General features: G+C 64.8%; 36 protein-coding genes. 18 read left to right on the top strand and 18 right to left on the bottom strand.

Features of this window, described 5'->3' with window-relative positions; translation table 11 throughout:
• Nucleotides 1-1,148 precede the first annotated feature (1,148 nt).
• The 4 genes from KF886_25360 (at nt 1,149) to KF886_25345 (ending at nt 7,812) form a co-directional block, all read left to right on the top strand.
• Complete coding sequence (locus KF886_25360; protein MBX3180689.1) at nt 1,149-3,530, top strand: hypothetical protein; 2,382 nt, start codon at nt 1,149-1,151, stop codon at nt 3,528-3,530.
• A gap of 157 nt (nt 3,531-3,687) precedes the next feature.
• Nucleotides 3,688-4,341 carry a hypothetical protein gene (locus KF886_25355; protein MBX3180688.1) on the top strand — a complete coding sequence of 218 codons (654 nt, stop codon included), beginning with the start codon at nt 3,688-3,690 and terminating at the stop codon, nt 4,339-4,341.
• A 487-nt stretch (nt 4,342-4,828) separates the two neighbouring features.
• Nucleotides 4,829-5,389, top strand: a complete 561-nt coding sequence (locus KF886_25350) for a hypothetical protein (GenBank protein ID MBX3180687.1) — start codon at nt 4,829-4,831, stop codon at nt 5,387-5,389.
• A 62-nt stretch (nt 5,390-5,451) separates the two neighbouring features.
• Complete coding sequence (locus tag KF886_25345; GenBank protein MBX3180686.1) at nt 5,452-7,812, top strand: hypothetical protein; 2,361 nt, start codon at nt 5,452-5,454, stop codon at nt 7,810-7,812.
• Between the two features lie 10 nt (nt 7,813-7,822).
• On the opposite strand, the gene KF886_25340 is transcribed toward KF886_25345, so the two are convergent.
• Both KF886_25340 and KF886_25335 read right to left on the bottom strand, forming a co-directional pair.
• Entirely contained in the window at nt 7,823-8,767 is a 945-nt protein-coding gene (locus KF886_25340) for a fumarylacetoacetate hydrolase family protein (protein ID MBX3180685.1), read from the bottom strand.
• Nucleotides 8,768-8,978: 211 nt separating this feature from the next.
• Nucleotides 8,979-10,022: a DUF1559 domain-containing protein gene (locus KF886_25335; GenBank protein MBX3180684.1), complete on the bottom strand. Its 1,044-nt coding sequence runs from the start codon at nt 10,020-10,022 to the stop codon at nt 8,979-8,981.
• Between the two features lie 281 nt (nt 10,023-10,303).
• On the opposite strand from KF886_25335, the gene KF886_25330 reads away from it, so the two are divergent.
• Nucleotides 10,304-10,558, top strand: a complete 255-nt coding sequence (locus KF886_25330) for a DUF4212 domain-containing protein (GenBank protein ID MBX3180683.1) — start codon at nt 10,304-10,306, stop codon at nt 10,556-10,558.
• A 74-nt stretch (nt 10,559-10,632) separates the two neighbouring features.
• Nucleotides 10,633-12,351: a cation acetate symporter gene (locus tag KF886_25325; protein ID MBX3180682.1), complete on the top strand. Its 1,719-nt coding sequence runs from the start codon at nt 10,633-10,635 to the stop codon at nt 12,349-12,351.
• Nucleotides 12,352-12,975: 624 nt separating this feature from the next.
• On the opposite strand, the gene KF886_25320 is transcribed toward KF886_25325, so the two are convergent.
• The 5 genes from KF886_25320 to KF886_25300 all read right to left on the bottom strand — a co-directional run bounded on the left by KF886_25320 (nt 12,976) and on the right by KF886_25300 (nt 21,127).
• Nucleotides 12,976-14,784, bottom strand: coding sequence for a metallophosphoesterase (locus KF886_25320; protein ID MBX3180681.1), 1,809 nt, complete (start codon nt 14,782-14,784; stop codon nt 12,976-12,978).
• Nucleotides 14,785-14,868: 84 nt separating this feature from the next.
• Nucleotides 14,869-17,016, bottom strand: coding sequence for a PQQ-binding-like beta-propeller repeat protein (locus tag KF886_25315; protein ID MBX3180680.1), 2,148 nt, complete (start codon nt 17,014-17,016; stop codon nt 14,869-14,871).
• Complete coding sequence (locus KF886_25310; GenBank protein MBX3180679.1) at nt 17,013-18,173, bottom strand: SGNH/GDSL hydrolase family protein; 1,161 nt, start codon at nt 18,171-18,173, stop codon at nt 17,013-17,015. The genes KF886_25315 and KF886_25310 overlap by 4 nt, the downstream gene beginning before the upstream one ends.
• Before the next feature lie 37 nt (nt 18,174-18,210).
• Nucleotides 18,211-19,083 carry a hypothetical protein gene (locus tag KF886_25305; protein MBX3180678.1) on the bottom strand — a complete coding sequence of 291 codons (873 nt, stop codon included), beginning with the start codon at nt 19,081-19,083 and terminating at the stop codon, nt 18,211-18,213.
• Between the two features lie 463 nt (nt 19,084-19,546).
• Entirely contained in the window at nt 19,547-21,127 is a 1,581-nt protein-coding gene (locus KF886_25300) for an arylsulfatase (protein MBX3180677.1), read from the bottom strand.
• A 184-nt stretch (nt 21,128-21,311) separates the two neighbouring features.
• On the opposite strand from KF886_25300, the gene KF886_25295 reads away from it, so the two are divergent.
• The 7 genes from KF886_25295 to KF886_25265 all read left to right on the top strand — a co-directional run bounded on the left by KF886_25295 (nt 21,312) and on the right by KF886_25265 (nt 28,212).
• Nucleotides 21,312-22,037, top strand: coding sequence for a hypothetical protein (locus KF886_25295; GenBank protein ID MBX3180676.1), 726 nt, complete (start codon nt 21,312-21,314; stop codon nt 22,035-22,037).
• A gap of 315 nt (nt 22,038-22,352) precedes the next feature.
• Nucleotides 22,353-22,934: a TetR/AcrR family transcriptional regulator gene (locus KF886_25290; GenBank protein ID MBX3180675.1), complete on the top strand. Its 582-nt coding sequence runs from the start codon at nt 22,353-22,355 to the stop codon at nt 22,932-22,934.
• Nucleotides 22,935-23,089: 155 nt separating this feature from the next.
• On the top strand, nt 23,090-23,875 hold the full coding sequence (locus KF886_25285) for an isoprenylcysteine carboxylmethyltransferase family protein (protein ID MBX3180674.1): 786 nt from the start codon (nt 23,090-23,092) through the stop codon (nt 23,873-23,875).
• Entirely contained in the window at nt 23,875-24,351 is a 477-nt protein-coding gene (locus KF886_25280) for a hypothetical protein (GenBank protein ID MBX3180673.1), read from the top strand. The genes KF886_25285 and KF886_25280 overlap by 1 nt, the downstream gene beginning before the upstream one ends.
• A 165-nt stretch (nt 24,352-24,516) precedes the next feature.
• Nucleotides 24,517-25,638, top strand: a complete 1,122-nt coding sequence (locus tag KF886_25275; GenBank protein ID MBX3180672.1) for a hypothetical protein — start codon at nt 24,517-24,519, stop codon at nt 25,636-25,638.
• Nucleotides 25,639-25,657: 19 nt separating this feature from the next.
• Entirely contained in the window at nt 25,658-27,085 is a 1,428-nt protein-coding gene (locus KF886_25270) for a lipopolysaccharide biosynthesis protein (GenBank protein MBX3180671.1), read from the top strand.
• Complete coding sequence (locus KF886_25265; GenBank protein MBX3180670.1) at nt 27,082-28,212, top strand: glycosyltransferase family 4 protein; 1,131 nt, start codon at nt 27,082-27,084, stop codon at nt 28,210-28,212. The genes KF886_25270 and KF886_25265 overlap by 4 nt, the downstream gene beginning before the upstream one ends.
• Before the next feature lie 19 nt (nt 28,213-28,231).
• On the opposite strand, the gene KF886_25260 is transcribed toward KF886_25265, so the two are convergent.
• Complete coding sequence (locus KF886_25260) at nt 28,232-30,868, bottom strand: hypothetical protein (GenBank protein MBX3180669.1); 2,637 nt, start codon at nt 30,866-30,868, stop codon at nt 28,232-28,234.
• A 416-nt stretch (nt 30,869-31,284) separates the two neighbouring features.
• Here KF886_25260 and serA point away from each other — a divergent pair, with 416 nt between their 5' ends.
• Nucleotides 31,285-32,511, top strand: coding sequence for a phosphoglycerate dehydrogenase (gene serA, locus KF886_25255; GenBank protein ID MBX3180668.1), 1,227 nt, complete (start codon nt 31,285-31,287; stop codon nt 32,509-32,511).
• Here serA and KF886_25250 read toward each other — a convergent pair.
• Nucleotides 32,508-34,193: a right-handed parallel beta-helix repeat-containing protein gene (locus tag KF886_25250; protein ID MBX3180667.1), complete on the bottom strand. Its 1,686-nt coding sequence runs from the start codon at nt 34,191-34,193 to the stop codon at nt 32,508-32,510. The two genes, serA and KF886_25250, sit on opposite strands and share 4 nt — an antisense overlap.
• Nucleotides 34,194-34,413: 220 nt before the next feature.
• On the opposite strand from KF886_25250, the gene KF886_25245 reads away from it, so the two are divergent.
• Nucleotides 34,414-34,905, top strand: a complete 492-nt coding sequence (locus KF886_25245) for an N-acetyltransferase (GenBank protein ID MBX3180666.1) — start codon at nt 34,414-34,416, stop codon at nt 34,903-34,905.
• 53 nt (nt 34,906-34,958) lie between these two features.
• Here KF886_25245 and KF886_25240 read toward each other — a convergent pair whose 3' ends face one another.
• From KF886_25240 to KF886_25200, 9 genes are all read right to left on the bottom strand, one after another.
• Nucleotides 34,959-36,269, bottom strand: a complete 1,311-nt coding sequence (locus tag KF886_25240) for a Gfo/Idh/MocA family oxidoreductase (protein ID MBX3180665.1) — start codon at nt 36,267-36,269, stop codon at nt 34,959-34,961.
• A gap of 195 nt (nt 36,270-36,464) precedes the next feature.
• Complete coding sequence (locus KF886_25235) at nt 36,465-37,295, bottom strand: PEP-CTERM sorting domain-containing protein (GenBank protein MBX3180664.1); 831 nt, start codon at nt 37,293-37,295, stop codon at nt 36,465-36,467.
• A gap of 1,335 nt (nt 37,296-38,630) precedes the next feature.
• Nucleotides 38,631-39,092: a cyclic nucleotide-binding domain-containing protein gene (locus KF886_25230; protein MBX3180663.1), complete on the bottom strand. Its 462-nt coding sequence runs from the start codon at nt 39,090-39,092 to the stop codon at nt 38,631-38,633.
• A 93-nt stretch (nt 39,093-39,185) separates the two neighbouring features.
• A complete protein-coding gene (locus tag KF886_25225; protein MBX3180662.1) occupies nt 39,186-42,059 on the bottom strand; it encodes a tetratricopeptide repeat protein in 2,874 nt (957 codons plus the stop codon).
• A gap of 16 nt (nt 42,060-42,075) precedes the next feature.
• A complete protein-coding gene (locus KF886_25220) occupies nt 42,076-43,677 on the bottom strand; it encodes an EpsI family protein (GenBank protein MBX3180661.1) in 1,602 nt (533 codons plus the stop codon).
• The gene (locus KF886_25215) at nt 43,674-46,910 is read right to left on the bottom strand and encodes a tetratricopeptide repeat protein (GenBank protein MBX3180660.1); all 3,237 of its coding nucleotides are present in this window, start codon (nt 46,908-46,910) and stop codon (nt 43,674-43,676) included. Before KF886_25215 ends, KF886_25220 begins: the two co-directional genes overlap by 4 nt.
• Before the next feature lie 123 nt (nt 46,911-47,033).
• On the bottom strand, nt 47,034-49,349 hold the full coding sequence (locus KF886_25210) for an AAA family ATPase (GenBank protein ID MBX3180659.1): 2,316 nt from the start codon (nt 49,347-49,349) through the stop codon (nt 47,034-47,036).
• Nucleotides 49,350-49,371: 22 nt separating this feature from the next.
• Entirely contained in the window at nt 49,372-50,601 is a 1,230-nt protein-coding gene (locus KF886_25205; protein ID MBX3180658.1) for an SLBB domain-containing protein, read from the bottom strand.
• The gene (locus tag KF886_25200) at nt 50,598-51,674 is read right to left on the bottom strand and encodes a sigma-54-dependent Fis family transcriptional regulator (GenBank protein MBX3180657.1); all 1,077 of its coding nucleotides are present in this window, start codon (nt 51,672-51,674) and stop codon (nt 50,598-50,600) included. Before KF886_25200 ends, KF886_25205 begins: the two co-directional genes overlap by 4 nt.
• Before the next feature lie 639 nt (nt 51,675-52,313).
• On the opposite strand from KF886_25200, the gene KF886_25195 reads away from it, so the two are divergent.
• The 3 genes from KF886_25195 to KF886_25185 all read left to right on the top strand — a co-directional run bounded on the left by KF886_25195 (nt 52,314) and on the right by KF886_25185 (nt 55,471).
• Complete coding sequence (locus KF886_25195; protein MBX3180656.1) at nt 52,314-52,706, top strand: hypothetical protein; 393 nt, start codon at nt 52,314-52,316, stop codon at nt 52,704-52,706.
• A 91-nt stretch (nt 52,707-52,797) separates the two neighbouring features.
• A complete protein-coding gene (locus KF886_25190) occupies nt 52,798-53,967 on the top strand; it encodes an SGNH/GDSL hydrolase family protein (protein ID MBX3180655.1) in 1,170 nt (389 codons plus the stop codon).
• Nucleotides 53,968-54,052: 85 nt separating this feature from the next.
• Nucleotides 54,053-55,471, top strand: coding sequence for a DUF1501 domain-containing protein (locus tag KF886_25185; GenBank protein ID MBX3180654.1), 1,419 nt, complete (start codon nt 54,053-54,055; stop codon nt 55,469-55,471).
• Nucleotides 55,472-55,638 lie beyond the last annotated feature (167 nt).

The following is a 55,638-nucleotide window of genomic DNA, read 5'->3' as shown; positions in this document are numbered from 1 at the left end:
AACGCCCGGGGAATACGGGGGCGCCACCTTCCCCGCCCTGAAAGGGCAGCGCAGTGGTGAGCCAGTCCAGCGTTTCTGAAGTTCAACTGCGCTGCCCTTTCAGGGCGTATAAGAAACCCGCCGATCAATCCCCGGGCGTTGCCCGGGGCTGAGAACTCCGTTGGCCCTTCGGGCCGAAAGAATGCGTTGGCATCCAGTTCTTCTACCGAGTATACCGTCTGCGCTACAGACAAGGTCCAAGGAATCTTGTATCCGCTCATAGCATCGCCGCCCGGAAAAGAGAACCGAGCAAACTACCCATATTTGCCGCCATCGTTGCCGATGTACCTTCAAACCGGATGAGCCTTATTCGTGTCCACTCGTGGCTGGAATGCTACTCAACTTCATACGGCTAAAGAATCACCTATTTTTCAGGTTGTACGTCGAGGTGGTTCTCGGGGACGTCGGTGGATTTCCGAGCGCCGGGCCTTCCGCGTGGGGGTGGACAGCCGGGACGGCTATCCTACATTGGAGCCTTGAATATCCACGTTTCGTCAATACCGGAGGCTCGTTTCCGTCAAGGCCCGACACCGATCCTGTGTGTGATAAATAGGTAACGGTATGTATATGGTCATATAGTTATTTATCTGCGGGTACAGGCACCCTCGCTTTGGGGTGCACTTTACCGCTTACGCGGCCTGGGTGATTTTTGCTCGGGAGCCAGTCCCCACCCGGGGGCACCCTCGCTTTGGGGTGGGCTTTACCGCTTACGCGGCCTGGGTGATTTTTGCTCGGGAGCCAGTCCCCACCTGGGGGCGCCCTCGCTTTGGGGTGCACTTTACCGCTTACGCGGCCTGGGTGATTATTGCTCGGGAGCCAGTCCCCACCTGGGGGGCGGTCGTTCATGACGCGTGGCGTCAGGCATTGAGGATGAAAGGCCGGTTGCTTCGCAACCGGAACACAGCCGGGACGGCTGTGCCACGTTCTTTGCAGGCTTCACCTTGGTTTTTACGAGTACCTTTGAAGGAATGATGCGCACATGCGTCCCCCCCCCTGTGTGTTTTCGGAGCAGGAATATTGCGGCGGAATGTCCCGTGCGAACAGCCCAAACCCGACATTTGCTACACTGGCCCCCGCACGGAATTCGCAACGCCCCCGGAGAACAACCCATGTTCCGCTACGCCCTGCTGGCCCTTGTTTGCGCCGCCCCCGCGCTCGCCGCCTCCTTCGAGAACATCGCGCTCAACGCCCCCTACACCCTCGACCCCAATCCCTCCTACGCGCTGTGCTCCGATCCCGGCGACTTCAGGCAACTTACCGACGGCGTCTACACCACCGGCTATTTCTGGGCGCAGGAATCCACGGTCGGCTGGGCGAACGCGAAGACCGTCATCATTACCCTGGACCTGGGTGAAGTGAAGCCAATTCGCGGCGTGTCGCTCAACACCGCGGCGGGCACGGCCGGCGTCGCCTGGCCCTCGGGGCTCCGCGTGTTCGTCGGCGACGCCGATCGCCAGTTCCGCGAGGCGGGCGACCTGCTTGCGCTCAGCGCAAAGCATGGCGAACCCGCGCCCTTCCCGTACAGCGTCCACCGCTACTGGACCGATGAGCTGCGCACCCACGGGCGCTATGTCGCCTTCGTGATCACGAATCAGCCCTTCACCTTCGCCGACGAAATAGAGGTATACGCGGGCGATCCCGCCTGGCTCGCCGAACCGCTTCCCGGCGCGCCCGTTTCCGACGTGGCGGCCTATGTCGCCTCCAACATCGTCCGCGACGCCATCAGCCGGCGACTGCGCCAGGACGTCGCCGCCGTGCGCGAAAAAGCCGCGGCGCCCAGCGTTCCCGAGGCCGTGCGCGCATCCGTCACCGCCCAATTGGACGCCGTACTTGTCGAACTGGGTGCGATTCCGCCCGAACCCGCCGCAGATTTTCGGGCCGTTCTCCCGCTGAACGAAACGCACCGCCGGATATTCGCGGCGCGCGGCCAGCTGTGGCCCCGGGGCCTCACCGTCTGGCAGTCGCCCCTCTGGGGGCCCCTGTCGCACCTGGCCGATCCGCCTGCAAACCCGGAGGCCCGGCTGCGCGTCGCCATGATGCGGAATGAATTCCGCGCCGCCGCCCTGAACGTCAGTAATGGCGGGCCGGAGGAGGCCTCGCTGACGCTGCGCGTCGAGGGCCTGCCCGGCGGCGTGAATCCGCCTTGGATCACCGTCCACGAAGTGGCCTGGACCGATACCGCCGCGGGGGTCCCCGTCGCCTCGGCGCTGCCCGCCGCCGCCCGGGATGACGCGGGCTGGCGGATCTCGATCCCGGCCGGCATGACGCGCCAGGTGTGGTTCACCGTTCAGCCGACGGACATCGATCCCGGCCAATACGAGGGCGCCGTGACCCTTTCCGGCGCGGCGGGAGACCGCGCCGTGCCCTTCACGCTCGACCTCTACCCCATGCGATTCCCCGATGCGCCCAGCCTCGGCTTCGGCGGCTGGGACTATACCGACGGCGACGGCCACCGCGGCGTGAACCCGGAGAACCGGCCCCTCCTCATCGAACACCTGCGCAAGCGCTATGTGAACGCGCCCTGGGCCACAAGCCGGGTCATTCCGCGCGGCGGCTACGATGCGAGCGGACGCCTCACCGCCCCGCCCGACACCCGCGACTTCGACGCATGGGTCGCGCGCTGGCCCGACGCCGCCTGGTATTGCATCTTCGCCGCCGTCAACAACACCTTCGAGCGCTGGACCATGGACGACCCCGAATTCGACACCGCCGTCGGGCAATGGGCGAGTTTCTGGGCGGACCACGCCCGCGCCCGCGGTATCGATCCGTCCCGGCTCGCCGTCCTCCTCTTCGACGAGCCCCATGCGCCCGAGCACGACGCCATCATCGTCGCCTGGGCCAACGCCATCCGGCAGGCCGGCGCGGGTTGGACCATCTGGGAAGACCCCACCTACCACGAGCTTACAGAAAGCCAGGAGGCCATGTTCGCCGCGTGCGACGTCATCTGCCCCAACCGCACCATCTTCCTGCGCGGCAGCGAGGACTACCGCGACTTCTACCGCAAGCAGCGGGACGCCGGCAAGCGCCTGGAATTCTATTCGTGCAGCGGCCCCTCCACCCTCCTCGATCCCTACGCCTACTACCGTCTCCAGGCCTGGACCTGTTGGAAGGAGGGCGCCCAAGCCTCCTACTTCTGGGCCTTCGGCGACAACGCCGGCGTCTCCCCCTGGAACGAGTACCTCGCCCCGCGCAACATCTACACGCTCTCGTTTCTCGACGACACCTCCGTCACCCCCGCGAAAATGATGGAAGCGGCCCGCGAGGGCGTCCAGGACTACGAGTACTTCGTCATGCTCCAGGCCGCTATTGACCGCGCGCCCGAGGGCCCCGCAAAGGACGCCGCGAAAAGACTGCTGGAGGAATTACCGGACCGCGTCCTCGACGCCAGCACAACCCCCGGCCTCCTATGGCACGACGACATCGACCGCAGCCTGGCCGACGAGGCAAGAATACAGATCCTGGATGCGCTGGCGGCATTGCGGGCGATTTGACGCCCCATCGCCCCGGAAAGAAGGCGGCGATCACCTGAAGCAGTCCGCTGACCGCATTTGGCAAAGGCTCGGAACCGCAGAAGGCGCGTTGGCGGAGCACGAGGTGGTGTTACAGGCCTCAAGCCGTTACAATACGGGCTCGACGGATGGGAGACACATGGATACGCTCAAGTTGACAAACGTGTCGGTCGTGGTCGCAGCCGAAGAACACAATCCAACCATCCTGCATCCGTCCTTTCTTAAAGCGGAGCGTATCGTTCCGGATGAATGGGTTGTCGTTGGCGGGCCCATTTGTACTCCACCCTTCTCGATAGTGGAATACGCGAATGGTATCGCGTTTCGGGTGGAGTCCAATCGGCTTCAGATTATCGATGGCGCGCCGGCCGGTGCGGGAAAAGCGTCACCCGCGCCGGAGATTGCTGTGAAGTATGTAAGGGCATTGCCGCACGTCCGCTATACGGCGGTAGGCATCAACTTTATGGCGTTTCAAGAGTTAAACGACCCAGACGCCTACGTAATTCGACGTTTCCTGTCGGCGGGCTCGTGGAACGACGCTGATTTGGCTCCCGACTCCGCGGGTGTGCAGTTGACCTATCCGCTGGGAGAATCGCGCTTCAATCTTGCGATTAAGCCCGGACGGCGGCAAAGGTCGGAAGCCGGGCCCATCGTGCATGGCATTGTGCTGGAGGGGAATTGTCACAGTGACACGGCGGATTTGCCGGGGGCCATTGAGGCCATCGCGAATTATGAAGAGAAAATGACACAGTCCTGGCGAATTTGCACAAGAATACTCGGCGTTTCAACGGAGTAAGAGGCGATGACTACGGCAACACCGGACACGCACCCCTCGGATACATACGGCGTGCATTCAACTAGATTGCTGAACGATGCGCTTTCTTGCCTCGTTGATCGGGAGTTCAGACGCGATATTACGAGCACACATGGGCAATCGCCGTCCTCGAATATGTCCGAGGAGGAGGTTGTGCGAAACAGGCGCCTGGCCAGATTCTTCCATCGCGCACCGCTGTGCTCATCGGTACAGCAGGATACGGCATCCCGAGAGGCCGTGTTCGAAACGGATGAAGCGCGTGTGTCCGATAGGAGTGTTCTTGCACTGATCGGCCCTCTTAACCCGCGACACAAGGCGGCGTTGAACGATGATTCCGAGTTGATCGACTGGGATGTAGCGTCCACGCCCCGCGTGCGGGAGACTTCGTCGATACCCGTTAATCTATATCACGCGGGCAGGGGAACGCCTATTGCCGACCCGGATCCCTGGACGTAGAGACAGGCTGCAAATGGGGCATAGCACATATCCATGGTATACCGTCACTACCGGCGGCGACCTTGAGCAGGGAGACATCCTAACGGGTTGTCCGGTTTTCAGGGCGCCCGAGGATCTCAGCACCGATGTACTCGAGCGCGCCCGCTCGGGCAGCGATACTCCGGGCATCCGGTTCGACTTTCAGACCTTCGATATCATCGTGCTTTCGCAGACGTGCGACCTGGTGAACAAGAAATTGCGGGACGTATTGTTGTGCCCGCTTTTTACAGAAGATGATTTCGAGCGAGGCCAGACGTTCTCCATGGACAGGGATTGGGAGAACGCCAGACAGGGCAGGTATCCCGCCTACCACGTGGTCAACGCATGCGAAATCCCGGAATTTGAGTCGAAGCCTCGGATTATTGACTTCAAAAGTGTGGTATCGCTTCCGGTCGGCTTCCTTCGCAATTTTGCAGTCCAGCAGGGTCCCCGGGTTCGGCTGATGCCGCCGTACCGCGAACATCTGTCGCAGAGCTTCGCGCGCTTCTTCATGCGGGTCGGGCTGCCGGTGGATATACCGTCCTTCATCAAGTAGCCGTATAGCGATTCGTACTTCACACCGCGCAGCGCCGCGTTTACGGCGCTTCGGGAGCACCCATGAAAACGCGCCCATTCCTGAAACAGGCGATGCATACTTTTATTGTGCCGATCACTTTCGCGACGTCAGGCTCCCTGGGCTATGCGGCCCAGCCCGCCACAACCGAAGCCATCGCCGCCGAAATCCAGCGCGTCCTCACGCCCGAGGCGCCCTTCGCGTACCACGAGCGCCTTTCCACCGAACCGGTCCACCGCCCCCGGCGGAACCCGGACGCGGTCCCCGCGGATGGCGAGCTTGCCCTGCCGGCGGCGGGGTGGACCCTCGTCGGACCGCGGGGCGAGGACCCGCTGATCGGCCACGCCCTCCGCGATTTCCAGGACTACCTGAACACGTCCATGGGCGTCCAGGTGGATCTGGAGGAGCGGGAATTGCTCGACGGCTGGGAGGGCCTCACGCAACACATCGTGGCGGGCACCCCCGCGGATCTGCCCGGCGCCGGGGCAGGCTTGAAGGGCCCCAAGGACTACGAGATCACCGTTACCCCGGATCGCATTACGGTCTGCGGCTTCGACGCGCGCGGGGTGATGTATGGCCTCTACAATCTCGAAGCCCGCATGAACCTGCGCGAGGCCCCCGTCCTCCCGGCGGACCTGCACACCGTCCGCCACAGCCTGCACGACGCGCGCATGGTGCAGTCCTGGATGGGCTGGATGGAGTTTCCGGACACGGTCCTGGCGCACCTGGCCCACGACGGTTTCGACGCCATCTTCGCCTCGGTCTACACGAACCCGAATGGCGATCGCACCACGGCGGAGAACTCGACGGACTTTTACGCGCGGCTTATGCACAGGATCCGGCGCCAGGACCCCGCGCGGGTGCGCGACCTGATTGATCGCGCCAAGAAATTCGGCATCAAGGTCTATACGCCCATCATCTATCAGTACGTGGGCACGGAAGAGAGCGAAGCGGACCTGCGGCGGCTCGTGCGCGAAATCCTCCAGGACTTCCCGGACATTGCGGGCTTTGTCCTGCTGACGGAGGGCTTCTGGTTCAAGCAATGGGGCGGCCTCCACGGGGCGAGCAAGGAGCACGTGGAAGACTGGGCGCGGAACTGGAGCCACGCCGTGGGTGTGGTGGCGGAGGAGTGCCATAAGGTCGATCGCGAGATCGAGATCCTGCCCTGGGAATACAACATCGATTTTCGCCCGTCCAACGTCGAGACGAAAAAATTCTTCATCCAGCAACTGCCCGACGGCGTCACGCCACTCCTCACCTGGGAAAACGGCAAGGGCTTCGAGATCGACGGGCTGCACGGCCACCTGCGCGACTACGGCATCAATGTGGTTGGACCCGCGGAAGTCACCGAGGCGCAGATTGCCGAGGCGCGGGCGCGCGGGATGCGCGTGTATTCCAACGCCCAGACCTTCTCCTGCGGCGCGCAATTGCAGACCGTGCCCTACAACCCCTTCCCGCAACAGTGGCACGCGCGGTACGAGAAACTCGCGGAATTCGGCATCGACGGTACGCTGGAAAGCTGGTCTTCCGGCTACGCGCCGAGTTTCATGACCGAGCTGCGCGCGTGGTACGCCTGGAGCGACGCCCCACCGCTTGACGAACTACTCCACCAGTTTGCGGCCCGCGATTTTGGCGCGGAGAATGCCGCCGCCGTCGTGCGGGCATGGGATCTTTTCAGCCAGGCGGTCCGCCTCCTTCCCGATACCGGCCCGTACATGGGCACCACCAACGCCATCGGCAATCCGATTTTCTTCGAGCCGCCGCCCGCGCGCACGGCCACCTTCCGCTATTCCTGGATGGACGGGGGCGCCTGGATGGGCTATCTCGGCGCCGAAATCAACCCCTACTGGCCCTTCACCGTCACCCGGCTCGTTTTTCTGCCCGATTTCTCCAATGGTTCGAATCGCGCCGAGAGCTACGCGCGGAGCGTCTCGGGTATTGAGGCGCCAGGCGAGACGAAGGTCCTGCCGGTATTCCTCAAATACCTCCGCAAGACGACCGACAAGCTTGGCGAGGGCCTTGAACTCTACCGCGCCGCCGCGCTCGCCAGCCCCGAAGCGAAACGCGCCGGCGCCCTGCGCGAAGTCATCGTCGCGGAGCAACAGCACCGCATGCTTCTGAGCAGCCAGGCGATTCTGACCTTCGAGGACAAGCGGCTCCAGCTTATGGCGGAGACCGATCCGGCGAAGGCGCGCGTGCTTTTGGATGAAATGGAAGCCATCGTGCGGGAGGAGATCGCGCGGGTGGAAATTGCGCTGATCGCCGTCACGCACGACTCGCGCATCGGCTTCCAGTTCGAGTGCGATTACGTCTATTCACCCTACTCGCTCCGGGAGAAACTCGGCGTTCTGCGCGATACCCTGGAGCGGCAGATCCCGGCGCACCGGGCCCGCATCGCGGGATAACGGGGAGCCCTTACTCCGCCGCCGGCGTGGCGGCTTCGGGCGCGGGCGTCTCCGCCGCGGCGGGAGCCTCCGCCGGGACCGCTTCGGGCGCGGGAGCCTCCGCCACGACCTTCACGCAGATCTCTCCGAATCCCGTGTAATTGGCGCAGTACAGGCCCGGCTCCGCCCCCACGATCTTGCCCAGGGCGCCGTTGCTGATGATCTGGCCCGCCTCGATCTTGTAGCCGTTCGCGAGAATCGCATTCACCGTCTTCAGCAGCGTCTCCCACTGCCCGCCCGCCGCGTCGCCGCCGCGCGCCGTATTCACGACCTGCCCATTGGCCGTCAGGGTGATTTCGATCGCGTCCACGTCCACGGCCTGCGGCTCGAGCCGTGAACCCACGACAATCGCCTTGCTGTTGATGTTTCTCGCGACCAGATCCGGCGCCGTCACCGGCGCCTCGTTCTGGCTCGCGCCCCCCGGGACTTCCAGGACCGGCGCCACGCTCTTGATATGCTTCTTCAGCGCGGCGACATCCGGAATCGGCTCCCCTACGCCCTGCCCGAAGATATACCCAATCTCCGTCTCAAACATGCGCTGGTTGTCGGCCGACAGGTCGATCGTGACATTGTCCTTGGCATACAGCACGCCGCTGGACGGCAACACGCCAAACAGGGGCCCGTCTATGCCGAGCGCGGTCTGCGCCTCCACCCCCACAATCGCCGCCTTGAAGCCGCCAATGGCCTCGTCACCCAGCGCAAGCGCGACAAAGGTCCGCTGCGCCGCGTAGGCATCCGCCAGCGTGGCCTCGGCGTGCGCCCGGCTGATCTGCGGCATCGGCTCGCCGTCTTTCCACGCGGCGTGCATCGTGGCGGCGAATTCGTCTTGCCACGCAGGCGCTTCCGCGGCGAAAGCCGGCATCAGGGTGGCGCAGATGGCAATAAGCAGGATGGAACGAAATCTTCCCTGAATCATGGAGTCCTCTGATGGGGCTGAGAGACAAATACGCGTGCCGGCAACCGGCGGCAGCAGCTCAGACCGGCAGGCCAAGAGAACCGGGATTATAGCACAATTCGCCAGAGACACACCGTTGCGCAATGCGTCGGGACGGCGTCATTCACACGAGCCAGAATCAAGACGGCGCGCGGCCCGGAGGCCGCGCGCCGTTCCATGCCGCGCCAATCGGTCAGCCGAAGAAGCTCGTCAGGCCGGCGTTCGTTTTCGTTGCCGGGAACTTGCCCGGGTATTTTTGAAATTCCACGTGGCCATCCATGTATAGCGCATTCGAGCCGCCGGGGATGTGATTGTAGAGCGCCGTGCCCGGCCTGATCGCGCCGCCGGTCACGGCGGTCGCCTCGCTGGAGCCGATCGTGTCCCACGTAACCACGATCTGGCTCTGCGCTTTTGCGGAGGCGCCGGGGTTGTTGATATCCGTTATCACGAAGCGTTCGATGCCCTCGCGCAGGCGGTAGATCACGTTGCCGCCGCCGGTCCCGACGCCCAGAGGCGCAAACACCGGACCGAGGAGGGGAATCGACGAAATTGTGATGTCGAGGTCAAGCAGGCGATCATTGTCTTCGTTCACACCGGGCGTCAGCGGGTCGTCCACCGACTGATCCCCGAAGATCGGACCGCCCCCGTCTCCCAGGCTGAGGTATGCGAGCACCGCGGCCAGCTGGCCGTTGACCTGTACGCCGCCCGGTAGCCCCAGCGTTGCGGAGTTCACCGCTGGATGATTGTCCTCTACGCGGTCCAGGACCCAGCCGGTGTAGACGTAGCTTTCGTCGCTTTGCGTGATCTGGCCCACGCAAATCCGGGGGCAGAGGCCGCTCCCGTCGTCGACAATCTGGCCGATGATGTCCTGTATATCGCCGCCGACGGCGCCGGGATCCGACGGGCAGATCAACGTGCCCGGGTCCGACAGGTATTCGGGATAGATCTGGTTCATATCCGCGAAGAAATCCGCGTCGTCCAGTTCATTGAGGCAGTTCGGGCAATTGCTGTCATTGCCGTAGATTTCGTCGCCGTGGGTCTGCGGCCATTTCTCTCCCTTGCTCTCGTTGGCGTACATTTTGAACACCAGCCCGAGTTGCTTGAGGTTATTCTGGCAGCTGGCGCGCCGGGCCGCTTCCCGGGCGCGGGCGAGCGCCGGAAGCAGAATGGCGGCGAGAATCCCGATGATCGCAATGACCACCAGGAGTTCGATGAGGGTGAAACCGTCCTTTTTCATGAGAATTAATCCTTACAAACTGGCGTGAGGCCGTTGGGAAACAGGTTTTGCGCGCTGTGGCCCCGCGTGCAAGATGCGGCCTGGTCTTGAAACAGTCCTCCTTTCCGACTCGGTGGCCCAACCTGCCTGCGCACCAAAATGGAATACATGATGTTCGTATTAAAGACTGGATTCGCCGATTTGTCAATCGAAATCTCGCGGCGCTTGTATGTCGGAAGGGGATGGTGTATAACCGTGGGGGCAATTTCCCCATTCCCGGGCATGCAGGAGCATATGAAAGCATGGAAAAGCAGGAAAAACTGGACTATTGGCGAAAGAATGTCGCCCTCATACGTTGGCTGCTCGCCGTATGGTTCCTCGTCTCGCTCGGCGCGGGCATTCTCTTCGTGTCGCCCCTGAACGCGATTTCGATCGGCGGGCTGCCCTTCGGGTTCTGGATGGCCCAGCAGGGATCCATCTTCGTTTTCGTGGTACTGATCTTCATCTACGCCAAACGCATGGATAAGATCGACCACGACCACCACGCCGACGAGTAAGCGCGCGCCGGGGCGCCGCGATTCCCCCCCCGCGCGCCGAAATCCCCCCGCAATGCATGGAGAGAGCAACCGACATGTCTGTTGAAGCCTGGACCTACCTGTTTGTGACCATCACCTTCATGGCCTACCTGTATATCGGTTGGCGATCCCGCGTCCGGGAGTCCTCCGGTTTCTACGTGGCGGGGCAGGGCGTCCCCTCGTTGGCCAACGGCGCGGCCACGGCTGCCGACTGGATGTCGGCGGCCTCGTTCATTTCCATGGCCGGCCTCATCTCCTTCATGGGCTACGACGGGTCCATCTATCTCATGGGCTGGACGGGCGGCTACGTTCTCCTCGCGCTGCTGCTCGCGCCCTATCTCCGCAAATTCGGCCAGTACACCGTGCCCGATTTCGTCGGCGCGCGCTACTATTCCCGGACCGCCCGCATCATCGCCGTCATTTGCGCCATCTTCGTGTCCGTGACCTATGTCGCCGGCCAGATGCGCGGCGTAGGCATCGTCTTCGCCCGATTTCTGGAGGTGGATGTCGCCCACGGCGTCATCATCGGCATGGTCATCGTCGGTTTTTTCGCGGTGCTCGGCGGCATGAAAGGCATCACGTGGACGCAGGTCGCCCAGTACGTCGTGCTGATTATCGCCTTCCTGATTCCCTCGATAGCCCTCAGTGTGAAGCTGACCGGCAATCCGCTGCCGCAGCTTGGCCTCGTGGCGAGCGATATCATGCCCAAGCTCAACCAAATCCAGGTCGATCTGGGTTTCGCCGAATACACCCAGCCCTTCGCCAACAAAAGCATGCTCGACGTACTCTTCATCACGATCGCGCTCATGGTGGGCACGGCCGGCCTGCCCCACGTGATTGTCCGCTTCTACACCGTGAAGAACGTCCGCGCCGCGCGCTACTCCGCCTTCTGGGCGCTCCTCTTCATCGCTATCCTCTACACGACCGCGCCTGCGCTCGCGACCTTCGCCCGCTACAACCTCATTGAATCGCTGCATGGCAAGACGCTCGACGAGATTCACGCCCTCGGCTGGACGACCAAGTGGGAAAAGACCGAGCTCCTCAAGTTTGACGACAAGAACAGCAACGGCGTCCTCGAACTGACGCCCGACGCGGCCACTTCCGAGATCGCGATCAACGCGGACATCATCGTCCTCTCCACGCCCGAGGTGGCCCAACTCGCGCCCTGGGTCGTGGCCCTTGTCGCCGCCGGCGGGCTCGCGGCCGCGCTATCCACCGCCGCCGGCCTCCTGCTCGTCATCTCCAGTTCCATCGCGCACGACATCTACTTCCGGCTCATCAACCCCCACGCGGACGAAGGCCACCGCGTCATGGTCGGCCGCGCCATGGTTATCCTGGCCGTGCTCGTCGCGGGCTATTTCGGCATCAATCCGCCCGGATTCGTCGCCCAGGTTGTCGCGTTCGCGTTCGGCCTCGCCGCCGCCAGCTTCTTCCCCGTCATCCTTCTCGGTATCTTCGACAAACGCGCCAATCGCGAAGGCGCCATCGCCGGGATGATCGTCGGGCTCGGTTTCACGCTCTTCTACATCGTCGGAACCAAGGCTGACCTTCTGTTCGCCTACTTTGGCGTGACGCAGCCGTGGTTCGGAACCTGGTGTTTCGGGATTTCCGCCGAAGGCATCGGCACCGTCGGCATGCTCCTGAACATGGCCGTCTGCCTCACCGTTTCGCGAATGACGCCGCCCCCGCCCGACGACGTCATGGAAGTCCTCGAAAACCTGCGTATGCCCGATCACGTCGGCCCGGCCATCATCCTCGACGAGTCGACCGAGTAATCCAGATCAAAACACAAACGGTCGCCGCGCTCCAGGTCAATCCAACCCGGAGCGGTCAGGCGGCCGTTGTAATTTTCCCAGGAACCATGGCCAGGGTTGGTGGAGATCCTGTGGAAACGCCCGCCCCGACACCATCAAGCACGTTACGACCGAAACCGATGCCCGCCTTGACAGCCAGGACGGCTTTCGTACAATTTGCGGCGCTTCCTTGTAGTCTACCGGACCGCCTGGCGCTATTTCCGCGCGCCGCTGTTTCAGGCGGCCAACGTGTTACGTACGTTTTCAGCTTCGTAACACTTTAGCGGAATGAAGTTAACCTGATTTCTCGACGACACAAACCCGCGCCGCAACGGAAGTGCGGACCAATGGGAGCGCGGGCGGCCCGCCCGCATCGCGCCGAAGGCGCGAATCTGATCAACGGCGGTGGTCCGGGTCCAGTCTTCCTCCCGATCAAATGTGCCGATATTGCGAACGCTACATGCACCTCCGGTGCACGGCAGGCGGGGACGCCCTCCACGGCGCGTCTTCGACCTGCGCTCCCAGCCTTGCGCACTCTCATCGTAGTATCGCGGGGTGGCAATAAAGACCTGGCGCTACTTCCTACCGCTAAAGAATTACTCAGCGTCAGGAATCCGGCGCGCTTGCGCGGAATTCGAGGTCGCCGTGGGGGTCGGCAATCAGGAAACGCAGAAACCAGTCGGCCTTGTTGTTGATAAGTTTGACAACGACGGTGTTCCAGCCTTTCTTCAGGGTGAGTTCGGGATACACGAAGCCGCCCGCGCCGCCGAAGCCCTGGCCGCCTTCGACCAGCGCGCCGTTCAGGTAGGTCTGCGAGAAGTTGTCCGCCCCCACCACGGCGTGCGTGATCTGGTCCACGGGCGAGTAGACCGCGCAGGCGACATAGGCGGCCACGTGGTCGAGGGTGCCCAGGAGCGCGTTGCCGTTCACCAGGCCGGCGCGCTGGGGGCGGATGCGGCGCCATTCAAGCCCGCCCTCGTAGGTGGCGTTGGATTCGTACCCGGCTTCGGGACCAAAGCGGTGGTGGAAGCGCGGATTCGCTTGTTCGGGATGCGCCGGGAGGTGGGCGGTATCGATCGGGCCGAGCGGGAAGGGGCCCACCAGATACACCTCCTCCGGGGTCGTGTAGCTGGCGATTGGATGGACGGGGACTGTGGTCACCTCGACCATTTTCATGCTCTCCTTCTCCAGCCAGTGGCCGCCCAGGCGCACGCGCCAGCCCACATCCGGCGGGAATGACAACGCCGCGCGAGGGACTTCGAGCGGGAGGCGCAGTTCGGCCGTTTCACCGGCGTCCAGACGCCGGGTTGCCGCGAGGCGGTCCTCCACGAGGCTCCACGTTGTGTCGCCGCCGGTCGGCGCGGGCCAGCCCGTTCGCGCGGGATTTTCCAGGTAGACCTCGATATCGGCGGGCTGATCAAGCACATTGTGCAGGGAGAAGATGATCTCGAGCGCCACCGGGTCCCGCGTGAAATCCGCGCCCGGCGCCGCGTCCACCCGCACCAGTTCGAGGGTGATGGCTTTGCGGAAGGCCGCCGGGGCAATGTCCACCGGCCAGATGCCGCCTTCCGGCTCCACCACGGCGTAGGAGGTATCGTCACCGTCGACGGTCACGAAACCGAAGCTGTGAAATCCGCCCCAGGCCTTCACGTCGCTCAGGCGGATCCCGCCGCCCGTGGCGCTCTGGATGACGTACGCGTTGCCGTTCTTGAAGAGGGTGCTGTGGTAGTGCTCGTGCCCGGCGACGGTGGTGAAGCGGCGATCGCCCAGGGCCGCCTCGAGCTCGGCCCAGTCCTGTTCGAAGCGGGGGTCGTCCCACATGGGTTTGTGGAAGAACACGAAGGTGTGGCGCGCGTCCGCGGCGGCGGCGAGGTCGGCCCTGGCCCAGTCCATCATGGCGCGCCACGCCGGTCCCCGCCCGTCGATACGCTCCTCCTCGGTGTTGAAGACCAGGAAGTGGCAGCCCTTGTAATCGAAGCTATAGTAGGTGCGGCCGAAGTCCTCTTTCCAGAACTCGTAACATTCGAGGTTCGCGATGTCGTGGTTGCCCACGGTGAAGAACAGCGGCGCCTGGATGCGCTCCGCGTGGGCCAGGTACTCCGCCCACTCCGCGTCCCAGGGGCCGCGCGTGTCCATGTGCCCGGGGATCATGTCGCCGGTGGTGATCACGAAATCGGGCTTGAGCAGATTGATGGCGTCCACGGCGCGATCATAGATAGGCCATTTGCCCTCGCCGCCGCTGGTCTTGTCGCCGAGAATGGCGAAACTGAACTTATTTGAATCGTTGGTCCAGGGGCGATCGATGAGCGGGAGGTCATCGGGCAGTGCGGGCCGCTGTGCGGGGAGCGCCAGGGTGGAGAGGAGGGCGAATACGATGGCGCAGGGCGCGGTACGATGAAGCCGTTGTAATAGCATAGGTACCTCGTGGAACGTTGTTTTCACAGGGATTCACTTGCAATTCGATACTTTGGGCGATGTTGCCCGGGCGCGCACCGCCGTTCAATCTCCGCCGCCGCGCACCGCACCCAGCCGGAACGCCACGTAGGCGTCGCCCTCCTTCGTGCCCATTTTGCCGCCCGCCGCCGCAATCACCACATACTGCACCCCGTCCACCGCGTAGACGCTCGGGGTTGCATAGCCGCCCGCCGGAAGCCGGGCTTCCCAGAGCAGCGCGCCGCTCGACTTGTCGTACACGTGGAACATCTCGTCCTTCGTCGCGCCGATGAAAATGACGCCGCCTTTCGTCACCACCGGCCCGCCGTAATTCTCCGCGCCGGTCTGGGGCAGGCCGCGCTCGCGCAGGGCCGGCGTATCGCCGAGCACCAATTTCCAGACGATCTCGCCGGTGTTCATGTCGATCGCGTTCAGGGTTCCCCAGGGCGGCTTGATGGCGGGATAGCCGAGGTGATCCACAAAGCGGTTCCACCCCGTGTGGCGGTATTCCGGCGCGGGCTTCTCCCCGCCCTCGTTCCCGGGCGCCGCACCGGGTTTCCCCGCGGCGTCGGCCTGGTACACGTAGTCCAGCACCGCCTGGAGATCTTCCCCGGACATGCCCGGGAAGGCCGGCATAAAGCCCTTGCCCTGCCGCATGATGGTCTCCGCATCCGCGCGGGCCAGCCGATCGCCGATTCCCCGCAGTGGCGGGAACATGCTGAACGCATTGCCCTCGCGGTTGACGCCATGGCAGAAGAGGCACTGTTGCGCGTAGACCATGGCCCCGCGCTGCAACGCCGGATCACTGCCCAGGGCGTTGATGTCCACCATCTGCAACACCCAGGGCATCTCGCTCGCGCTTACGTAAAGGATGCCGCTTTCCGGATCCGCCGCCGCGCCGCCCCATTCGCCCCCGCCATCGAAGCCGGGGAAGATCAGCGTGCCCTCGCGGCTCGGCGGATGGAAGGGGTGGCCCTTGCGCAGGACGTCCCACCGCTTCATCACGAATTCCCTCGATTCCGGCGTTACGTCCGTGATGTCGGTGAAGCCGAATTTGTGCCGGGAGAAGGGCGGCGGTTTCACGGGGACGGGCTGGGAGGCCGCCGCCCGCTCGCCCTCGAGATCGGAGGGCGGCGCGGGCATATCCTCAATCGGGAAGAGCGGCTCGCCGGTCTCGCGGTCGAACAGAAACACATACGCGGACTTCGTGATCTGCGCCACGGCGTCGATCGTCTTCCCGCCATGCGTCACCGTCATCAGGTTCGGCGGCGCGGGCAGATCGCGGTCCCACAGGTCATGCCGCACCGCCTGGAAGTGCCACTTGCGCTCGCCCGTGGCCGCGTCCAGCGCGAGCAGCGTGTTGGCGAAGAGGTTGTCCCCGTGCCGGTCGCCGCCGTGGAAATCGAACACGGCCGATCCCGTGGGGACGTAGACGATGCCGCGATCGGGATCGAGGCTCATCCCCGCCCAGGAGTTCGCGCCGCCCGCCCGTTCGTGCGCGCCCTCGGGCCACGTGTCGTGCCCGAACTCGCCGGGCTGCGGGATCGTGTGGAAGATCCATTCAATCGCCCCCGTGTGCACGTTGAAGGCGCGGATGTGCCCCGGCGACGCCGGGTGGCTCTCATTGGTCCGGAACCCGAGAATATAGAGGTCGCGGTAGACCACGCCGGGCGAGCTGGCGGAGACGTAGAGGCCGTCGCCGTCGCGCCCCAGGCCCTTCGACAGGTCCACCCGGCCCTGTTCGCCGAAGCCCTCCACCGGTTGCCCCGTTTCCGCATCGAGCGCGTACAGGTGCGGCCCGCCCGCGTAGAGCAGCCGCTTGCGCGCGCCGTCCGTCCACCAACCGAAGCCCCGGCACACCGCCTTCGTCGGATTCTCCGGCGTAAAGGTCCATCGCTCCGCGCCGGTGGCCGCGTCCAGCGCGAACACCTTCATCCACGGCGACACGCCATACAACACCCCGTCTATGACCAGCGGGTTGCACTGGATCTGGCCCAGCCGCTCGGGATTCCCGCCCTCGCTCGCGTAGGTCCAGGCCACTTCCAGGTTCGCGGCGTTTTCCGGCGTGATCTGGTCCAGCGACGAATACTGCGCGCTGTCCAGACCGCCCAGGTAGGCCGGCCAGTCCTGGTTGTCGCCATCCGCCGGGGCGCTCGGAGGCGCCAGAATCAGGCCCAGCCCGGCCAGGCAACGAAGCACCGTACGGCGCGTCATGGGGCCAATCCCCCGGCAATCCACGCGAAGATGGAATCCCCGATCTGCTGGTAGCCGGACGCCGCCGGGTGCACGCCGTCATTCTGGCGGAACGCCTCTTCTTCCGCACGCGCGTTGGCCGCGGCCATGGCGCCGGGATAGTTCCGCGCGCAGTCGAGGTTGAGGTACGCCGGGATCAGGGAGATCCCCTCGTCTTCCCGCGCGCCATAAGTCGCCGCCATACGCTCCACCACGCGGTGCTGGTTGCGCCGGTACTGCCAGCGGGTCTGGCCATTGCGGTAGTTCGCGCCGAAGGCGTCCTGCGACGCCGCTGGCGGCACGGGCGCGATCAGGCCAATCCGCGCGCCGGGCGCAAAGCCCTGGATGGCGGCGATGAGCGCGTCCATATGCGCGAACATCCCGTCGATGGTCGCCTCGATCGTGCCGTCGTTCGCGCCGAAGGTATCGTTGCACCCCAGAAATACCGTCACGATATCCGGCGCCTGGCCTTCCAGGTGGTCCGCGCAATAGCGCGCGAAATCGATCCCGAGATCGCCCGCCGGGTTCCGGTAGACGAAGGGGCTTGAACGGTCGCGATACGGCGCGTCCCGCGGGGCGTCCGTGAAGTGGGTGGCGAAGCGCGCGGCCGTCCAGCCCCCGTACCCCTCGTGACGGTTCCCGGGTTGATCCGGCTTTGGCGCGTGCGAGCCCACGAGCCGCAGGTCGGGTGTTTCCGGGCGCGCGCCGTGATCCAGCAGCGTACGCGAGTAGATCGACGCATGCGTCAGGCTGTCGCCCACCAGCAGGACCGAAAGCGCCTGCCCCTGGCCCGCATTTGGCGGGGACACCACGACGCGGGACGTCGCTTCGGCAACGATCTGGTTCCCGGCATTGCGGACGGTCAGGGTCAGCGGGTAGCTTCCGGCATCCTCCGGACCGGGTGTAAAGGTCCAGCGCTCCGCAAGCTGCTGACCCTTTTCGCAATCCACGTCAAACGCGTAATTCGCTGGATTCAGCGCCAGCACGACGTTCTCGAAATACAGGTTGGCCTCGACGCCCGGCGCGGCGGGAATGACCGGGGGGAGCAACAACCGAACCGGACCCGCCTCCGCCAGTGCCGGGAACGGCCCCGCAGCCAACAGCACGATAAGCGCGAATGCGCGCGGAGCATGAATCATCAACGGCCTTCCTTTCCGGATCACGAAAATCACGGTGCTACTCCACCAGTTTCTTGAAGTCGAATGCTTCCAACGGCCCCTCAAAAAACACCAGCCGGCCCGAAATCGACGCCCCTTCGCCGGGGGCGATGTCCGGGAAGCGCGGGTCGGCGTGGACACACGGATGGTTCGGATTGCTCACCATGGAGAGGGTGTTTTCCTTCCAGGAGAATCCAAAGCCCCGCTCGGCTTCGCCCGACATCATCACCGCCGCCGGGACGTCCGCGATCGGGTTGCCGCGCGTTCGCCAGCCCAACCGGTACGGCTGATTGCCGCCCGCCGGCAGTTCGCGCGCCGCCTCCATCGAGATCCAGCCGCGTTCCGGCGTGTGAATGTACTTGTTCTCCCGCGTGTACGCGCCGAACTCCTTGATCCCCCGCAGAAAGGCGCACGTTTGCAGCGTGATGTCGTTCAGCGGCGCGCCCGAACCGTTGTGGATATGAAGCTCCAACTCGACGGTGTGCTCGCCGCCGCGCGTCACGCTTCCGCCGAACGCAATCCCGCTCGGCAGCACACGCTCAAACGCGATGCCTCCGTCCACCGCCGTCCACGGTATCGCAGGGAGCGTGTCGCCGTACACCGTGTCAATCGGCGGGTTGATGTGGCTCAGGTAGATCAGGCCCTGGCTCGTGAAGATCGCCTCTGGAAAATCGAGCCACAGGTAGTCCTGGGACGGCCACGACGGGCTAATCCACGCGATGTGCTCCCACGGATAGTGCGGACGCCAGTGCCCCGGCAGGATCCGGATGCCCTTCGCGTGCGTCGCGTAGGTTTCCTCTTCCGCCGCCGCGCGCCCGAATGCCAGCGCCCCCGCCGACGCCGCGGCCAGCCCCAGAAAGCCCCGCCGCCCAATAGTAAATGTGGCATGCATTCCCAGAACCCTCCTCGGTTCAAGAACGTTGACGAAGGGTAACATAGTAGCGGAATGGAGCGTCCACCTAAAGGAACGCCCATTCCGGTCACGACGGGCGTCACCCAGAGGATCGCGGACACGAATGAGTGTCCGTGATCCTTTGCGCCTTTCGGCGCATTGGACAGCCGGGACGGCTATCCTACTCTTTTGCGGGCAAGAATTTGCGCGCGCCATTGCGCCTTCGGCGCTGAACACAGCAGGGACGCCCGCCTCCGGCGCGTCATGGAGCTGTTCCACTTTCTTTTCGGGGTGGTATTGGTTGGGGGTTGGGGGGCTTTTTGGGGGTGGGCTCACTTTGCCGCGGGCACGAATGCCCGCGATCCTTTGCGCCTTCGGCGCATTGGACAGCCGGGACGGCGATCCTACGTTTGCGCGGGCAAGAATTTGCGCGGGCCTTTGCGCCAGGGCACCCTGCTCTCGGTCAGTTGCCGTCGGCCGAGCCCGAGCGCGTGTCTTTGCGAAAGCTCAATGGGGCCAGCGTATCGCCCACAGGCGCAAGGGCCTTGCCTTCGAGCCGTTCCACTTCCGCCGCCATCCGGAACCATTCGGCGGCCATCGCCGCCACGCGCTCCGGATGCCCCGCCGCGAGATCGTGCAGCTCGGTCCGGTCCTCGTCCAGGTTGTACAGCTCCCAGCGGCCGAGTTTCGCGGAGACCAGTTTCCAGGGGCCCTGGCGCAGCGCACGGTCCGTATTGAACCGGAAATAGAGGGTTTCGTGCGGCGCGCGCTGCTCGCCCCGGAAAATTGGCATCAGCGATTTACCTTGCAGCGGGTCAATCGCGCGCTCGCCGATCCGCGGCGGGTACGCCGCGCCGGAGACCTCCAGCGCGGTGGCCATGACGTCGATCAGGTGGCCCGGCTGGTGCGTGATCGCGCCGGGTTCGGTTTTCAGGCCGGCGGGCCAGTGCGCGATCAGCGGCGATGAAATCCCGCCCTCGTGCTGGTTCTGCTTGTAGAGCCGGAAGGGCGTGTTCCCCGCAAGCGCCCAGCTCGCGTCGTAGGTCCAGTACGATTCCGGATCCCAGGGCTTCAGGTAACGGCCGCGGGTCCGCTCGAAGGGGCACGCCCCGTTGTCCGACATGAAGAGGATTAGTGTGTTGTCCAGCACGCCCTTCGCGCGCAGGTGATCCACGAGCCGCCCCACGCCCTGGTCCAGTTCGTCCACCAGCGCCGCGTAGGCTTCCATCCGGTCGGCTTCCCACTGCCGCTCCGATGCGTCCAGTGAATCCCACGCCGGGATATGATCCGGGCGCGGGCTCAGCGCCCACGTTGCCGGCAGGAGCCCGCTTTCAAGCTGCCGCGCGTGCCGCGCCTCCCGCAGCGCGTCCCAGCCCCCGTCGTACCGCCCGTCGTACTTCCGGACCGTCGCCTCGGGCGCGTGCAGGGGATAGTGCGGCGCGTTGTACGCGGCGTACAGGAAGAACGGCTGTTCCGCCGACAGCATTTCATCCAGAAAGTCGATGGCGAAATCCGTGACCGCGTGCGTCGTGTAAAACGGTCGACCGTTCAGCGTCTCCGGCACGGGCCACGCGGCGCCATTGAGGCGGAAGGTGTCGTTGCCTGTGAAGAAGTTCGTCGATCCCGACAGGTGGCCCCAGTAGCGCTGGAATCCGAAATCGGTCGGTTGTTTGTCCAGGTGCCACTTCCCCGACATGGCGGTCCGGTAGCCCGCCGCGGACAGCACCTCCGCCATCGTCGCGCCCCGGCTAAGCGATTCACTCCCCGCCTGATCGCAATACAGCCCGGTCAGCAGGGACACCCTGGAAGAGTGGCACTTGGCGGTGTTGTAGAACTGGGTGAAGCGCAGCCCCGCCTCCGCCAGCGCGTCCAGGCGCGGCGTCTCGATTTCGCCGCCGTAACAGCCGAGATCGGCAAAGCCCAGGTCGTCCGCCATGATCACCACGATATTGGGGCGATCGGCGGCGTGGGCATGGAGGCCGGCGGCCAGCAAGACGAGGACCGCGAACGCGGCGCGGACATGGACAGACGCAAGTCGGAACATAATGATGAATTCTCCCAGGTGGAACAAGATACTCAGCTACTGCCCGCCCATGATAGCAGAAAGCCCCGCGCCGCCCGAGCCGGAAACTTTCGGGACAAATCGGAAATGGTATGTCAAGATAGTACTCTGGTTAGTAAGCCGCGCATGCGCCATCTGGGACGATATCAACCAAAAGGCAAGCACGATGGTGAAGTTCATGATCCTGTTTGTGGCTGGCTATCTGGCGCCAGTTCTCGCGATGGCGGATGAAGCCGTCCAACTCGCGATACCCGGTTTTCATGCGGGCGCGGACAGCGTACAAGCGGGCAGCGATTGGTGGGGGTTGTTTCGGCAGGACGGGGGCTTCGTACTGCAGCCCACGCCCGTCACCGTGGAGGCGGTCCGCAATCCCTTGTTCGACGGCGAGAACGAGAAAACGGCCGTCTTGATCGGGATTGCACAGGCGTCCAGACCCGCCTTTCTGTTCCGTGGGCTCGGCGGTGTACAGGCGGGCCCGCTGGAATCGTGCGCGGTAGACCGCGAGGCGTCCCAACTCTATCCGGGCCAGGACGTGGAATTGCGCCTTGGAAAGCGCAAGCTCGATGAACGCGTAAGGCTGGTTGTAACGGGCAGCGTCGAACTGCCCTCCGGTACGGCCTACCCGAGCGTGGCGGCGTACCAACTACACCTGATCAAGGGATTCGGCAGCATTGTTTCGCAAACGATCGCGGAAATTCCGGGCGTTTCGCGTGGTTCCTGGCCGGGCCTCGTGTGGGCCGGAGACCTCGATGGCGATGGCGAGCTGGATCTGCTTCTGGACCTCCGCGAAGACGATCTGACCACGGAACTCGCGTTATACCTTTCCTCGGCAGCGAAGGAAGGCGAACTCGTCGGCCTCGCGGCCAAGTGGCGCGCCACCAGCAATTGCTGACCCGGAATCCGTGCGAAATACACAACGTGCGCCCACATGGCCTGGCCTCCCACACTGAGCCAAAGCTAGCGTCGGACATGAAGGATCAGGATCGCCGTTCAACAGCGCCTCGATAGCGGCCAGCAAGGAAAACGGCGTCGAACTCGGGCATCGTGGCGGAATGGGGATGGACTCCTCGAAAACGGCTTGAAAGTTTTTTTCGAAAATCACTTGACTAACCGGTAAGGTAATGCTATAGTACCCACAGACGTCGCGCCCAAACGAGTAGTCTCGGGCGGGCGTGGATGACATTTCTGGAAAGGAACAGCGCAGTTCATGGCTGAAAACGGGAATACCTCGACGCGGGAGAGAATTGTGGACGCAGCAGTGGACTTGTTCTACCGGCAAGGGTACCAGGCGACTGTGGTCAACCAGATCGTGGAAGAGGCCGGGGTCTCCAAGCCGACTTTCTACACGCATTTCCCCTCGAAGGAAGACCTGTGCATTACGTACCTGAAGACGCGCCGGGATATTGCGCTCCAGGCCCACCGGGACGCCATCGCCGCCGCGAAAACGCCGTATGAGCGATTCCTGGCCCCCATTCGCGTGCTCCGGGACTATATGGCCAGCACCAGCTACCGCGGTTGCAGCCACTACAACATGCTTATCGAAATCACGGACCCCGAGAGCGCGGTGGTGAAGGAAGTCCGGAATTTCAACGACGCGTTCCGGGAAATGCTGCGGGATGTGACGCTGGCGTTGCTCGAGTCGGACCCGCAGTACAGCGCGCTCAATCCGGCCCAGGTGGCGGACGCGTATTACCTGATTTTCTGCGGGGGGATCATGTTTTCGCAGGAATACCGGGCGACGTGGCCGCTGGAGCTGGCGGAGACGCAGGTCAAGGGGCTGGTGGCCTAGCCCCCTTTTTTTTGGACAGCAACTAAACTAACCAGTAAGTTTTATGATCGTGCAGTACTAGGAACTGACCGGTTAGTGTGCCGGGCCGCAATGGGTGCGGTTCCGGCTTCGCAGTGAGGCAAACGCAGGACAACCCTGCAACGGAGGAAGCAACAATGAAAAAGACAATCTTCATGGCGTACGGCGTGGTGGCGTATCTGGCGTTTTTCGCCACGATTCTGTACATGATCGGGTTCGTGGGCGGTTTCGGCGTGCCCAAGGACATCAACGACGGCGCGGCGGCTCCGCTGGGAACCGCCATCGCAATCAACCTGGCGCTCGTGCTGGCATTCGCCGTGCAACACACCATCATGGCGCGACCCGCTTTCAAGCGGTGGTGGACCCGCCACTACATGCCGAAGCCTGTGGAGCGGAGCACCTTCGTGCTCGTGGCCAGCGCGATCCTTGCGCTCACGTTCTGGCAGTGGCGCCCGATCCACGGCGAGGTGTGGCGCGTTGATGCCGCCATCGGCCAGGGGGCGCTCTACGTGCTCTTTGCGCTGGGCTGGGGGCTGGTTTTCTACTCCTCCTTCCTGATCAACCATTTCGACCTCTTCGGTCTGCGGCAGGTCTTCCTGTACTTTCGGAAGCGGCCGTATACGCATATTCCGGTGAAGGTCGTGTCGCTCTACAAACTCGTGCGGAATCCGCTGATGCTCGGCTTCCTGATCGCGATGTGGGCGACGCCGACGATGACGGCCGGCCACCTGCTCTTTGCGGTGGCGATGACGGTCTACATCCTGATCGGGATCCAGTTTGAGGAGCGCACGCTTTCGAAGGAACTGGGCGACGAGTACCGCGCCTACCGCGCGCGCACGCCGATGTTGCTACCGGTTCCGCGCGGCGCGGCGGCGGGCGCGAACGAAACCAACCCGGGCCTCGCCCTGGCGGGAGACGAATAATGAGCACGCACCACGACACGAGCTGGTGGTACTGGCGCGGATGCGCGGTACTCCTCACCTACGGATTGTTCTGGAATCCCATGGGTTTCTGCTACGCCGGCCTTCTCAGCATCGCGCACCTCGCCCACTACATCTGGCGCGAAAAATCACTGACCGCTTTTACGGTGCAGGTGCGCGCGCTCTACCTGGCCATTTTGATCGCCGCGGCGCCCGCGCCGATGCACGCGCTGTACGTTGCGCCCTTCTTCGGCACCTGGGCCGTGGTGCTCTACGGCTACTGCTTCCTGGCGCGCGCCTTGTCGGTCATGCCGTGGAACCGCACCTGGCCCCTGACGGCGGACCGCTTCTGGAGCGTCATGACATCGCCGCCGCAGGCCGGCAGCGCTTTCGACGCGGTCATGGGCGGGGCCGGCTGCCGGGCCATCGGCTGCGAGGGGGACGCCCCGTTGGAACCCGCCGGGGCCGCCGCGCGGTAAGGCTCCGCTACCGTTCGATGACCAACGCGCGCCCGCGCCACCCCGGTGCGGGCGCGCGAATCTTTTTTTGACGCCGATCGGTGCGCGGCGGCCTCCGCCTGTTGTGCGATCTCCGGGCCGTTGTTATACTGTGCGCGATACGTCGTGCACCAAGAGGAAACCACCATGGCCAAGAGCGGCGCGAAAATACTGTTCGGACTCATCATCATCGTGGCGATCGCCGCGGGGCTTGCCGGCGCCGGGGCCTGGTACTACACCGAGGGCCGGCCCGCGGGGTATCGCGCCACCGCGATCCTGCAGTTGGAAGCGAACACCGGCGCCGCCTTGCCCGAAAGCGCCGCGCTGGGGCTGCCATCGGGCGCCGCCGCCGCTCCGGATTACGCGCTGCTCTTCGCATCCGACGCCATCGTGATGAAACTCCGCGATTCGAAGTTCCCCGAATGGACGCTGGAGTCGGTCAAGGCCGCGATGAAGGCGGAGACACGGGTCGCGTTGCAGACCAACGAACGCGTGGTGTACCAGCCCCTCGTCCAGCTTCACGTTATCGCGCCGGATCCGGCCCTGGCGGCCGAGGCGGCGAACGCGTGGGCGGGGCTCTGCGAGTCCTATGTCGCGGATCAGCGGGCGGCGGAGCGGATCAGCCGCCAGGAACATCTCAACCAGACACTGCAGCCCCTGCGGGACCAGCTCGCCGCCGCCCGCCAGCGCCAGGACGAACTCCGGGCGGCAACGCCGCTGGAACCCCTGGAGATTGCGGCACGCGCCGGCGCCGAGTCCCTCGAAGAACTGAAGACCGCCACCCGACAGGCCCAGGCGGTTGCCGCGCGGGGCGATGCGGCCCTGAAAGCCTTCAAGGCCTACGTTACCAAGGCGCCGCCCGCGGTCGTGATCGAGCTTTCCATGGCCGAGGCGGACGCCGAAGCCGAAACGGCGGGCGCGCGGGCCGAGAGTGAATTCCTTTCCGCGCAGTTGGCCGCCGCGGAAGCCGCCGCCGCTGAAGCGGGGGCCGCGTGGGCCGCCGCCAGCCGGGATCACGAGTCCGTGGAGTCGGAAATCGCGCGGCTGGTTCCACAGGTTCGGGAGCTGGAGCGGGCGTTGGACGCCCCGGCCTACACGGAAGCGGGCGCCCGCGTCGCGGCGGAGGCGGTCCCGCCGCAGTCCCCGGCTGGCCCGCACCGTTATGCGCTCGTCGCCGGTTCGGCGGTTCTGGGCGCAATCGCGGGACTCATCGTCTACTTCGGCCTGCTGACGCTGCGGGTGTACGCGCGGGAGCTGGACCGGGCTTGACGCCCGGATCCGCGGCGCCGTGCGCGAGCGATTCCTCCAGGGCTCGTCCTACTCCGTCGGGAGCATGATCTACGCCACGGCGGCCCTGCTCCTGACGGGCAAGCTGCTGACCAACGCGCTAACGCCGGACCAGGTCGGCCAATTCGCCCTGCTGTTGCTGTGCGCCGAGGGCCTGGCCATCCTCGCCAACCTGGGGCTCCCGGCAAGCCTCCCGAAAATCCTCCAGGCGCTGGAAGCCAACCCGCGCCGGGACACCCTCTCCAGCCTTTTCTCCTTTCAGGCCCGGGCGGCCATTGCGGCCGCCGCCGCCGGCTTCGGCGCCGCCCTGCTGGCCCCGCGCTGGCTGCCATCGGTCGAGGCGTGGCTGCCCCTGCCCCCGCACCTCGTGCTCCTGCTGCCCCTCCTTCTCGTCACCGCCGCTCTGCGCGACTTCCTACTCGCGGGCGCCGCGGGCATGCACGCCTACGCGCACCGCGCCGGGGCGATCATGCTGATCGCCACACTCCAGGCGGTGTTCTTCCTGGTGCTCTTCCTCCAGGGCGCCGGCGACCCGCTTCCCTTCGCCGTTTCCTACCTGTTTGCAACCGCCGGCGGCGCGGCGCTGCTCGCCCGCGTGCTGGCACGGACCGGGCCGGTGAACTGGGCCGAGACCCGCGGGCAACTCCGCTTCAGCGCGCCGCTCTTCGCCAACAATGTCCTCAACTTCCTCTACCTGCGCGCGGACACCGTCCTCGTGGTCTATTTTCTCGGCCTGCGCAGCGCCGCGATCTACGAAATGGCGCGGCGCGTGCCCGGGGTGGTGTCCCGGTTTTTCAACGCCGCGCTGATTCCCTGGCTGCCGAGCCTAACCGAGGTGCTGCGCGGCGGTGATCGCGCGCGGGCCGGCGCGCTCCTACAGGAGGTGTCGGTGACGGTGGCCTTTGCCGGATACGCGAGCACCCTGTTCGTGATTGTCGTGCAGGCGCCGCTCCTCCGGGTGCTGTTCACCGAGGACTACACGGCGGCGGCCCCGGCATTGGGCCCGCTGCTCGTCGCGGCGTGTCTGGCCGCGCAGGCGGGCATCCTGGGCCAGGCGCTCATCGCGCTCGAACGCCCCTGGTGGATCCCCGCCATCAACATTGCGCTCGTCGCCGCGAGCCTCGCGCTCAACGCGGTGCTCCTGCCGCGCTGGGGGCTCGCCGGGGCCGGCTGGAGCGCGCTCGCGGCCGCCGCAATCAGCTATGCGCTCCAGCGCGCCGCCGTGGCGCGCGCCGGGGTTCCGCTGCGCGAGGGCCGCGGCCTGCTGGTGCACGCGCTGTTTCTGGCGGCCTGGGCCGTGCCGTTGAACCGGGGCGCGGACCCGCTGCCGGTGCTGGCCGCCGCGCTCGTATATGTGGCGGCTTGCCTCTACTTGCGCGCGGTCCCCACCGGGATGTGGCGGGCCGCCCTGCCGGGATCCGCGCCATGATCGTCCTCGGCATCGATGGCCGCCTGGCGAACGAGGAGGAGCGCTCCGGCGCGGGCCGATTCTGCCGCGAGCTGCTCTACGCGCTGGGTTTTCTCACGGACTGCGGCGTGCGTCTGCGCATCTACCTCGACCGCCCGCCTGTGCCCGGATTCGACCCCCGGCGCGCCACCCTCATCACCCTGCCGGCGGGCCGGTTCTGGACGCACCGCCTGCTGGCCCGCGAATTGCGCCAATCGCCGCCGGACGTCTTCTTCTCGCCGGTGGCGCAATTGCCGGTGCTGTGCCCCTGTCCCGCGATCGTGACCGTGCTTGATCTGGCCGCGCGCACGCATCCGGAGAGTTTTCCGGCTAAGAAGCGCATCGCCATGCGCGTGCAGGCGGATCACGCCATCCGGCGGGCCAGCCGCCTCCTGGCGATCAGTGAAGCGACCGCGCGCGATGTTGAGGATACGTATCGCCTGCCGCGCGACCGCGTCACGGTCGCGTACCCCGGATGCGCGGAAGAATTCTTCGAAGCGAAGCCGCACCCGTCCGGTTCCGGCACGATACTGGACTCGCTCCCGGAGCGCTACGTGCTCCACCTGGGCCAGGTGCAGCCGCGCAAGAACCTCGAACGGCTGATGGCGGCCTATGCGCGCGTCTGCCGCCGGCATCCCGGCATGCCGCACGATCTGGTCATTGCCGGCGGGCAGGGCTGGCGGAACGAGGAAATCTACCGCGCCGCGCGTACGTCGCCGGTGGCCCACCGCATCCACTACTTCGACTTTCTCCCGGATTACCTCATACCGCCGCTTGTCGCCGGGGCCGATGTGCTTGCGCTGGTCTCGCTTTCCGAGGGTTTTGGCCTTCCGGCGCTGGAGGCCATGGCCGCCGGCACGGCGGTCCTCGCCTCGAACAGCTCCTCGCTCCCCGAAGTGGTCGGCGACGCCGGGGTTCTGGTGGATCCCCTCGACACCGAGGCCATCGCGGACGGCCTGGAGCGGCTGCTCTACGACGCCGCCCAGCGCATGATCTGCGAGGAACTCGGCCGCGCCCGCGCCCGCCGCTTTACCTGGGAGAAGACCGCGCAAATCGTGGCGGACGCCGCCCTGCAACTCGCCGGACCGCGCACCGGCGACCCCGGCTGAACGGCGCCCGGCGCACCCCTCACCCGAGGGGCGCCGTGTCCGCGCCGTCCGGCGTTCCATCGCCATCCGTATCGGGGTTGCGCGGGTCCGTCTCGCCGGGGTCCACCCGCCCGTTCCGGTTTGTGTCCTCCGCGCCGTCGGGCAGGCCGTCGCCATCGGTGTCCGGGTTGAGCCAATCGGTTTCGCCGGGGTCCACCGCGCCGTTGCCGTTGCGGTCTTCGACGGCGTCGGGCAGGCCGTCGCCATCCCGGTCTTCGACCGCGTAGCCGGCGCGGCTGAGCCAATACAGGAGGTCCAGCGCAAACGCGCGGTTGTCCGGGGCGTCGAGTGCGGGGGTTTCCAGGGGTGCGGGCGAGGCAAGCAGCGCGATGCGCCCGTAACCATGGTCTCGGGCGACGAAGACGTGCCGGCCCGGCGGCCCCGGCACCGAAACGCCGGCGCCCTCCGCCAGGACGAACCCGGAACCGTTCCGCATGGCGAAGTCCCGCCAATGGCCGAGCAATTCCGCCTCGCCCGCGGCGGGGAAGGCGCCCTGCAGCGGGCTGTCCATGGGGACATCGACGCCTAGCGGCCCGAGCCAGGCCCCGAGATCGCGAAAATGGTCGCCGGCCAGGTGCTCCCCGAGGAACAGGACCGCGCCCCCGCCGCTGAGATAGTCGAAGAGGGCTTTTTGTGTCAAGACGCCCTCGGCCGCCGCCCGCGCGGATATCGCCACGATAGAAAAGGCGTCCAGGGGCTCGGAAACGGGGCCGAAATGCTCGGCGATCGCGAAATAACAGGGGTATCCCGCGGCGAGGTCGACCAGCGCCCCGAGGCCCCTGGGATCTTCCGCGTCGCGGACGCCGCGCGCATCGCCCGTGGCCGGCCAGATCCAGAGCATGCGTGGCAGGGTGTTTCGCGGCGGATCCACGCGGACCAGCACGGTGGCGGGGCTGTAGGCCGCCGTGTAGCCCGGGCGGTTACCCTTTGCGCGTCCCGTGAGGGTGACCGTCAGGTGGCCCGACGTGATTCCCGCGGGGTCAAAGCGCTCGGGGTCGACACCGAGGTAGGCGTAGCCGGAACCCCGGGACGTGCGCGGATGCACCCGGAGCCACGGGAGCGCGCCGTCGTCGAGGTGAATTTCCCACTGCGCGTCGGGATCGCCCGCGCTTTCGATCCGCAGCGCGCGGAGCTGGCGGCCGACCGCGGTGTGGGGAAAGACCACCTCCGGGCTGACGGACAGGCGGGGCGATGGCGCATTCGGATGCGGATCGCTACCGTCGGGAATGCCGTCGCCGTCGGAGTCGGGGTGATCGGGCCGGGTTTGCAGGCGTCGTTCCAACGCATCTTCCAGGCCGTCGGCGTCGGCATCGGGCGCGGGGAGAATCTCCTCCGGGAGCCAGACGGCGCCCACGACCCAACCGTGCCGCATGGCGACTGTGGCTTCGGGCGCGCAGGACGGCAGCGCGACGCGGTGAAGCCGGTTGCCCTCGCCCAGGACCGGCCCGAACGCGGTCCACTGAATTATGGTCACCGGCGCATCGTACAGATGGCTGTTGTCCGCGCGCAGGCCTCCGGGCCAGAATTCGACGCGCGGGCCCGCCGCCACGATCAGGTCTCCCCGGGCGGGCTCCGCCGCGAGCACGACGCTTGCCCGCACCCCGACCAGTGAGACGGAACGAATCACGCCCGGTACACCGCCGCCGCCGGGCTCAATGCGGGTAATCCGGGCGAAATCGGTGCCCGGCGCGCGGGTCGCCACCCAGACGCCCCGGAGGTCCGCCGCGAAGCACGATGCGTCTCCCGCGGCCACGCCGGGGAGTTCGAGCGGCGGACCCGCGGCCTGGAGGGAGGTGGCGTCGAGCGCGTAGAGCCAGGAAGCGGGCTCCGCCAGGGCCAGGCTGGAAAAGAGGATGAAGACCTGGCGCGCGTCCGCCGAAAGCCACGCTCCGCGGAGATCGTGGAGCGAATCCGGGTGCGTCCCGCTGGTAAACGGAACCGGCGCCTCGGCGGCCATTCCCGTCACGCGGGCGGTCTGCAGCATCGCCGGATCATCGTTTCCCGCCGCGCCGATCGCGAGTGTGCGGGCGCCGTGGAGGGCGAGGGTGAATCGGGGCGCGATCGCCAGTGGGATGGCGCCGCCCTCCGCCTGTACGCGGTCCGGCGTTCCTTCCGGCGGCCACGGCCGCGCGAGCAATTGCCCGCGCCAGGCGCCGTCTTCTCGGCGCAGGCCGGCCGTAACCAGCAGATAACTCAACGTGAGATCGTCGCGAAACACCCCGACGGCGTGCTCGCGCCAGCCGGGCGCGCCCGCCGCGCCCGCGCCGGGCCAGACATCGAAGGGGGCGCCGCGAAAACTGGTCAATGTGGCGCTTTGTTGCGGCGCGTCGAAGCGCCCTCCGCGCCAGGGCTGCCCCGTGGTCAGGTGGATGCCGCCCCGGTCCCGGTCGAACACGATGGGGCCGGTCAACACCGTGCCTGGAAGCACGCGCCCTCCGGGCAGGACGGCTCCGGTTTTAAAGTCCAGGCTGCTCGCCTGGAGCTGGAAGGCGTCCCCCTGCGTGTTTCGGGTTTGCGTGACCGCGATGATCCGCTGCGCCTGCACAGGGATAGCCCCCGCGGCGATCGCGAGGGCCGCCGCTATCAGACCGTGGAATCGCCGCGCCTGCGTGGACATGGGGGTAACGATACGCAAGGGCGCGGAACGGTTGCAATGGTTGCGGGGATAAGACCGAGCGCCGCCCGGAGAACCGGCAACTGGAGCGGGACACCCGAGGCGGGAAAGGCCAATGATCCAGGGCAATCGCATTTAAACTTCAAGTCCGAGCCGAGCGCCATACGAACCAACTGAAATCTTAAAAAGGGCGCGTGTTGGAGCGCTGGCATCCTTGCCGGCAGAGATGCCGGCGCTCCAAAACGCTCACGTTCATTGATTCAAGGCTCCAAATCAACTCACCTTCACACCCAAATGCCGCGATCGGGGTTAAATGCGATTGCCCCGACCAATGATCCCGTAACTGGCCGAATCTCGAGAAGTTCTTGTATAATTGCCCCGCGACCCCCGCGCACCCGCCATCTATCACAGGTACCCGTATGAGCACGACTTCGTTTCCCAAGCACAAGATCAAGGTTCTCCTCCTCGAGGGCGTTCACCCGGAAAGCGTTCGCCGCTTCGAGGACGAGGGATTCAGCGTGGAAGCGCACAAGGGCGCGATGGACGAGAAGGAGCTTCTCAAGGCCATCAAGGATGTCCATATTCTTGGAATCCGATCCAAGACCCAGATCACCGGGGCGATTTTCAAGAAGGCCAACCGTCTTCTTGCCGCCGGCGCCTTTTGCATCGGCACGAATCAGGTTGATCTGGCCGCGGCGAAGATCCGGGGCATCCCGGTCTTCAACGCGCCCTACTCCAACACCCGCAGCGTCGCCGAGCTGGTCATGACCTACATCGGCATGCTCTTCCGGGGCCTCTACGGCAAGATCAAGCACGCGCACGCGGGCGAGTGGGACAAGAGCACCTCCGGCAGCGTCGAAGTGCGCGGCAAGACCATCGGCATTATCGGCTACGGGCACATCGGCCAGCAGGTTTCCGTCCTTGCCGAGGCGTTCGGCATGCGGGTGTTGTACTACGATATCGTCGACAAGCTCTGCATGGGCAACGCCACCCGCGTGATCGACATCCGCGATCTCATGGAGCGCTCGGACGTGGTTACGCTGCACGTCCCCGGAACGAAAGACACGGAGGGCATGATCGGGGCCCGGCAGATCAGCTGGATGCGCGACGGCGCCTTCCTGCTCAACGCCAGCCGCGGGTCCGTGGTGGATATTGACGCGCTTCGCGACGCGCTCGACAGCGGCAAGCTTGGCGGCGCGGCGCTCGACGTGTTTCCCGTCGAGCCCAAATCGAAGGCCGAAAAGTTCCAGTCGCCGCTGCAGGGGCGGGACAACGTCATCCTCACGCCGCACATCGGCGGGGCGACCGAGGAGGCGCAGCGCAACATCGGCCTTGAGGTGTCCGGCAAGCTCATCCGCTTCACCAACAACGGCAGCACCGAAGGGGCCGTGAACTTCCCGAACGAAGTGTTGCCCGAGATCCGGGATCACCACCGTATCCTGCACATCCACCAGAACGTGCCCGGCGTGTTGCAGAAGGTCAACACCATGTTCGGCGAGGCCGGCATCAACGTCGGCGCGCAGTACCTCCGCACCTACGAGGACGTCGGCTACCTCATCATGGACACCGACAAGAGCGCGACCAAGGCGATGATCAAGCAATTGGCCGAAATGCCGGAGACCATCAAAGTGCGGGCGCTGTTCTAGCGTTTGCGGTGGCGTCCGAAGGCTCCCCGAAGCAGGGCGATTGCGGCGGCGCCCAGTAGCGCCAGGTCGCCGCGCGCGCCTCGGGTGCTCCCGGGCTGCGCCTTATTCAACGGGCATCCCCCGATTTCACCTTCACCTTCACCTTCGCCTTCGCCTTCGCCTTCGCCTTCGCCTTCGCCCTCGCCCTCGCCCTCGCCCTCGCCCTCCACGGGTTGTATCGACAGGCTGGCCTCCGCGGTATTGCCGTAGGCGCCGAGGTTTACGCGCCCCCCGTTCGGGGCGGGTTCATTGGCGAAGCTGTCGGCCGGATCGCCCGCGTCAATGGCGGGGCTGGTGTCCGCATCCATTACGAAGGCGCCGGCGCCGGCGCTGGCCGCGGGATCCCACCGACCCGCCGCCGATCTCAGGTGGTAATCTCCCGCCGCCGGGTCGGCGAAGAGGGGATCTCGGGAAATGTTTCCCGTGCCGGCGGTCACATCGCCGATATTGCTGTAACTCACCAGCACCGATGACATGTCGTCGAACCAGATTTCGAGGTCGTTGCCCCAGAATATGCTGTTCCGAACCATCACGCTGGAGGAGCCCTCCACAAAAAGCGCGTTGCCCCCGAGATACGCATCCGGGACCGGGTTGTCCGCGATCGTGCAGTTTATAATCTCCACGATCGACCCCACGCGCACCCCGTCGATCTCGCCGCCGTCCACGTAGACCGCGCCGCCACCCGTTCCCGCGGGCTCGACCGTGTTCTGGTATATAAGTTCGTTGCGCAGGACCGCGGTCGCCCCTTCGTCCACAAACACGCCCGCGCCCAGGCCGGCCGCGTAGTTGTCGAAGATTTCGTTGAACGACAGGTCGGCGTGATTGCCCGGATTGAAGACCAGGATCCCGGCGCCCCAGCCATAGCCCAGTTCGCGCCCGATCTCGTTTTCGTGAATGCGGTTTCCCGTTATGGTCGCCTCCGGCGCGCCGACGTAGATGCCACCCCCGTGGTCGCCGTGCCCCACGTTTCCGCGAACGGTGTTTCCGCGAATGGTGGCCGTTCCGCCCAGCGCCGCGATTCCCGCGCCGCGAAGCGCGACGTTCTCGCTGATGTCGTTGTCCTCAATCGTGATATCGGCGCCATCCGCATAGATCCCGCCGCCAAAGGCCGACACGTCGCCCGCCCGGCGCGCGTCATTGCCCTCGATAAGGTTGCTTCTAAGCACGGGCGCGCCGCCCCGCACGAAGACGCCGCCGCCATTCGATGCGTAGGGCAGGTCCACCGTGCTTCCGCCGCCGCCCGTAATTCGAAACCCGTCAACCTCGGTAGCGCCCGCCTCCAGCAGCGTGACCACGGATTCCGAGCCGGTCCCGTTCAGTTCCGTCAAATAAGCAGCGGAATCGCGGGTGTCGAAGTCGCCGGGCTGGCCGGTTGCATATTGCACCTCCGAACCGCCGATATAGCCGCCCCGGAGCAATACGGCCTTAGCTTCGACGCGCACGTCCTCGTTGTAGACCCCGGTCGCCACGAGCACGGACTGGCCCGGGGCCGCGGCGTCGATTCCCGCCTGGACGGTTCGATAGGGCCGCGCCGGGGTTCCGTCCGGGGGTGCGCTGGCGTTTCGCGCATCGACACACACCTGGGCATCGGCGGCCAGGGCAACGAGGGCCGTAACGGCAATGGAAAGGAGGAAGGATCGCATAGTCGCGGAACACTCCACAGTAGAAGCCACAACGCACCGCAGCGGCCAGGAAGGCAGCCCATGAACACCATGTTACCATAAGTACAGTAAAATCGGTTAGGAAAAAAATCGTAGGCGGGTAGTGGGGTATTCTGACACCAATTCGGTGGAGCGCGGAAACCCGCCCGCCCGGCCCGGCGTCGCGTTGACCTTTATCGCGGCGCGGATTATGCTATCGCCCATGATCCGCGACGCCACCGAACACGACGCCCCGGCCATCGCCGCCGTGTACAACCCGTATATCACGGAACTGCTCACCAGCTTTGAAAAGGACCCGCTGAGCGATTCGGCGATGGCGGATCGCGTGCGGGGGATCCAGGCCGGGTATCCCTGGCTGGTGTACGACGCGGATGGCGAAATTCTGGGCTACGCCTACGCGGCGCGCTGGAAAGAGCGCCACGCCTACCGCTACTGCGCGGAAACCTGCATCTACCTGCGCCGGGGCTGTGAGGGGCGCGGGATCGGGACCGCGCTTTACGCGGAGTTGCTCCGGCGTATGCCGGATCACGGGCTTCAGGTCGCCATCGCCTGCATTGCGCTTCCCAATGCCGCCAGCGTTGCGCTCCACGAGAAGTTCGGCTACGTGAAGGCCGGCCACTTTCCGCGGGTGGGATTCAAGTTTGGCCAGTGGATCGATATCGGGTATTGGCAGAAGCGCCTTTCGGAGGACTGAGGTCCGGGGTCCGGGCCTCAGCCGGAAGATCGCGCGCCGCGGTCCCTCGCGTTTTAGGTCCTTCGCGCGTAGGGCAGCGACCAGGGTTTGCGGTAGGGCTCGCCCACGAGCGCATCCGCCGCATCATTCGAGCTGATTCGCTCCGCCGCGGTATCCCACCGCACTTCGCACCCCGCACGCAGGGCAATGCTGCCGAGGTGCGCCAGCGCCGTGACGTGGTGGCCCACCTCCGGGTTGGAAACGGGCTGCTCGCGGCTGGCCATGCAATCGAGGAAGTTCCTGACATGCGCCGGGCGCCCGTCCGGTCCGGCTTGATGCTTCTCGGACTCGATGGCGCCGTCCGCCGCGCGATCGGGAATGACCTCCCAGCCGCCCTGGTGCACCACGAGGGATCCGTTCGCGCCGCTGAAACAGGCGCCGCTCTGGCCCGTGTGCGGGCTCACGGTCCCGTGGAGCTGGTGTTCCCAGGTGAGAACATAGGTCGGGAATTCATAGAGCGCCACCTGGGTGTCGGGCGTCTCAATTACCCCGTCCAGCACGCGCAACCCGCCCATCGACGTAATGCGCGAGGGGGTCTCCAGACCGGTCGCCCACTGGCACAGGTTAATCACATGCACGCCGAGATCCGTCATCAGGCCGCCGGCGTAGTCCCAGTACCAGCGGAAGTCCCGGTGAAAACGGTTGGCGTTGAAGGGGCGTTCGGGGGCCGGGCCGAGCCAGAGATCGTAATCCACGCCCTCGGGAACCGGCCCATCGGCAACGGGTGTGATTGGCCACGACTTGTAGCTCCAGCCCCGTATTGATCGGATCGGGCCCAGTTTCCCGGATTGGATGTACGCCACGGCGTCGATGTAGTGCGGCTGGCTCCGCCACTGCGTGCCCATCTGCACGACGCGCTTGTGATCGCGCGCGGCCTCCACGATGGCGCGCCCCTCGTCGATGGTGCGGGCCAGGGGTTTCTCCACATATACGTCCTTCCCGGTCTGGCACGCATACACCGTCGGGAGCGCGTGCCAGTGATCCGGCGTCGACACCACGATCGCGTCGAGATCGTTCCGCTCGATCACGCGCCGGAAGTCCGCTACCGCCTCCGGGGTGTTGCCCCCCTGCTCGGAGACGTGCTTCACGGCCTTTTCCCGGTGCGATGCGTCCACATCGCAGATGATCGGGCATTCGACGCGCGGGTCCTTCAGGAACTCCGCCAGATTGCCCGTTCCGCGGGCGCCATAGCCGATGGCGCCGATGCGTATGCGGTCGTTGGGTCCAACTTCCGCGCGGGCGCTCCGGATCTGAAGCGCAACGGAGGACGCGGCCACTCCGGCGGCCACGTTGCGATGGAATTGGCGGCGGGTTATCGATTTCATGGGACTCTCCCCTCTGAAGTGTGGTTGTTGCCATCAAACGGGGATGGTATCAGATGGCGCGCCGCCAGATCGCTCCGCGCACATTGGCGAATCCACCAGTTTCCCCGTGAATATAGAAAGACAGCCTGACATTGCTGCCAGGCTGTCTTATCTATTGAATCGGAAGTCTTACTTGGTTCGCAAGCCTAACGTTGACTAGGCCGTAAACTTGCGGCGGAGACCCACACCGAGCACGCCCAATCCGAGGAGGGCGAAGGTGGAGGGTTCCGGAACCGGAACAAGCGGGACGTCGTCGCGGACGGTAATCAGGTCGTTACCGCACTCCATCGTCCAGTGCAGGCCGAGACCGCCCGAATCGTTGGAAATGATTTCCTCGATCGCGCCGTCGATATCGACGCAGATTTCCAGGAACCACCGCTGCGTGCCCTGCTGTCCCCACGCAACCTGCGTGTTGAACAGATTCTCGATCACGGGGTTACGATTCACGCGCCAGGGCGTCGCGACCACGAACGGGTTGGGATCGCGGATTACCCAATTCGGCGTGCCGTCGTTGAAGTAGTTGTTGCCGAAGTAGTCGTTGTCCACGCCACCCGGAACATCCGCATTCACGACGCTCGTGCTGACAGCGATCGCCAGGTCCCAGCCGCCCGTATTGCCGAAGTCCAGGAACATGTCGCCGGCATACAGGTTGTCGGCATTCACACCGTAGGGCGGGAAGCCGGTGACGAGACCAATGCACAGTTTTCCACCGGTGAGGGCGTTCGGGTCCGAATCGGCATACCAGTAGAAGATCTGCTCGATATCGTACAGCTGACCGCCACCACCCGGCGTCGGACCCGCTTCATCCACCTGGGTGCGGATGGCCACGTCGTTCAACGTGACAAGCGCGGGGTTCCAGAACACCAAATTCGTATTACCGCCGTAGGAGAACCACTCATTCCAGTTCCCGTCGACGGTAATCGCACTTGCGGGAGCAGCCATGCCGGCCACCGCTACAAGCGCAAACACCAAACAAAGTTTTCTCATGTTTACGTTTCCTCCTCTACAGACTGTTGAATTGCGAGATTGTCGTGGAACCATTTGCTTCCGCACACTCTCGGCCTAGTTGCCAATATAGAGCACCTATCGTGCCAAGACCATCGGATAACAAAAACCGATCCATACGAACGACGCGGACCCTAATCAAGTGCAAATGTGAACTCTAGTTGGTCAGAAATGCTAATGATCCCCGAATTTTCCTATCGATTGGTTGTCAGATGTGACTACTTATTGATGCCCGACACCCGTTGGGTCCGTCCGATCAAAGCCCACAGGACCGTGGGAATACGTATCGTGCTCCGACTTATGGGTCGGTTTGGCATGTGCGCGTGATTCTATTCTGCGCGGTAACTGGAAGTTGGAGATTCGGCGGTCGCTCCACGGAACGGGACGAGAGATCACCGCGAAGGGCGCGAAGATCCCAGGGCCGCCTTGGGCCGCAACCAAAGAAATGATCACCACGAAGGTCGCAGGGCAACCTTGGGCCGCAACCAAAGAAATGATCACCACGAAGGGCGCAGGGCACGAAGAGAAACAGAGAAGGTTTTAACCGCAGAGAACGCAGAGAGCGCAGAGGATGGCTCTTGTACGCAGATGAAGTAGTTGGTTGAATGAGGGTGCGTTTTTGACCACGAATGGACACCAATACACACGAATGCGCCTCGAGCGGCCACTGGCCGCGATCAGGATTTGTGACCACGGATGACACGGATGACACGGATAGCAATTGGTTCCGGTCGTTGATGCATGCCGGCGGCGGCGCGCGATTTTTCGACGCAGCCGGTTCGGATTGTTCAGCATCGGAATTGTAGCGGGGTTGATTGGTTGGCGGGCTGCTTCTTCTTGTTTGGTTCGAGTGTCGCTTCAATCCGTGTCATCGGTGTAATCCGTGGGCAAGAAAAGAATTTCGACCACGAAACCTGCGGAACGGCCGTTGGAAATTCTCCCTGGAGCTTTCGCTTCGTAAATTCTTTTACAACAGTTGGTTATATGGATTTTGAATGGAAGAACTTGCAGAAAAAACAAAAAGTTGACGGATAACGGATAGTAGTACGAAGGGCACGAAGAGAGGAAGTTTTTGAAGGGTAGTTTTCCCTGCCAAGGTGCAGGGAGGCGATCCGGGTAGGGATGCCATGTCTATGCGCGCGGGGGATTGGATTGGGAGCCACAAAGAGCGCAAAGAGCACAAAGGAATTGCGTGATGACGACTGGTTTGAGCGGGCATCTTCGGCTCTCAAAGCTGCCGTGCCCTTTCGGGGCGTTTTCTCAGAACATCGCCAATAGAAAATGATTTCGGTCGTAAGATTTCGGCGCAGCGATCGGCTAGTGCGGGCAGCGTCCATCGTCCCGGCGCTGCTCGTCGAGGCTGCACGCGATCCAGGTATTCCCCGCGTTCAGGCGCTCGCACAGGATTTGGACGACATTCATCAGGAACGGCACGGCTCCGGGCCCCTCCAGCAATCGGGCCAATGCGGCTTCGTCCAACAGGAACAACTCGAGGTCGGTTACCGCGCGTACGGTCGCGGAACGGCGTCGTTTACCGAAGGCCGCCATTTCGCCGAAGGCTTCGTATGCGCGGCACCGCGCCAGGCACTTGTCTCCGGTGTGAATTGAGACGCTGCCCTCCAGCACGACGTAGAGGTAGCTGCCGACATCGCCCTCGCGAAGTATGACGTCGCCTGGATTGAAGGAGAGCGGCTGACCGAGCGACAACACCAATGCCAGGTCATCCGCGGAAAAGCCCCGAAAGATGTTTGATCGCTTCAGCGCCGTCTGAATATCCATGGGCGTACCCCTGTACTACCTTGAGGCCCCGGTCCCGTGGCGCGCCGGCCACTGCAGGGTGGGCCGGCCCGCGCCACGGCATCGTGTTGCACGCTATTCGATACTTCCCAGCAGGCTTTTGGCGTCGGCTTGTTCCGGGAACGTGATCCCGGCGCGTTCGTGAAGTCCGAGCGCGGTCTGCAGCCGCTGGCGGGCGCTGTCCTTCTCGCCGATTTCGAGCAGGACCCGTCCAAAATCGTAGAGGATGGTCGGATTCGAGGGATCGATTTCCGCGGCGATGCCCAGGGAACGCCGGCTGGCCTCCAGGTCGCCGGCGCGCATCTGGGCCAACCCGAGGGTATGCAAGACCCCGGGATTGCCGCGCAACTTCTCGTGTGCGAAGCTGGCGTGTTCCAGCGCCTCCTGGTCGCTGCCGCCCGCACGGAGCAGCATATAAGCGAGGTTGTTGCTGGCCACGGGGTTTTCCGGCTGCAAGGCCATTATTTTCCGGTAACTCTCCACCGCGCCCGCGAAATCGCTCTGCCGTTCCTGAAGGATCGCGTTCCGGTACCAGGCTTCCGGATTCTCGGGGCCGGCCGCCAGCGCCCGCTTGATCGCGTCCGCTTCTCCCGCCTCGTCGCCGCGCTCGCGCAGCAGCGCGGCCAGGCCGAGCCAGGCGCGCGCGTCGCCTTCAAGCTGTTCGACGAGCGCCCGGGCCGCGCCGGGGGCGTCTTCGACCCGGTTCGCGCCGGCCAACGAAGCCAGTGCGAGTTGTATCAGCGCAATATGCGCGGGGCGCTCCGCGAAGTGCTCCTGGTGGTATTCCCAGGCCGCGTCGTAGAGGCGGGCGCGCTGGAGCGCGCTCATGACCGCATAATCCGCAAGCAGGGCGTTGTCCGCCGCCAGATAGGCCGCCCACTCCTGCTCCGCATCGCCCAGGCCATCGCCGGAACCGCCCGCAGCCGCGTGAAGCATGCGACCGAGCATGCCGCCCGCCGGCTTTCCGTCCGCACCCGCGAGGTAGCCCCGCGCCGTTTCCAGTTCGCCGGCCTGTGCGCGCGATGCATAGGCGACCAGCGCCACGCTCTCCGGCCAGAGCTTTCGATCCAGGCCCTGGGCCGCTTCGGCGGCCGCGGTCCAGTCGCGGGCCTGCGCGGCGCACAGGGCGCGAAGGAGCGCCCGGCCCGTCGCGATGGTTGGCGCGGCTGTCTGTATCCCGTCCAGGACCTGGCGCGCGGCGGCGCAATCACCCTCGCGGACGCGAAGGCTCGCCCGGGCGAGGTCGATTTCCGGGTCGCCGGAGAACAGGCTTTGCGCGCGCTCGAGCACCTGTCCTGCCAGCGGGATGTCGCCGGTGTCCAAGTAGGATTGGCTCAGATTCAGGAAGGCCCAACGCTCCTCGGGAAAGAGGGCAAACGAAGATTCCGCCGCCCGCCTCGCCTGATCCGTGTCACCGCCTTCGCGAAGCGCGGCGTAGAGCATCTGGTGGGCGTCGATATTCTCCGGATAGGTGACGACGAGGCGTTGCAGTTGGAGCGCAGCCACCCCGGGTTGCCCCAGCGCGCGAAACACCTGCGCGATGTTAAACAAGGCCACGCCATTTTCCGGCCAGCGCTCCAGGCAGAAGAGGAAAATTGCGATGGCCTGGCCCCGGGATCCGTAGCGCGCCAGGGCGTAGCCCAGCGCGTTGTCCCGCAACAGGGTCTGTTCCGGTTCTTCGGGGCGCCATCCGTCAAAGAAGTCGGTGGTCGCACGCGCATCGCCGGCTTCCAGAAAGCGCAGGAATTCCGCCACTTTCGAATCATCGGGAAGGGCGCCGGCAAGTTCGCGGGCGAGGGCTCCTTGCTCCATGAACACGGCGGCCACCGCCAGCGTTTCCCGGGCCTCGGCTCCGCCCTCCAGGAGGATGGCGTCACGGTTTTCCAGCAAGCGGCGGAGGGCGGCTTCCTTCCATAACGTGCGCCAGTTGTCCGCGCCCGCGCCGCTTTCCGCAGGCCGGGTCACCGGCGCGGCGGCCGTACGGCGGCTGTCCTGCGAATCGGGCGCCTTCACCTGGGCGATAAGCTGGCCGATCGCCTCCTCTTCCGGAAGGGCGGCGGCGGCGCTCTCCAGAAAAGCCAGCGCCTCCGTGCGTTTACCCTGCTCCAGCATTGCTGCGCCCACAATGTAGTTCGCCCACCCGGAATCAGGCTCTTTCGCCAGGATCGCCCGCGCTATCTTCTCCCCTTCCTCGACACGACCCGCGCTGACCAGCGCGCGCGCGTAGGCGAGATCGACCTGCGGGTTGTCCGGCTGCGACTCCCGCAGTTTTTCGAACTCCGAGAGCATATCGGCGGTCTTGCCCTGCTGCTGGTACACCTCGATCAGGGCCATTTGCGCGGCGGCGGCCACCGGCGATGTCCCCTGGGCAAGCGCGCGGAACTCTCCTTCCGCGTCGGCGGGACGGCGCGCCTCGGCGTAGGCCACGCCCAGATTCAGCGACACTTCCATCGAAGCGGGATGGGCATTCTTCAGGGCCTCCAGAACGACGACCGCTTCGTCCGGGCGGCCCATTTCCAACAATACCGCGGAATACAGGAGGCCTCCGCTTTCCGGGGCGGCCTCGCGGTAGCGGTCCGCCAGGGCAAGCGCGTCGGGGGCGCGTCCGGCGGCCAGCAACAGGCGGACGGGCTCCACGTAGGCCTCGGCTAGGGCGGGGTCGTTCGCGCGCGCCTTCTCGAACCAGTCCAGCGCCCCGTCCAGGTCTTGATCCTGCGCCGCGCACCGGGCCAGTCCGAGCTTGGCCATCGCGTTGTTCGGATTGATTTCCAGGGAGCCTTCGTACGACGCGCGGGCCTCGGCAATGTTGCCCAGCTTCAGCTGCACGTCGCCTGCGCCGCGCTTCTGTTCGCTGCGCCGGTCGCCGCATCCGGAAGCCAGCAGGACGGCGGCGCAGACCGCCATCACCAGGCGACCGCGGCCGCATTTCAGCGTGTTCGTGAAAGTCATAATCTGAATCCTGTTTTCATTCAATGTTTTCGAGGAGGATGGGCCCGAGCCTTGTCGCAAAATCATCGAGCGCCGCGAAGGCCTCTTCCGCGCGTTGCCCGGGCTGGATCGGAACACTCAACCGGACCAGCGCGGAGGTAGGCGTGCCAAACATCAATTGCTCACGCGCCCAGAACACGGCGTTCATGAACGCGCTGCTGGTGAAACGATCCCCCGTTTTCAGCCAGTATAGCACCGCCTCCTTCTGGGCGCCGCGAAAGATCACGAGGCGCCTGGCCTCGAACTCGATCCCGACCGGGGCCGAATAGGCCTGCTCCACTTCCCAGCCCTGGCCCACGAAGCACTGCTCGGGGAAGTGGAGGCTGCGCCGCTTTTCTCCGGTGTAGACAATTGTGAGCAAGACGGGAACCCGGCTCTGGTCGACGTAATAGCGCATGAGGATGGAGGAGGTCTCGAGGGCCCTGCGCACGTCGTCTCCCGGATCGATGTCTTCGCCGACCTTGGCGTAGGGGCCGATCTGGTGGGGGAGATCCAGGTTTGCGTAGCGGGGGGCGGCCAGGGCGGCGCGGTCGCGCTTGATGTTGATCATCCAGTGCGCGGCCGACACACAAACGAGGATAGCGATCCCGGTGGCGTACAGGGAAACCCACCGGGCCGGGGCCCCCGGCGGCGGCGCGGTTTCCGGGGCGTTTTCCGCGGGCTGGCCCTCCGCCTCGTCAACCGGGGCAATCCGGCGGAGGAAGGATTCCACGCTGAAGAGCAATACGAACGCCACCGCAAAGATCCCGATTCCCGAGGCGTCATGTACGATTCCGGTGGCCGAAGCGCTTCCCCAGGTGTATCCCACGATGCAGAGAAACAGGATGCGCGCCACGTTGGCGATAATGGCGACCAGCGGCGATACCAGCAGTATGAGGATACGCGCCCACCAGCGCGTCTTGCTGATAAAGGCCATCAACGCCCCGAAAGCGAGCAGGGCGATAAGCGAACGCATCCCGCCGCACACGTCGCCGACGAGCAGGCGGTCGTCGGCGCCCAGGTATACGAACGAACCATCCTGAACGAGGTTGAGGGTCATCATCTGGCCGATTGCAACGGCCGATTCCGTCGCGATCATCTTGCTCTTGAAGGAAACGACCTGCAAGAGCGAGTAGGGCATCGGGATCATGAAGATGACGAACGCCAGCGGGAACCAGAGCACCGCCGCGCCGCGCAGACCCAGAAAGGTGATCGCCAGTCCCAACAGCACGGGTAAAAGCGCCAGGTGCACGAGCGTCATGAACCCCAGGAAGTCTCCCAGGAGCAACAGCCCGCAGCCGCCCAGGAGTACCGGCATCCCCAGGGCGGGGCACGGATCGGCGGGGACCGCACCGAGGCGCGCGCGCAATCGCCACACGAAGAAGAGGGAAATTGGCGGAATAATAATTGCGTGCGAGTACAGGGACTCGGGCATGTTCCAGCTGTTGTAAATGTCGACAAACGAGTGCCAGAACGCGGCGACGATCAGCAAGGTCAAGGCCGCGAGAACCGCGGCGTGGACACCCGGTTGTGCGCGCCATACCGCGCCCAGGGCCGGCCTCGCGCCCGCCGACTCTTTCGCCGGGTTCTGGCCGTTCATTGTCCCGCTCCGGCGCCGTTCAGCACTTGCTCAACCTGATCGGCGCGCGCGCGCAGGCGCTCCTGCCCCGGACCGATCTTTCTCCGCGCATCCGCCAGGCTGCTTCGCGCGCGCGCGCTGTCGGACATCTGGAAGTATGCCTCGGCGAGTGTTAGGTCGTCATCCGCGGTGCGCGTGCTGTCCATCGGCGCGAGGGCCTCGATATCGGAAACCGCGGCCTCGTACTCGCCCTGCTCCAGATGCAGGAACGCGCGCATGCGATAGAGTTCCGGCAGCGGCCCGGATTCGATGAGCCGCCCGGTAATCTCCAGGGCTTCGGGGTGGTTTGCCGGATTCTGCGCGAGGAGCGTTGCGAGCCGGAAAAGCCCGGCGCGATCCCCGGGCCGGTTCTCCAGGTATCGCCGGCACATTGTTAGAGCCAGCGGGTACTGGCGCTGGCGGAAAAGCACGTCGATCTTTCCGAGCAAGGCGGGCCCGTAGTCGGGAACGAGGATCTGGGCCCGGGTAAAGGCGGTGGACGCTTCGCCGAGATCCGCCGGCCCGCCATGATCGAGAAGGGCCTGCCCGAGTAGAATCCAGGGTTCCGGCTCGTTCGGATTGCGCTCCAGGTAGCCCCGCAGTTGGGCGCGGCCTTCTTCCAGTTCGCCCCGCGACAGGAGCGATCGCACTAGACCGGCCAGGGCCGCGAAATCGTTCGGGTTTTCCGCGAGGCGGTTTCGGAGTGAGTCTTCGGAGTCCTGCACGGCGACTTCGCCGCGCGCCAGGTAGGCCTTGAGTTCTTCGAGGTCGCGGTTCCCGGCCGCCGCGTAGCGCTCCACCATGCTCTCGGCCAGCTGCGTGTGGTCCAGCTCGGCGTAGGTTCTTGCGAGCGCCCTCATGGCGGCGGCGTCGCCCGGATCGAGCTCCAGAACCCGCTCGAAGGTTGCGCGCGCCTCCTGCGGACGGCGCAACGCCACCTGCGCCTCGCCCAGGAGATAGAGCGCGGCGGTGTTCTCGCTCGAGAACTCCAGGATTGCGCCGGCCCGCTGGATGACATCCTCGTAGTTGCCCTGGCGGTAGGCAATCTCCGCGCCGAGCAATTGGGCGTCCTCGTAGCTGGGGGAATTCTCCGATATTGAAGCGACGGCGGCGATTGCCCGGGTGTAATCGGGAAGCGGCCGCGCCAGCCCCAGGCGCGCCCGGGCAACGATGAGCCCGTCCGAGTTCGGGTCGGAGGCGGCGACATCCGCGAGCACCGATTCGGCCTCCGGGATGTTGCCCGGCCCCGCGGAGGCCAGGGCCCTCGCGAAGTTTAGCCGGATCGTGTTCAGCGTTTCGACATGGTCGGCGTGGTCCGTCAGCGATGTCTCGGCCTCCCGGAAAATCGCCCGGGCCTCTTCCAGCGTGCCGAAGCGGAGCATCACCGAGTGGCGCAACGCGAGCACGTCGGGCAGGAGTCCGGGTGTGGCTGTGGCCGCGAGGAAGGCCTGCAGCAGGGAATCGGCTTCATTAACGTGGCCGAGTCGGGCGAAGAGCAGCGCCCAGCTCCGGGCGTCGCTGAAGGTGGCTGAAGCCAGGTTCTCGCGCGCGGTGGCGAGGGCTTCGGCGGTTTCCCCTCGGGCCAGCTGAATACTGGATCGGAGGAGCGGAAAATCCGCGTCGCTCAGGCCGGATTCCGATGCGCGGGCGAGCGCGCGCTCCGCGAGATCGATCTCGTCCCGCTCCAGGTGAAACGCCGCCAGGAGGCTGTACGCCCGGGCGTCCCGGGGCACGGCGGCAATTGCGCGATCGATCAGTTGCTGCGCGAGGGCAATGTCCTCGTCCCGGCCGCGCTGCATCAAATACTGGGCCGTCTCCAGAAGGTCTTCCAGCACCGGATTCGGATCCTGTTGGAGGCGGCGTCCCGTAAAGCGCAGGTCCACCAGCGAAGGGGCGGGGGCAAAGAAGCGATTCCAGAGCCTTCGCGCCATGCCGTCGTCGGGATTTACGCTCAGGTAGAGTTGAAGCTCCGTGCGGGCGCTTTTCCGGTCGCCCAGTTCAAAGTCCGTGAGGGCGAGGAAATAGCGCGCCCGGTGCAGGTTCGGGTTCAGCTGGACCGCCCGGACAAAGTGCGCCCGCGCCGTTTCATAGAAATCCTGGCCATTTCTGCCCTGGGCGAACGCGATCCGGCCCCGCAGGTACTCGTCCAGGAAGCGCTGATCGGGATAGGCCCGCATGTATGCGGCGCGCGCCGCTTCGGCGCCCTGAAAATCGAGCCCCTCCAGCTTCATTTCGATCAGGAGCAGGAAGTAGGCCGGCGCGTCGGCCAGTTCCGCCGGTGTTCGCGCCTCGATATGCGCGATCGCTTTTTCCCGCTCGTTGTCTCGGTTGAGCGCCAGCGCGTAGGTAATGTGTGCCGTCGGGTCCTCCGGGGCGACTTCCAGCAGGCGCCGGGTGAGTTCCACGGCCTGCTCGGCGTTCCCCCGGAGCAGGGCCAGGCGCGACGACGCCAGCAGGTAGAGTTCCGAGTCCCGCTCGGATTCGGGGGCCGCCTGGAGCGCGCTGGCGGCGGCGTCCACCTGTCCGGCATCGACCAGAAACTGCCCGTGCAGAACGGGGAGCGCGGCCGCTTCGGGATGATCCGCGAGTCGCCCTGAAAACACGGCTTCGGCATCCGCCCGCCGCCCCACTTCCCGGAAGGCGCGCGCCAGGCGTAGCGGCGCATCGCGCATCGGGGCGCCCCGCCGCGTTCCGGAGAGGCCGAGATAGGCCTCCAGGCCGCTGATCGCGGACGACAGGCGCCGCTGTTCGTACACCGCCACGGCGTGGTAGTACGCCATCTCGTCGTCCAGATTCGCCTGGGTCGGACCGAACAAGAGGTTAATCGTGTATTCCACCTCCGGCCAGAACTGGTGCCTCCGGTAGAAGTCGACCGCATCCACCTTCCGTTGCGGGTTGTCCGCGTCGGACTGTGCGAGGCGGATATAGGCGCGTCCGGCGGCGAGCAGCGAGCGGCGCCGGTCCGGGATAATCGCGGTGCAGACCTCGATGTATTCCTCGAGGGCGGCGATATCGTCGTCGTTGTTGTAGATGTATTCCTGGTAGAAGCGCCGTGACTGGTCCAGGACCCCTTCGGAAGCCAGGCGCCGCGCCTCGGACAACCGGTGCTCGGCACGATACTTGGGCACCAGGATGAGGGCGGCAACCCCGGCAGCGGCGGCGGCAACCATCAGGAGCCCGGCGCACGCGAGCGCAATCCACACTTTTCTAGACATAAAATGCTCGTCTCTTACTGGTTGCCGGGCCCGCGGGGACCCGTTCCGCCGCTACCCCCGGTTTCGCGGCGGGCACGCCGCGCCCGCGCTGGATGAACTGCCTTGCGCCTGGGAAGCCGTGTTCTAGCGCTCCTTGCTGTCGCTGGCAGGAAGCAGCACGACTTCCGCGTCCACGGCGTCGCCATCGTCTTCGACTATACGGATATCCGGAAACGGCCCCGTGGAGCCGGGATAGGGATCCTTATCCTTGTATTCGTAGAACAGGTTGCGGTTATGCCGCAGGTAGCCGCCGCGCATATTGCGGAGACCGCTCAAGACCAGCCCAATCGTGTTGGCGCGCAGCAGATCCAGGTCACGGAGGCAGCGGCTGGTCACCCCGAGGGTGGCCGAACCCGCTCCCACGACAAAGACCACGCCGTCAATGGCGGGCGCCAGGAGTTTGGCGTCGGACATGAGCATCAGCGGGGGTGCATCCAGAATAATGTGGTCGAAGTGTTCGTCGGCCCACTCGAGAAAATCCATCATATCGCGTGAGGCCAGGTGGCCCGCCAGCTCGTTTGGCCGCGTGCCCGGGCCGATAATGCCGAGGTTGTCGAAAGCGGTCCCGCGTATTGCGTCCTCCTGATCGCAATCACCGCGCATCAAATCGGAGAGGCCCGGTCCCGGCGGCAGTCCGAACGCCTTTTCCACGCTGGGCCGTTGCCCGTTGAGGTCCATGAGGAGCACGCGCCGGCTTGCCTGTTCGAGGGCGATGGCGACGTTGCAGGCGAGGGAGGTCTTGCCTTCGCCCGGGCGCGCGCTCACCACCATGAGCGAACTGATTTCGGCGGCGTTGTCTTCCGGAAAGAGAATGCGCGCCAGAACCCGGCGGTACTCGTCGGCGATGATAGAATTCGGGTGCTGTGCGACGACCAGCGCGGCGTCCGCGTCGCCGGGGATCTGGTCCTCGCTCAGATGCGGTATTGAGGCCACAATGGGCAGTCTCGAGACCCGCGCCAGGTCACGGGGGGTGCGGATCTGCTGATCGAGCAGTTCCCGGAGAACACCGAAGGCGACCCCGGCGCCCAGGCCCGCCACGAACCCGGCGAAGGCCATCAGCAGCTTTCGCGCGACGCCCTGGGTGAACGGCGCGTAGGGCTCCGTCACCACGCGCACGCGGGCCGGGGCCTCTTCCTCCAATTGCATGTTCTGAACCTGGGTGCGCCACGTCGTCAGCAGCTGGCTGTCCAGCGCGGCTTCCTCCCGGAGTTGCTGCAATTCCGCGACCTGCTCCGACGCCTGCTCGGCCTTGTCGCGCTCGGTTTCGAGGTAGATATTGTAGCGCTCGGTCGTCTGCGCCACGTTCCGTTTTTCGTCTTCCACGCGGCGCTGCGCCGCCTTCAGATCCTCTTCGGCCTGGCTGAGGACGACGTTCAGCGCATCGGTGCGGGCGAGCGCCTCCTGGCGCGCGATATTCGCGCGCATCGGATCCAACTGCCGGTTCAGCGCCAGCAGGCGGGGGTGGCCTTCCTTCAGGTTCTCCCGGAGCATTGCGGCCTCGTTCTCCAAGCGGACCAGTTCCTGCTGGAGCGCCGCCACCCGCGCGTCCCGCCCGACCAGCGTCTCCACCCCGAACTCGTAAATGGGCGAGGAGGGGTTAGCGCGTTGGGCTGTTTGGTGTGCCTGAATGCGGGCGATCATGTCCTCGGCGGCGGCGACGTTGTTTTCGGCCGATTTCACGCGGGACTCCGCGTCGAGCATGCTCGCGCGATACTGTTGGGCTTCGAGGGAATCCTGCGGGAGGACACTGCCGGCGATGGCGCCGATCGCGCCCTCTTTCAGCCGTATTCGCTGGCGCTGCTCCGCGAGCTCCGTTTCCTTGGCGCGAATGCGCTCGTTCAGGGCGATGAGCTTGACGCTGCCCTCTTCCCGCTCGGCATTCATCGCCTGCTCTTCGTAGATGTCGACGACCACCTCCAGGACCTTCAGGGCTTCGTCGCGGTTTTCCATCGTGCAGGTGACGTTCACCAATTCGCTTCGCGGCACGATGCGGGCGGTAATCCGGCCCTTCAGGTAGGTCAGGCGATCGCTTGCGGCCCGGATGCTCGGCAGCGCGGTGATCTCCGGATGCTGGAGCACCTTCAACAACACGTTGTCGCCCGTGATCTTCGCGATTTCGGTGTTCACGAACTTGTCGTAATCCCCCAGCGAACGGGCGGACCGCTCCACAATCCCGCCCGAGGTCGAGCGGTACAGGATCTGCGCGGACGCCGTGAACTCGACGGGGGTCAGGAACCAGCCCGCGATCGCGAGCGGTATGGCGAGGATCACGCCGACCAGGATCACGCCCGGCAGGCGCAGGCTCAGAAAGCGCTTGAAATCGAAGTGCAGGGGCGAGACCGCCGGCGTCTTCTTCTCCGAGGCAAAATCATCAACTACGGTGGAAAAATCTCTCGACATGCAAAATCCTCGTTGCCGCGGGCTAGAAGCCCTCGGCCGCCCGGCCAACCTGGCGTATCGCCTCCAGCAATTGGAGGTTTGTCTGAAGCTGGTTCGACTGGTTCGACCGGTACAGCAGGTCGGCGCGGTCGTCGGCGTAATACACGTCAAACGCCTGGGTGTACAGGCCCATGGCCTGCGAAGTCACGCCCATGATCGGCGTCACGAGGCCCGTCGCGCGGCCGATGAATTCGCCCAGCGTCACCAGGCGCTTCCGCGGCACATACACCACGTCGCCGGGCTGCATCAGCATATCGGCGCCCTGCTTCAGCATGGCGGTCAAGTCGATCAACTGGACTTCCGTCTGCGCGTCGTCGATTTCGCGAATCAGCACGAGCTGCTTCATCCGCCCGATCGACTCGTTTACGCCGCCGGAGGCCGCGAGCAGCTGCAACAAGGTCATTCCTTCGCTGAGCGGCTGAATGCCCGGGCGGCCCACCGCGCCGAGCACGTAGACCAGGTTGATGCCCTCCGGTATATAGATGATATCGCCCGGAAGGACCGGCGTCTGCGCGTTGTGCGCTCCGCTCTTCTCCAGGTTCCGCAGGTCATAGGACGTCACCAGCCGCTCTTCGCCCTCGCCGCGGATGATAAACGCCTTGACCAGTTGGCCCTGCCCCCCGACGAAACTGTCGCCGCCGCGCTGGTTGACGCGCAGCCCGCCCGCCGCAATAATCGCGTCGAGCAAGGTGAGCGGCTTCAAATAGGGATACTCGGCCGCGCGGTTCACGTCGCCGGTAACCGTGAAGGTCTTGCTCGTCGCATCGATGATCTGCAGGCTGACCTCGGCTTCGTAGTAGAGCTCCTGGTAGGCTTCGCGCACGACCTCCGTCGCCGCCTCGCGCGTCAGCCCGCCGACCCTTACATCCGGAATCCAGGGCAGCGAGATCATGCCGTCATGCCGGACGACCACCGTCGAGTTGATGGTTTCATCGTCGAAGGAGCGAAAGCCCAGGACGTCGGTTGCGCCGATGCGGTACATCGCGTCCACCGCTTCGGCTGTGGGAAGCGGTTCCACCGGCTCCAATGGCTCGGCGGGCGGGTCTTCCGGCCTCACCTCCGACGAGGGGACGCGGACCGCCTCCTGGATCACCTCCCCTTTGCTCTTCCCCTGCTCCACCGCCATCGGGTCGCCGGGGTTGGACGTTTTCTCGCCCGCACAGCCTGCCGCAAAGACCACAAGGGCCGCCGTCAAAATGGTTAAAGATCTCATTCCGCGTCTTTCCATACCTGGTCCGATTTGCCGATACCGTATGCGTCGATGCGGCGGAGCAACGAACTGTAGCTGGTCCGCAACAGTTTCGCCGCCTTCCGCCGGTTCCAAAGTGTGTAATTCAACGTTTCCTCGATCAGCGCCCGCTCCGCCGCCTCCGCCGCCCTGCGCGCCGCCTCTTTCAGCGGCATAAACGTCCGCTCTTCCCGGGGCGCGGGGCGCGCCGGGCGCTCGGCATGCGCCGGGCCCGCGGCCGCTTTAGCCGGGGCGGGCCCGATCGCGTGTTCCTCCGCCAGCAACATCTCCTCCGAACCTGTCGTAACATATTTCTTGATGCGTCCGGACAGTTCGCGCACGTTTCCCGGGAAGTCCATATCCGCGAGCACTTCGAGCAAGCGCGGGCTCAGCGGCTGGTACTCCTTCTTCAGCATCTTACACATATTATAATTAAAGTGTTCCGCCAGTAAAGAGATATCTTCCCGTCTCGATCGGAGGGGGGGCAGCTCCACCACGACCTCCCGGAGTCGAAACGAGATATCCTCCCGCAGCCGGCCCGTTGCCACCGCCTCGTCCAGATCCAGGTTCGTGGCGGCAATCACGCGCATGTCGCTGTGGACCGGAACGGCGCCGCCAATGCGCAGGATCGGCTCGCCATCGAGTACCTGCAGCAGCTTTACCTGTACCGCCGGGGCCGTTTCGCAGATTTCGTCCAGAAAGAGGGTGCCCTCATGGGCCATTTCGAAGCGGCCGGGTTTGGCCGTATCCGCGCCGGTGAACGCGCCGCGCTCGTATCCGAACAGCTCGCTCTCCAGGATGTCGTGGGGGATGCTGGGGCAATTCACCTTCACGAACGGTTTCCCAAAGCGCGGCGACAAACGGTGCAACTGGTTTGCGACGATATCCTTGCCGGTCCCCGTTTCGCCACGGATCAGGACGGACAGATCCACATTCGCCAGCCGTTGGACGAGGGCGTTGATTTCAAGAATTCGCGTGCTGCGCCCCACCAAACGCTCGTGCAATGGCGCCTGTATCTGTTCCAAGTCGTCGGGTAGGACGTCAGCTTGTGATTGCAAGACCGCTTCCTTTCCAGCTCGATGGTCCATTTACTGTGGGGATCGCTCGCAAGGCCCCGCCGCCTGGTCCACTCATGAGCACCAAGCGTGCCAACTTGCACGGTTCCGTTGCGACGCAGCCACAAAACCGCCAATAAACCCCGAATACACGCGCCTTCCACGCCTGGGAGCGCGCCAATTCGCCGGGAAGTGGCGAACAAAGTATACGCTTCAGGATATATTTCGATAACATATGGTCATTTTTGACATCTATTTTGTCGCAAGATTGATAACCTGAATGGAGCCTGAACGAGTATGACGAAATCACGACGCTTAAGCGAGTCGCCTGGTCTCGTTGTGGCGCAACACAATGCCGGGAGCTCCTCCCAGCGCACCGTGGTCACTTCTCGAAAGTACCATATTTTCGTGAATATGCCAATAGCGCCGACATTCTATTGTCACACGTGAACTACATGTAGTCATTCAACGGGACGTGGACACGTTATCTAGTCTCGGCGCGCCGATTGCTATCTGGTATAAGTCCTTGGAATCAAAGCGTCTGACCGCCTTCTGAGATTGGGCGAAAAGAATTCGTCAATAGGCACGAATATTGCTTTAACTGTCACAGCAAGAGTCGTTTATGCCATGTGGGAGGCTTGCGTGAAGACTGACTTCACTATACTTCGACAACTCTTACAATACGAACTTTACGGTGCGCAGCGGCATCGTCGTTTCGTCTCTATGGTGATGATTACAACGGAAGAAGGTATATCGGGGCTACGCAACTTCCTTTCCAGTCACATCCGGGACAGCGATGTTATCGCTGACTTCGACAGCTCGATTGCCGTCTTGATGGGCGAGACGGACATCAACAGCGCGATGGTCGCCGTGAACCGGTATAAGAGTTTTTTCGACAGCCAGTTGGACCTGCGCTTTTCCGTGGTCACCTATCCGAGTGACGGCGGCAAGGCGGAAAACCTTATCAAGATGGCCTACCGCCGGTTAAGTCAGGCCAGGCAGGGAGATACTGGCGCCGTAATTACGTCCGGATGATGGCGTGCGCGATCAACGCGGGAGAGACCGGTCGCCCTGAGCGGAGGGATGCCCGTTTTCGCCGTCCCGCGCGGCCCGGGGACGCCTTCTGATGGCCGGTGATTCGCGATCCAGCCCCCCCGGCTCCCGAACGCTGCCGAAGCGTCTTGCCGTGCCGGCGTTTATTGGCCTTATACTCGCCCTGCTCGCGATGCTGGAGGTGGGTGCCCGTGTGCTGATCGCGTACAGTCCCGTGTCGCCCCTGGCGCGCATTGTTGCGGAGTACGAGATGCTCGCGACGCGCGGGCCGGACTGGATCCGCTTCGTTCCCGACCCCGAACTCAGTTACGCGCTCCGTCCCGGTTACGAACTGCGGGCCGGCGACCGGCCCGGCCTCACGCGGCACAACCGGGATGGCTTCCGCAATCTGCGCGACTTCGCGCCCAAGCCTCCAGGCGTCACCCGCATCGCCTGTTACGGAGGCTCCACCACCTACGGGGTCAGCGTGCAGGACAACGAGGAGACCTATCCGGCGCGGCTCGAAGTAGCGCTGAACCAGATGCGCGGGGCGGATTCTACCCGGGTGGAAACCTGGAATCTCGGGGTGGGCGGGTACACCACGCGCGAAATCCTCGGCACGCTGAAACGCACGTTGCCGGCGCTTCAGCCCGACGCGGTGCTCATCCAGATCGCCATCAACGACGTCATCCCGCGCTTCTACCCGGATTACCAGAACGATTACAGCCACTTTCGCACGCCGTTCGCCTCCCTCGAACTGAACGCGTTCCAGCGGATGGCCCGCCGCTCGCGGGCCTGGCTTGCCCTGGCCTACGGCGCGGGATGGATTAAACCCCTGTCGCTCCAGAGCCAGACCCAGCGGCCCATGCCGCCGGTCGACGAGGCGCTGGCGCACCTGGACGCCACGCCGCCGTCCGGGTTCGCCGAGAACCTCGAGGCCGCCGTCCTGCTCGCCCGGGACGCGGGTTGCCAGGTCTGGCTGTTGACCGAGCCGTACCTGGATGTGCCGGCCTTTGCGGGCCCCACGGAGGAGGCGCGGCGCCTGGAGGCGGGCTACCGCCGCGGGCTCCTGGAGCACAACGCGCTGATCCGGGAAATCGCCGCTCGAACGGGCGCCGGCCTGGTGGATCTTGACCAGATCATGCCCCGCGAGCACGCCTATTTCTCCGATCCCATCCATATGACCGTCCCGGGCAACCGCGTCAAGGCGGAGCTTGTCGCCAACGCCATTGCCGCGGACCTTGATCGGCCCCAGGACCCGTAGCCGCCCCGCGTCCTCGTGGTTTTCGGGGGCGTCGTGGTAGGATATGCTCTTCGTTTAGTGAGTTTCAGCGACGCGAGGTATCCCCATGTCCCATCACCGGCCCCGGCTTGAAGACGCCTTTCTGACGCGGCGCGATTTCCTGCGCCGCACCGGCATGGGGATGGGCGCGTTGTCGCTTGGCGGCATGCTGGCGGGGAATCCGGCCTTCGGCGCGACGCCGCTGGATCCGAAGGCGCCGCATTTCCCCGGCACGGCGAAACGGGTCATCCATTTCTTCCTGAACGGCGGCCCGTCGGCGGTGGATACCTTTGACTACAAGCCGACGCTGGCGCAGTACGCGGACAAGACGCTGCCGATGGAATACCTCCGGACGGAGCGTAAGACGGGCACGGCGTTTCCGTCGCCGTTTTCGTTCAGGCAATATGGCGAGAGCGGGCTCTATGTGAGCGAGTTGTTCGAGAAGACGGCGGCGCACATCGACGACATCGCGGTGATCCGATCGCTGACGGCGAAGGTGCCGAACCACGAGCCGTCGCTCATGCTGATGAACAGCGGGGACGCGGTGATGAGCCGCCCCAGCGTGGGATCCTGGGTGACCTACGGGCTGGGCGCGGAAAACCAGAACCTGCCGGGCTTCGTGGTGATGTGCCCCGGCGGCTACCCCATCAAGGAGGCGGAGAACTGGCGATCGGGCTTCCTGCCCGGCACCTTCCAGGGCACCTTCATCGATTCGCAGCACACCGAGCTCGACAAGCTGATCGAGAACATCCGCAACGGCGCGACGGGCCGGGATGAACAGCGTCAGCAGCTTGATCTGCTTTACGCGCTGAACGCCGAGCACGCGGCGCGGCGGGATCGCGACGCGAAGCTGGAGGCGCAGATCCAGTCCTTCGAGCTGGCGTACCGGATGCAGATGGAAGCGGCGGACGCCTTCGACATCGACCAGGAACCCGCGTATATCCGGGAGATGTATGGCGACGGCGTGCACGCGCGGCAGACACTGATCGCGCGGCGGTTGCTGGAGCGGGGTGTGCGCTTTGTGCAGCTGTGGCACGGCGCTGGCCAGCCCTGGGACGACCACGGGGACATCCAGAACCACGCCACGCTGGCGCGGCAGATCGACCAGCCGATCGCGGCGCTGATGGCGGATCTGAAGCAGCGGGGCATGCTGGACGACACCTTGATTATCTGGGGCGGCGAATTCGGGCGCACGCCCACGGTGGAGCTGGGCGGGGACGGGAAGCCGTTGAAGGGCCGGGATCACAACCCCTACGGGTTCACCATGTGGATGGCCGGCGGCGGCGTAAAGGGCGGCACGGCGTATGGCAGCACCGACGACTTTGGATTCAAGGCGCAGGAAAACCCTTTGGAAGTGCACGACCTGCACGCCACGATCCTGCACCTGTTGGGCTTCAACCACGAGAAGTTCACGTACCGCTACGCGGGCCGGGATTTCCGGCTGACGGATGTGCACGGGCATGTCATTCGCGAAGTCGTGGCGTAGATTTGCTCGCGCACAGATTTAGTGAAATTTGATCGTGATATTCTCGTCCGTGAACCCACGTGTCCGGCCTGGGGGGGCCGTTTCGACCAAAAAATCCGATAACTTTTCCATCTTTCCCAACACCGTCTTGAATGAAACGGCCGGTGTTTCAGTGAGGACAAAGTGTC

Source organism: Candidatus Hydrogenedentota bacterium, from assembly GCA_019637335.1.
Lineage (GTDB): Bacteria > Hydrogenedentota > Hydrogenedentia > Hydrogenedentales > JAEUWI01 > JAEUWI01.
This window is presented reverse-complemented; position numbering and strand designations above follow the sequence as displayed.

Excerpts from the sequence above, each read along its gene's own strand:
- KF886_25220 (MBX3180661.1), bottom strand. The coding sequence starts at position 43,677 with ATGAACGGCCAGAACCCGGCGAAAGAGTCGGCGGGCGCGAGGCCGGCC.
- KF886_25310 (MBX3180679.1), bottom strand. The coding sequence starts at position 18,173 with ATGATTCATGCTCCGCGCGCATTCGCGCTTATCGTGCTGTTGGCTGCG.
- KF886_25325 (MBX3180682.1), top strand. The coding sequence starts at position 10,633 with ATGTCTGTTGAAGCCTGGACCTACCTGTTTGTGACCATCACCTTCATG.
- KF886_25320 (MBX3180681.1), bottom strand. The coding sequence starts at position 14,784 with ATGCTATTACAACGGCTTCATCGTACCGCGCCCTGCGCCATCGTATTC.
- KF886_25190 (MBX3180655.1), top strand. The coding sequence starts at position 52,798 with ATGGCCGGTGATTCGCGATCCAGCCCCCCCGGCTCCCGAACGCTGCCG.
- KF886_25235 (MBX3180664.1), bottom strand. The coding sequence starts at position 37,295 with ATGAGAAAACTTTGTTTGGTGTTTGCGCTTGTAGCGGTGGCCGGCATG.
- KF886_25260 (MBX3180669.1), bottom strand. The coding sequence starts at position 30,868 with ATGTCCACGCAGGCGCGGCGATTCCACGGTCTGATAGCGGCGGCCCTC.
- KF886_25225 (MBX3180662.1), bottom strand. The coding sequence starts at position 42,059 with ATGACTTTCACGAACACGCTGAAATGCGGCCGCGGTCGCCTGGTGATG.
- KF886_25215 (MBX3180660.1), bottom strand. The coding sequence starts at position 46,910 with ATGTCTAGAAAAGTGTGGATTGCGCTCGCGTGCGCCGGGCTCCTGATG.
- KF886_25210 (MBX3180659.1), bottom strand. The coding sequence starts at position 49,349 with ATGTCGAGAGATTTTTCCACCGTAGTTGATGATTTTGCCTCGGAGAAG.
- KF886_25305 (MBX3180678.1), bottom strand. The coding sequence starts at position 19,083 with ATGCATGCCACATTTACTATTGGGCGGCGGGGCTTTCTGGGGCTGGCC.
- KF886_25330 (MBX3180683.1), top strand. The coding sequence starts at position 10,304 with ATGGAAAAGCAGGAAAAACTGGACTATTGGCGAAAGAATGTCGCCCTC.
- KF886_25205 (MBX3180658.1), bottom strand. The coding sequence starts at position 50,601 with ATGAGATCTTTAACCATTTTGACGGCGGCCCTTGTGGTCTTTGCGGCA.
- KF886_25340 (MBX3180685.1), bottom strand. The coding sequence starts at position 8,767 with ATGATTCAGGGAAGATTTCGTTCCATCCTGCTTATTGCCATCTGCGCC.
- KF886_25290 (MBX3180675.1), top strand. The coding sequence starts at position 22,353 with ATGGCTGAAAACGGGAATACCTCGACGCGGGAGAGAATTGTGGACGCA.
- KF886_25345 (MBX3180686.1), top strand. The coding sequence starts at position 5,452 with ATGAAAACGCGCCCATTCCTGAAACAGGCGATGCATACTTTTATTGTG.
- KF886_25285 (MBX3180674.1), top strand. The coding sequence starts at position 23,090 with ATGAAAAAGACAATCTTCATGGCGTACGGCGTGGTGGCGTATCTGGCG.
- KF886_25350 (MBX3180687.1), top strand. The coding sequence starts at position 4,829 with ATGGGGCATAGCACATATCCATGGTATACCGTCACTACCGGCGGCGAC.
- KF886_25240 (MBX3180665.1), bottom strand. The coding sequence starts at position 36,269 with ATGAAATCGATAACCCGCCGCCAATTCCATCGCAACGTGGCCGCCGGA.
- KF886_25360 (MBX3180689.1), top strand. The coding sequence starts at position 1,149 with ATGTTCCGCTACGCCCTGCTGGCCCTTGTTTGCGCCGCCCCCGCGCTC.
- KF886_25185 (MBX3180654.1), top strand. The coding sequence starts at position 54,053 with ATGTCCCATCACCGGCCCCGGCTTGAAGACGCCTTTCTGACGCGGCGC.
- KF886_25300 (MBX3180677.1), bottom strand. The coding sequence starts at position 21,127 with ATGTTCCGACTTGCGTCTGTCCATGTCCGCGCCGCGTTCGCGGTCCTC.
- KF886_25245 (MBX3180666.1), top strand. The coding sequence starts at position 34,414 with ATGATCCGCGACGCCACCGAACACGACGCCCCGGCCATCGCCGCCGTG.
- KF886_25315 (MBX3180680.1), bottom strand. The coding sequence starts at position 17,016 with ATGACGCGCCGTACGGTGCTTCGTTGCCTGGCCGGGCTGGGCCTGATT.
- KF886_25230 (MBX3180663.1), bottom strand. The coding sequence starts at position 39,092 with ATGGATATTCAGACGGCGCTGAAGCGATCAAACATCTTTCGGGGCTTT.
- KF886_25335 (MBX3180684.1), bottom strand. The coding sequence starts at position 10,022 with ATGAAAAAGGACGGTTTCACCCTCATCGAACTCCTGGTGGTCATTGCG.
- serA (MBX3180668.1), top strand. The coding sequence starts at position 31,285 with ATGAGCACGACTTCGTTTCCCAAGCACAAGATCAAGGTTCTCCTCCTC.
- KF886_25265 (MBX3180670.1), top strand. The coding sequence starts at position 27,082 with ATGATCGTCCTCGGCATCGATGGCCGCCTGGCGAACGAGGAGGAGCGC.
- KF886_25280 (MBX3180673.1), top strand. The coding sequence starts at position 23,875 with ATGAGCACGCACCACGACACGAGCTGGTGGTACTGGCGCGGATGCGCG.
- KF886_25275 (MBX3180672.1), top strand. The coding sequence starts at position 24,517 with ATGGCCAAGAGCGGCGCGAAAATACTGTTCGGACTCATCATCATCGTG.
- KF886_25355 (MBX3180688.1), top strand. The coding sequence starts at position 3,688 with ATGGATACGCTCAAGTTGACAAACGTGTCGGTCGTGGTCGCAGCCGAA.
- KF886_25295 (MBX3180676.1), top strand. The coding sequence starts at position 21,312 with ATGGTGAAGTTCATGATCCTGTTTGTGGCTGGCTATCTGGCGCCAGTT.
- KF886_25250 (MBX3180667.1), bottom strand. The coding sequence starts at position 34,193 with ATGCGATCCTTCCTCCTTTCCATTGCCGTTACGGCCCTCGTTGCCCTG.